This is a genomic window from Achromobacter sp. Marseille-Q4962 (assembly GCF_943737005.1).
Classification (GTDB): Bacteria; Pseudomonadota; Gammaproteobacteria; order Burkholderiales; family Burkholderiaceae_B; genus Achromobacter.
Genome location: NZ_CALSFU010000001.1, coordinates 113,629 through 169,160 on the forward strand (window position 1 = coordinate 113,629; position 55,532 = coordinate 169,160).

Below are 55,532 nucleotides of genomic sequence, written 5' to 3' on the forward strand. Positions count from 1 at the left end.
GTTCTTCCTGGATCCGTCGGGCAACGCGCTGGAGTTCAAGGCCTTCAAGAACCTGGATTCCCTGTTCGCCAAGTAACCCCCTCTATGAAGGTTTCGCGCCGTTGAATGCCCATTCCGATTCTCTTTCACCGGCCGGGACCCGCTGGCGCATCCTCCCCCAGGGTGACCGCTGCCTCATCATCGACTTCGGTACGGAAATCGATGCCGCCACCGGCCGGCTGTGCCTGGCCGCCGCGCGGCGGCTGCGCGAAGCCGGGCTGCCCGGCGTGACCGACGTGGTGCCGTCCTTCGTGGCCGTGGCCGTGCACTACCGGCCCGACGCCGGCGGCACGCCCACCTACGGCGCGCTGGCGGACCGCATCGAGGCCCTGCTCGGCGCCGGCATCGCGGCCGAGGACGCGATCGGGCGCGAGATCGACGTCCCCGTCTGCTACGGCGGCGAACACGGCCCCGACCTGGACGACGTCGCCCGCGCCGCCGGCCTGACGCCCGACGAGATCATCGCGCTGCACAGCGGCCCGCGCGCCATGGTGTTCATGCTGGGCTTCGCGCCCGGCCACGCCTACCTGGGCGTGCACGACGACAGGCTCAACATTCCGCGCCGCGCGTCGCCGCGCACCGCCGTGCCCGCCGGCGCGGTGGCCGTGGCCAACCGCCAGACCGTCATCTACCCGGCGCGGCTGCCGGGCGGCTGGAACCTCATCGGCGCCACGCCGCTCGCGCTGTTCGATCCCGCCCGCGAGCCCGCGGCGCTCCTGCAGCCCGGCGACTCGGTGCGCTTCGTGCCCATCGGCCCCGAAGAATTCGAACGGCTGCGGGGAGAACGCGCATGAGCCTCCCGCGCCAGTCCAGGAGCGAAGACCGCGGCGCGCCCCGCGAAGGCGCGCCCCGCGAAGATGCGCCCGCGGGCTTCACGGTGCTCAAGCCCGGCATGCTGTCCAGCTTCCAGGACCGCGGCCGCGAAGGCTGCCAGCATCAGGGCATTCCGGCCGCGGGCGCCATGGACGAGCGCGCGCACCGGCTGGCCAATGCGCTGGCGGGCAACACACAAGACTGCGCCACGCTGGAAATCACGCTGGCCGGCCCCACGCTGCGCTTCGACGCGCCCGCCTGTTTCGCGTTGGCCGGCGCCGACCTGGGCGCCACGCTCAACGGGCAGGACATCCCTCGCCACCGCCCGCTGGTCGCCCGCGCGGGCGACACGCTGGCCTTCGGCGCGCGGCCGGCGCTGGGCGTGCGCGCCTACCTGGCCGTGCATGGCGGCTATGCCCTGCCGCCCGTCATGGGCAGCCAGGCCACCTACCTGCGCAGCGGCTTCGGCGGCTTCCATGGACGCGCGCTCGCCAAGGGCGACCAGGTGCCGCTGGCCAGGCCGCTGCCGGCCGGCGCCGACCTGGACGCGCTGGCCCAGGCCCTGTGGAACCTGCGTGTCTACCTGCCGTCGGCCCTGGGCGGCCGCACGCGCGCAGGCATCCGCTTCCTGCCCGGCCGCCACTGGAACGAGTTCTCCGCCGCGTCGCGGCGCGCCTTCGCCGAAGCCGAGTTCCGCATCAGCCCGCAGTCCGACCGCATGGGGTACCGGCTCACCGGCCCGGCGCTCGCCATGGATGCGCCGCGCCAGATGCTGTCGGAAGCCGCGTGCTTCGGCACGGTACAGGTGCCGGCCGGCGGCGAGGCCATCATTCTCATGGCCGACCGCCAGACCACCGGCGGCTACCCCAAGATCGCGCAGATCGCCACGGTGGACCTGCCCCTACTCGCGCAATGCGCGCCAGGGCACGCCCTGCGCTTCGAGCCCATTCCGCTCGAAGAGGCGCAACGGCTGGACGCCGCGCGGGAACGCGCTTTCGCGCAATTGCACGAGGCGCTGGCCCCCCTGCGCGCCCTGCTCAACGACGGAGAGTCCTCATGAATGCAAGTATCGACCTGAACTGCGACATGGGCGAAAGCTACGGCGCCTGGAAAATGGGCAACGACGCCGAAGTGCTGGCCTACGTCAGCTCGGCCAACATCGCCTGTGGCTTTCACGGCGGCGACCCCGCCACCATGCGCAAGACCCTGGCCGCCGCGCTCGGGCACGGCGTGGCGCCGGGCGCCCATCCCAGCCTGCAGGACCTGGCCGGATTCGGCCGCCGCGTCATGCAGATCAGCCCCCAGGAAGCCTACGACATCGTGGTCTACCAGATCGGCGCGCTGGCCGGCGTGGCCGCCTCGCAGGGCGCCCGCCTGCATCACGTCAAGGCGCACGGCGCGCTCTACAACATGGCCGCCAAGGACGCGCCGCTGGCCGAGGCCATCTGCCAGGCGGTCAAGGACGTGGATGCGACGCTCATCCTGTACGGTCTGGCAGGCAGCCGTCTCATCGACGCGGCGCGCAAGCTCGGCCTGACGGCCGCCAGCGAAGTCTTCGCCGACCGCACTTACCAGGACGACGGCTCGCTCACTCCGCGCACGCGCCCGGACGCCATGATCGAAGACGTGGAACAGGCCGTGGCCCAGGTGGTGCGCATGGTGCGCGAGGGCAAGGTGCGCTCGGTGGGCGGCAAGGACGTGGCGGTGCAGGCGGACACGCTCTGCATCCATGGCGACCAGCCCAACGCGCTGGTCTTCGCCAGCGGCATCCGCCGCGCGCTCGAAGATGCGGGCATCGAAGTGCGCACGCCCGGCCAGGGGAGCCGGCCGAAAGCGGGATAAGCCCCGGCGCGGATCAGCGCGGCAGACGCGGCTGCGCCTGCGCGTCCTGCGCCAGGGTATCGCGGTAGGCTTCCAGAATGCCGGGCAAGGCGGTCAGCACGTGGCCGCGCGCCAATTGCGCGGCGTGGTCGAAGTCGCCGCGCTCCAGGGCATCGGCGACGCCTTCGGTGAGATCCGGCTTGACGCCCGATTCGAAGATGCGCCGCGCCAGCATGTAGCGCAGCGGCTCCACCTGCTCGTAGAGCTTGGCCAGCACGTCGCGCAGGGGCGCGTTGCCGGTGTGGCGCGCGCCCACGAGATAGAAATCGCGCAGCGCGGCCAGATAGGCGCGTATGTCCCGCCGGGCGAAGGCATCGTCGCGCGCCGCATCCAGGCGGCGTAGCTGGTCCAGCAGCGGGCCCAGGTCCGGCAGAGAGGCAACCTGGCGCAGGCAATAGGCCTCCAGCTCGGCGCGCAGCTCGTACAAGTGGCGGATCTGGACTTCCGAATACAGCGTGACGCGAAAGCCCTTGCGCTGCACATGGGTGACCAGGCCGCTGAGCTCCAGCAAGCGCAAGGCTTCGCGGATCGGGCTGCGGCTGGTACCGAAGCGTTGTTCGAGCTCTTGTTCCCGCAGCGGCTGCCCGGGCCGGATGGTGCCATCCACGATCAGGTCACGAATCTGTTCCTGGAGGAAATACGGAATCGTGGCGGGTGGAATCGTGGCGGGCGCTTTGAGGTCCAATCGGCTCCCCTTGTACTGCGATGCGTGTTGCGACAACGTGACGATACTAGAAAACTATTGAAACATGAATGATAAAAATGTTTCATCGGCGGGTTGCCGCGCGGTGGGCGGCGTCAATCCCAGTCGTCGCGATAAACGAACTTGGGCATCTGCCAGTTGAACCGCAGCGCCAGCAGGCGGAACGCCAGGCCGGCGGCCAGCGCCAGCGGCACCGCTGCGTTGGCCGACAGGCCCAGCGCCTGGCCCCCGAGATACAGCGCGCCCGTGGCGGCGGAGACGCTGGCGTACAGTTCCTTGCGGAACAGCAGCGGCACCTCGTTGCAGAGCACGTCACGCAGCACGCCGCCCGCGCAGCCCGTAATCATGCCGCTGATGAGCACCACCGTGACGGAAAGCTGCATCTGCTGGGCCACCTGGCAGCCGATGACGGTGAACGCCACCAGGCCCAGCGCGTCGGCCAGCAGGAACACGCTGCGCAGGCGCCGCATGACCGGCGCGATGAGCGCCGTGAGCAGGGCCGCCCCGGCCGTCATCCAGAGATATTCGGGGTGCACGATCCAGGTGAGCGGGTAGTGGCCCAGCAGCACGTCGCGCACGGAACCGCCCCCCAGGGCGGTAACGCAGGCAATGGCGCACACGCCCAGCCAGTCCATGTCGCGGCGCCCCGCCGACAGGGCGGCCGTCATGGCTTCGGCCACGATCGCGACCAGGTACAGGCTGTGCAGCAATAGCGGGGAGATGGTGGAGAAAAACATGGCCGGGACGGATTCTGCGCAAACGCCATTGTATTGAAGCGGCGGCAGACTTCGCGCAAGCGGACGTTGCCTGCTTTGGCCGCATCCCTTACGCTCGGAAATGCATTGATATCAGTCAAGCCCGGACGCGCACCGCGGCGCGACAATGGGCATGTGCCCGCAAGGGCGGCAATGCCGGTCCGTGGATTGCGGGAGCCGCGAACCGGTCCTCAATACGGGAGAAAAGCATGTCTAAGCAACCTGGCCCCATTCTGCTGGCCACGGATCTCAGCTCGCGCGGCGACCGCGCCCTGGACCGGGCGCTGCAACTGGCGCAAGAACTGGATCGCCCCCTGATCGTGCTGCACGTCATGGAAGCGCAAGGGCAGACCGCCCGCCTCACCACGCCTGTCTGGCGCCGCCTGTCTCCTGACCACAAGGCCCTGGCCGAGCGCGAGCTGGCCGAAGACCTGGCCGGCGCCAAGGTGCGCACCGAAGTGGTGGTGGTGTCCGGCGATCCGCTCGCGCAGATCATGGCCACCGCCGACAGCTACGGCTGTTCGCTCATCGTGACCGGCATCGCGCGCGACGAAACGCTGGGCCGCCTGCTGCTGGGCACCACGGTCGAGAAACTGGTGCGCAAGGCGAGCCAGCCGGTGCTCATCGTCAAGACGCGGCCGCGCAAGCCGTACCGCGACGTGCTGGTCGCCACCGACTTCTCGGAAGGCTCGCGCGAGGCCCTGCGCGCGGCGCTGGACCTGGTGCCCAACGCCGACCTGACCCTGTTCCATGCCTACGACGTGCCGTTCCACGGCAAGCGCGCCCCGGAAGAAGCCGTGGTGCGCAGCTTCCACAAGGCGGCCGAGCAGGAGTCGCACGCGTTCCTCGCCGCCACGCCCGAGCTGTCCGGCAAGCCGGCGCCCAAGGTGGTGCTCGAATGCGGCCAGCCCGAAACCGTGCTCTCGGAGTATTCGTTCACCCACCGCTCCGACCTGGTGGTGACGGGCACGCACGGCCGCACGGGCATCCTGCGCACGGCGATCGGCAGCGTGGCCGAGCGCCTGCTCGAATCGCTGCCCAGCGACGTGCTGATCGTGCGGCTCACCACCGAAGAGTAGCCGCGGCGGACCGCGCCACGCACGGGGCGGGGCTCAGTCCTCGCCCTCGCGCACCATGGCTTCGATGCGCCCGCGCAAGGCGTGCAGCAGCAGCAGGCCGGGCACGGCGATCGCCACCGTCACCAGGAAGAAACCGGGCCAGCCCAGCTCCTGCACCAGCGGCGGCGTGAGCGGCCCGGCCAGGTACGTGCGGCCCACGGCCGATAGCCCCGACAGCAGCGCGAACTGCGTGGCCGAGAAACGCTGCCGGCACAGCGCCATCAGCAGGCCCACGAAGGCGGCCGTGCCCAGGCCGCCGCAGAGGTTCTCCAGCCCCACGCCGGCGGCCATCAGCCACAGGTTGCGGGGGCTGACGGCGATCAGCCAGTACGCCAGGTTCGACACGCCCTGCAGCACCCCGAAGCACATCAGCGAACGGTACAGGCTCCAGCGCGCCATGACGGCGCCCCCGGCCAGCGCGCCCACAATGGTGGCCGCGATGCCCATGACCTTGTTCACCGCCCCCACCTCGGTCGGCGTATAGCCGGCGCCGCGCAGCAGGAAGGTGGTGGACAGCGCGCCCGCGAAAGCGTCGCCCAGTTTGTACAGCACGATGAGCAGCAGCACCGCCAGCGCGCCGCGCCGGCTGAAGAACTCCGACAGCGGCTCCACCACCGCTTCGCGCAGGCGGCGTGGCGCCAGCGCCACGTGGTCGGGCTCCGGCGCGGCCAGCGTCGCCAGCGCGCACAGCAGCATGAACACGCCCATCAACACGTAGGTGCGGCCCCAGCCCAGCGGCGGCACGAGCACGTGCTCGCCCCAATGCAGGCCGCTGTCGGCCAGGATGAAGGCCAGCCCCCCGGAGACGATCATCGCCAGCCGGTAGCCCAACACCTTGACCGCCGCCCCGGCGCCGCGCTCTTCCTTGTGCAGGACGTCGGTGCAGTATGCATCGAAGGCGATGTCCTGCGTGGCCGACAGGAAGGCCACCAGCAGCCCCAGCAGGGCCAGCGGCTTGAGCGCCTCCGACGGCGACAGCAGCCCCATCACCATGATGGTCAACGCCAGCAGCGCCTGCGTCACCAGCATCCAGCCGCGCCGGCGTCCCAGCACCGGCGGCACGTAGCGGTCCACCAGGGGCGCCCAGAGGAACTTGAGGGTATAGGCCGAACCGACCAGGGTGAGGAAACCGATTTCCTGCAGCGGCACGCCCTCCACGGTGGCCCAGGCCTGCAAGGTGCTGCCCGACAGGGCCAGCGGCAGCCCGCTGGCGAAACCCAGCACCAGCAGGGGCGCGACGCGCGGACTCGTATAGACGTTCAGTACTGCGGAAATGGCGGTCTCCCGATGCGTGGCCCGGCCGGGGGCGGCGGGCTTGGGGCATTGTAGGGCAGCGGCCGGGCCGGGCCCGGCCCGCCTTCAGGACGCGAAGCGGTACACGGCCAGCGTGCTGCGCCAGCCCGGGAGCACGCGCACCTCGCGCCCCTCGTTGAAGGTGGCGCGCTCCAGGATGCGCAGACCCAGGTCGGCGGCCAGCCGCTCGAAGTCGCGCAGCGTGCACAGGTGGATGTTCGGCGTGTTGTACCACTGGTAGGGCATCTGCCCGGTGACGGGCATGCGTCCGCGCAGGATGGACCAGCCGTGCGGCCAGTAGCCGAAGTTGGGAAACGACACCACGCCGTAGCGCGCCACCCGCGCCATCTCGCGCAGGATGTGCTCGGTGCGGTGCATGGACTGCAGCGTCTGCGACAGCACCACCGTGTCGAACTGCGCGTCGTCGAAGAGCGCCAGCCCGTCTTCCAGGTTCTGCTGGATGACTTCGACGCCGCGCCGCACGCAGGCGATGACGCAGTCGTCGTCCAGTTCCACGCCCGCGCCGCGCACCTGGCGATGGTCGCGCAGATGCGCGAGCAGGGCGCCGTCGCCGCAGCCCAGGTCCAGCACGCGGCTGCCCGGCTCTATCCAGCCGGCGATGCGGGCCAGGTCGGGCCGCAGCGCGCCGGCGGCGGGGCTCAGAGTTGCGGAAGTCATGCGGGGCTTTCTCCGGTCAGGGCCGCGCCGGCGAGCCCCAGCTCGCGGGCGATGCGCTCGTAATAGCCGCGCACCACCGCGTGGTAGCGCGCGTCGTCCAGCAGGAAGGCGTCGTGGCCGTGCGGCGCGTCGATTTCTGCGTAGGTGACGGGCCGGGCGTTCTTGAGCAGGGCGCGGACGATCTCGCGCGAACGCTCGGGCGGAAAGCGCCAGTCCGTGGAAAACGACACCAGCAGGAAATCGGCCTGCGCCGGCGCCAGCGCGCGCGCCAGGTCGCCGCCGGTGTTGCGCGCCGGATCGAAGTAGTCCAGCGCGCGGGTGATGAGCAGATAGGTGTTGGCGTCGAAGTAGCGGGTGAACTTCTCGCCCTGGTAGCGCAGGTACGACTCGACCTCGAACTCCACGTCATAGCCGTAGCGGTACGCGCCGTTCTCGGCGGGCGCGCGCTGCGCGCGCCCGAACTTCTCGGCCATGTCGTCGTCGGACAGGTACGTGATGTGGCCGATCATGCGCGCCACCGACAGGCCGCGGCGCGGCACCGCGCCGTGCGCGTAATAGTCGCCGCCGTGGAAATCCGGGTCGGTGATGATGGCACGCCGCGCCACCTCGTTAAAGCCGATGTTCTGCGCCGACAGGCGCGGCGTGCTGGCGATCACCACGCAATGCGCCACCCGCCGCGGCAGCGTGATGGCCCAGCTCAATGCCTGCATGCCGCCCAGCGAGCCGCCCATGACGGCGGCAAAGCGCTCGATGCCGAAGTGGTCGGCCACGCGGGCCTGCGCGCGCACCCAGTCTTCGACCGTCAGCACCGGAAAGGCCGCGCCCCAGGGCTTGCCGGTTTCCGGATTGATCGACGCCGGGCCGGTGGAGCCGAAGCACGATCCGAGGTTGTTGACGCCGATCACGAAGTAGACGTTGGTGTCCACCGGCTTGCCCGGGCCCACCATGTTGTCCCACCAGCCCACGTCGGCCGGGTTGCCTGCCGCCCGGCCCGCCACGTGATGCGAGGCGTTGAGCGCGTGGCAGATCAGCACGGCGTTGCTGCGCTCGGCGTTCAGCGTGCCATAGGTTTCGACCGCGAGTTCGTAGGACGCGAGCGATTGCCCGCTTGCCAGCGGCAGCGGTTCGTCAAAGCGGAGGAAGGTGGGAGAAACCAGGCCGACGGAGCCGGGTTCGGGAGCAAGGGCGTGGGCCGGTTCGCCGGCCAGATTCAGGGCAGGAGTGGTCATTCGGACCTCTTTAGCTGGATTTATTGGCGGCGCCCGCAAGCGGATCAGGCAAATCGGCGCCGATGTGACAGCGGGGATTCTAGCACTTCGGCGCGGGCCCGGCCGCCCGCTCCGTCATGGCCGCGCTCCGCCGCCCGCTTCCCAGGGCTCGTGGCCCAGGTACTCGTAGCGCTCGGTATTGACGCGGGAAATGCGCCATTCGACCGGCTGGCGGTTGTAGGAGTAAGCCACGCGGCGGATCTCCAGCAGCGCGCCGCCCTCCTCCACGCCCAGCCAGCGGGCATGGGCGCGGTCGGCAAGGCAGGTGCGCAGCCGCTCGTCGGTGGCGATGACGTTCACGCCGAACACGTCCTGGTAGAGCGCGTACAGCGTGCTGGGGCGGTCGCGCAGATGGGCTTCCGTCATGCCCGGAAAGCGCGTCTCGGGCAGGCAGATGTCGTCCACCAGCACCACGTCGCCGTTGAGCGTGAGCAGGTTGGTGAACTCGAACATATAGGCGCTGGCCGGAAGGTTGAGCTTCTCGCGGGCCAGCGCCGTGGCGCGCGTGCGCCGGAAGCGCAGCAGTTCGGTCGACGGATAGGCTTTGCTGCCGTCTTGCCGCAGGATGCGGAAGAACTTGAAGAAATGATGATTGCGCGTATGCGCCGCCACATAGGTGCCGCGCCCCTGGTGCCGCACGAGGATGTTCTCGGCGGCCAGTTCGTCGATGGCCTTGCGCAACGTGCCGATGGACACGCCGAACCGCTCGGCAAGCTGCTTTTCCGGCGGGATGGCCTCGCCCTGTTTCCATTCTCCCTGCGCCAGCGCGGCCAGCACCGCCTGCTTGACCTGCTGATACAGGGGGCTGCCCAAAGGCACCGTCGACGAAAGGCTGATGTTCATTGAGACGCTTCGCGATGTTCGGGAAGGCACAGTGTAGCGGCGCGGACGAGTCGCGCTCAAGTCATACAATTCATCTATATGATTTAGTTGACATGCCCATGCGCCCGACCTAAGATGGCCTGACCAACGGCAGCGCGTCCGCCCGGACGCGCCGGAAGAGGAGACCAAGACAATGATTCACGCCGTATTGCATGACGCCAAGGACACGGTGGCGGTCGCCGTGGTGGAAGGACTGACAGCGGGCACCGAACTCAACGCCTGGATCATGGACGAAGACCGCATCATCCACGTGCGGGCCGCGCAGGACATTCCCATCGGCCACAAGGTGGCGCTCAAGGACATGGCCGTGGGCGACACGGTCTACAAGTACGGGGCCGACATCGGCCGCGTGGTCGCGCCCATCAAGGCGGGCGAGCACGCCCACGTGCACAACATCAAGACCAAGCGCTGGTAAGCCCTCACCCGTAAGGAAGAATCCCCATGTCCGTCATCAACGCCTCCACCACTTTCCAGGGCTACCGCCGCGACAACGGCCGCGTCGGCGTGCGCAACCACGTCATCGTGCTGCCCGTGGACGATATCTCCAACGCCGCGGCCGAAGCCGTGGCCAACAACATCAAGGGCACGCTCGCCCTGCCCCACCCCTACGGCCGGCTGCAGTTCGGCGAAGACCTGGAGCTGCATTTCCGCACGCTCATCGGAACGGGCTGCAACCCCAACGTGGCCGCCGTGGTGGTCATCGGCATCGAAGAAGGCTGGACCCGGCGCGTGGTCGACGGCATCGCCGCCACCGGCAAGCCGGTATCGGGCTTCAGCATCGAGCTGCACGGCGACCACGACACCATCATGCGCGCCTCGCGGCAGGCCAAGGAATATGTGCACTACGCCACCGCGCTCTCGCGCACCGAATGCCCGATTTCCGAACTCTGGGTCTCCACCAAGTGCGGCGAATCCGACACCACCTCGGGCTGCGGCGCCAACCCCACGGTGGGCAACGCCTTCGACAAGCTCTACGCGCTGGGCAACACGCTGGTGTTCGGCGAAACCTCGGAACTCACCGGCGGCGAGCACATCGTGGCCGAGCGCTGCGCCAATGACGCCGTGCGCGAGCGGTTCATGTTCATGTTCAACCGCTACCAGGCCATGATCGACCGCTGGAAGACCAGCGATCTTTCCGAATCGCAGCCCACCAAGGGCAACATCGCCGGCGGCCTCACCACCATCGAGGAAAAGGCGCTGGGCAACATCCAGAAAATCGGCAGGAAGTGCCGCGTCGACGGCGTGCTGGACAAGGCCGAGACGCCCGACGGGCCGGGGCTGTGGTTCATGGATTCGTCGTCGGCCGCGGCCGAGATGGTCACACTGTGCGCGGCCTCGGGATATGCGGTGCATTTCTTTCCCACGGGCCAGGGCAACGTCATCGGCAATCCCATCCTGCCCGTCATCAAGATCTGCGCCAACCCGCGCACGGTGCGCACCATGTCGGAACACATCGACGTGGACACCAGCGGCCTGCTGCAGCGCGAAATCGACCTGGACCAGGCCGGCGACAAGCTGCTGGCCTGCATGCTGGCCACCGCCAACGGCCGCTGGACGGCGGCCGAGGCCCTGGGCCACCGCGAGTTCGTGCTCACGCGCATCTTCGAAAGCGCTTGAGCCCGCGGGCCGCGCCACGCGGCCCGCCATCCGCCACGCCACCACCAGACCCGGGCGCGAGCCCCAGCGGTACGGGCGCATGCATTCCTACCCGGGCGCCCCCCAAGGAGGAAGAGAAATGAGTCACGAACAACCGCAACACCCGCTGTCCGCCCGGCGGCGCGTGCTGGCCGCGCTGGGCGCGGCCGGCGCCTGCGCCCTGGCGCCCTGGCAGCGCGCGCTGGCGAAAAAAAGCGCCTGGCCGGACCGTCCCATCAATTATGTGGTGCCCTTTCCTCCCGGCGGCCTGACCGACGTGGCCGCGCGCCAGGTGGGCAAGGCGCTGGGCGACGCCGAGCGCTGGAACGTGGTGGTCGAAAACAAACCCGGCGGCAGCGCGAACATCGGGGCGGCCCACGTCTCGCACGCCGCCCCGGACGGCTACACCTGGCTGGCCATCACGCTTTCGCACGCGGCCAACGCCACGCTTTTCACCGGCAAGGCCGGCTACGACCTGCTGCGCGACCTGACGCCCGTGGCCGGCCTGGCGTCTTCGCCCATCATGGTGGTGGTCAATGCCAAGAGCGGCATCCGCAGCATGGAAGACCTGGCGCGCGCCGCCAGGGCCAAGTCGCTGTCGGCCGGCTCCAGCGGCAACGGCACGCCGCCGCACCTCACCCTGGCGCTCTACCAGAAGCTCACCGGGCTCAAGCTCATGCACGTACCGTACAAGGGCGGCGCGCCCTCGCTCACCGATCTCATCGGCGGACACCTGGACGTGGTGTTCTCCAACTACCCCGAGTCGCTGGCGCACGTGAAGAGCGGCGCGCTGCGCGCGCTGGCCATCACCACGCGCGAACGCAGCGCCGACCTGCCCGACGTGCCCACCGTGGCGCAGGCGGGGCTGCCCGATCTCATCGTCGAGAACTTCACCGGCGTGATGATGCCCGCGCGCACGCCGCCGGAGCTTGTCGAGCGGGTCGGCGACGCCATCGTGCGGCAGCTCCGGCAGCCGGCCATGCAGCAGTCGCTGCGCCAGCTCGGCTTCGTGCCCCAGCCGCGCGGCCCCGGAGAGTTCGCGGCCTACCTGAAGTCGGAGGTGGACCGCTGGTCCAGGATCATCCGCGAAGCCAACATCCAGGTCGCCTGAAACGGAGCCGCCATGCTGATCGTGATTTCCGAGTTCATGGACGAACCCGCCGTCCAGGCGCTGCGCGAGCGCTTCGAGGTGCGCTACGACCCCGGCCTGGCGGAGTCGCGCGCCGCCTTGCTCGCGGCGGCGGGCGAGGCCGACGCGCTCATCGTCCGCAACCGCAGCCGCGTAGACGCCGCGTTGCTGGCCGCCGCGCCGCGCCTGAAGGCGGTGGGGCGGCTGGGCGTGGGGCTGGACAACATCGACCTGGACGGCTGCGCGGCGCGCGGCATCCGCGTCATGCCCGCCACCGGCGCCAATGCCCGGGCGGTGGCGGAATACGTCATCGGGGCCACGCTCGCGCTGCTGCGCGGCGTGTACGGGGCCACGGGCGCGGTGGCCGGCGGGCACTGGCCCCGGGCCAGCCTGTCCGCCGGCCTGGAAGCGCACGGGCGGACGCTGGGAGTGGTGGGATTCGGCGGCATCGGACAACTGGTGGCCACGCTGGCGCGCGGGCTGGGCATGCGCGTGCTGGGCTGCGACGCCGCGCTGGCGCCGGGCCATCCCGCGTGGGCGGAAACGGGCGCCCGCCCCGCGGCGCTGGACGCGCTGCTGGCCGAAGCGGACGTGGTGTCGCTGCACGTGCCGCTCACGCCGGACACGCGCAATCTGCTGGACGAGCGCCGCCTGGCCCTCATGCGCCCCGGCGCCGTGCTCATCAATACCGCGCGCGGCGGCATCGTGGACGAGGCCGCCCTGGCCGCGGCCCTGCGGGCGGGACGCTTGCGCGGCGCCGCGCTGGACGTGTTCGGCCAGGAGCCGCTGGCCGCCGGCGGCGCGCTGGCGGCCGTACTGGCCGACACGCCCTCGGCGGCCAGCCTGATTCTCACGCCGCACATCGCCGGCCTCACGGCCGAGGCCAACACGCGGGTTTCCGAGATGGTGGCCAATGGTGTGACAATGGCGCTCACCGGCAAGGCCGCCTGACGGCCGCCGCCCACCGACAGGAAGCGTATGGCCCATATCTATCTGGACGAACTGCAATTGCTGGCCGCCGCCGGACTGGCCGCCGCCGGCGCCAATCCCGCCATGGCCGAAGCCACGGCGCGCGCCCTGGTGCATGCCGAAAGCCAGGGGCTGAGCTCGCATGGCCTGTCGCGCGTGCCGTTCTACGCCGGGCACTTGCGGACCGGGCGCGCCATCGGCGCGGCCGAGCCGCGCATCGTGCACGAGCGCGGCGGCGCCGTACTCATCGACGCCGGGTCGGGGCTGGCCTTTCCCGCCTGCGCCCTGGCCGTCCGGCAGGCGGCCGAGCGCGCCCGCGCGCACGCCGTCTCTTTCGCGGGGGTGGCCAACAGCCACCATTTCGGCGCCGCCGCCTATCACCTGGAAGAGCTGGCCGGTCAGGGGCTGGTGGCGCTGGCCATGAGCAACTCTCCCGCCGCCATGCCGGCCTGGGGCGGCAAGCGCCCGCTATTCGGCACCAATCCCATCGCCGCCGCGTTTCCGCGCCGCGGCGAGGCCCCCTTGCTCATCGACCTGTCGCTTTCGCAGGTCGCGCGCGGCAAACTCATGATCGCCGCGCGCGACAACCAGCCCATTCCCGAGGGCTGGGCGCTGGACGCCGAAGGCCGGCCCACCACCGATCCCAAGGCCGGCCTGGCCGGCAGCATGCTGCCGGCCGGCGGCGTGAAAGGCGCCATGCTGGCCCTCATCGTGGAATTGCTGGTGTGCGCGCTCACCGGATCGCGCTTCGGCTTCGAGAACGAATCGTTCTTCGTGGACGAAGGCGGACCCGCCAGACTCGGCCAGGCCTTCCTGGCCATCGACCCGGACGCGCTGGCCGGCAACGAAGCCTATCTGGAACGGGTGGAAACACTGGTCGAGGCCATGCTGGCCGACGAGGGCGTGCGCCTGCCCGGCGAACGCCGGCGCAAGCTGCGCGAACAGGCCCTGGCGCACGGCCTGGACGTGCCCGACGCGCTGCTCGCGCAGCTACGCGCGCTCGCGGGAGCCGGCTAGGAGGCGTCAACCCCAAGGCCGCGCGCCGCCGGTCGGGACGGCCGCCCTCAGGCGCCGTGCGCGAACCACAGCGCCAGCGGCGCGAAGGCCAGGAACACCACGGTGGACACCAGCACCGCGCTGGCGGCGGTGTCTCCCAAGTCGGTGTAGCGGCGGGCGTACATATAGCTCACCACGGCGCAGGGCATGGCCATCTGCAGGGTCAGCGCGCCCGCCAGCACCGGCTCCAGGTCCAGCATCCAGGCCACCAGCAGCCCTGCCAGCAGGCCCGTGCCCAGCCGGATCGCCGCCACCCGCGCCCCGTCGCGCAGCCCGCCGGACGGGATCAGCGCCAGCGCGTGGCCCAGGCTCAGCAGCATCAGCGGCACCGTCACCGCGCCCAGCATGCGCGCCGTCTCCACGACCCAGTCCGGCACGGGCACGCGCAGGGCGCGCAGCCCCACCGCCACCAGGCAGGCCAGCAGCACCGGGCTCTTCCAGCTGCCCCGAGTGTTCACGCCCGGCAGCAGCCGCACGGCAAGCGTGTGCATCACGAAGGAGTTCACGGCAAAGAACGCCACCGCCACCGACATGCCGGCATCGCCGAAGGCCAGCTGCGACATGGGCAGGCCCAGGTTGCCGGCATTGGGCAGGAAGGCGGTGGGCAGCAGGGTGCGCGCGGGCAGCCTCGCCGCGCGCAGCAGCAAGGCGCTGGCGCCGGCGCACAGGGCCAGCGCCAGCAGCGTGGCGGCCGCCACGCCAGCCAGGGCGCGATCGTCGAGCCGGGTGGTGGCGAAGGTGTGGAACACCAGGGCGGGCGTGGTCACCGAGGTGACCAGGGTGGTGATGAAGCTGCCGCCGAACGGCAGGTCGCGCCTGGCCCAGAACGCGCCGATGCCCACGCAGGACAGCAGGGGCAGCATGAGCACGATGGCCGAGAAATAGAACTGAAAAATGGCCAGCATGCGGCTATTCCGTCAAAGATGGCAAAAACGATGCGGCTGGCCATGAACGCTTGCCGCAGATGCGGGCGTTCGCCGAGCATGGGCGGCATCGCAGCATAGCGGGCGGCCTGCGCCGCGTCCCACCATGCCCCCCACACCGCTCACCGAACGCCAGACCGCCTGCCTGCACTGGGCCGCGGCGGGAAAAACCAGCTGGGAAACCGCCCGCATTCTGGGCATCAGCGAAAGCACCGTCAATTTCCACCTGCGCAATGCCTGCGACAGGCTGAGCGTGCGCGGGCGGCGCGCCGCCGTGGCCGAGGCGATACGCCGGGGCCTGCTGGACGGGCTCACGGCTTGACGACCACGGACCGCAGGAACTCGCGGGCGCGCTCCTCGGGCAGGCTCTCTTCCGTGCCCGCGGCCACCGCCTCGATCAGCATGGTGTCGGTCACCCAGACGCGGGCCCGCAGCCAGCCCGGCTTGCCCATGGCCTTGCCGCGCACCTCGATGTCTTCGCCGTAGGCGGGAAACTCCAGCGGCGGCACGGCCTGCATGTTGGTGTACAGCGACCGCATCAACGCCAGGCCCGCCGCGCGCCGGGCGACCGGGTCGCCCGCGATGCCCGGCGGCAGCGGCGCCGACCCCACGGCAAAGAAAGCCTCGCCCACGGAAGCGGTTTCCAGGGTGAATTTGAGCGTCTCGCCGCCCAGCGCCAGGTCGCGCGTCTCGGACTCCACCTTGGCCGGAAACGCGGCGCGCGCGTGGCCGCCCGCCACGTCGAGTTCGCGCCAGTTGTAGCTGGGCGTACAGGCCGCCGCCAGGCCCACCAGGGCGATGGCGGCCAGCGCGCGGCCCCTCTTGAGAACGAAACGAAACAGCGATGAAATCCCCATTGGCGCATTGCCCCGGCCGGCGTTCGTCTGGAAAACCAGCGGAAATTGTCGCCGATTTCCCGCTCCGCCGCGCGCCGCCCCCTCGGCGCGGCAGCGGAGCGGGTGGCGGCCCGGGGCCGATTGCCCCTGCATGCCGTGCTGGCTCCCTCGGCACGAGCGGCCAGCAGCCCGTAAAATCCGCCGACATACCCGAACGAGAACCAAAGTGACCGATACCGCCGCCAACCGACTCAAGCGCCTCGAGGCCAACCTGCCGCTCCTGGCCCGCACCTTGCGGGGCATCGAGAAAGAAGGGTTGCGCGTCGACGAACGGGGCCAGCTGTCGCGCAGGCCCCATCCCGCCGCCCTGGGCTCGGCCCTCACCAACGAACACGTCACCACCGACTATTCGGAGTCGCTGCTGGAACTCATTACCGGCACGCATGCCGACGCCGGATCGCTGCTGGCCGAACTCACCGACACGCACCGCCACGTCTACAGCGTGCTCGACGGCGAGCTGATCTGGAACCAGTCCATGCCGGCCACCCTGCCGGACGAAGCCGACATCCCCATCGCCTGGTATGGCACCTCCAACACCGGCATGCTCAAGCATGTCTACCGGCGCGGCCTGGCCGAGCGCTACGGCAAGACCATGCAGTGCATCGCCGGAGTGCACTACAACTACTCGCTGCCCGACGACATCTGGGAAATGCTGGACACGGCGCCCGGCAGCACCCAGGACCGCCGCTCGCGCGGCTACATCGGCCTCATCCGCAATTTCACGCGCTACTCCTGGCTGCTGATGTACCTGTTCGGCGCGGCGCCGGCCCTGGCGCGCGACTTCCTGCGCGGCCACGACCACCCGCTGCAGGCGCTGGACGCCGGCACGCTGTACCTGCCGCACGCGACCAGCCTGCGCATGAGCGACCTGGGCTACCAGAACAAGGCGCAGTCCCAGCTCAAGCTCTGCTACAACGACCTGGAAACCTTCCTGGGCCGGCTCTATGACGCGGTCACCCAGCCCTGGCCCGAATACCAGAAGATCGGCACGCACCGCAACGGCGAGTGGATCCAGCTCAACACCAACGTGCTGCAGATCGAAAACGAGTACTACTCCAGCATCCGGCCCAAGCGGACCACGGGCCGCTGCGAGCGCCCCATCACCGCCCTGGCCGAGCGCGGCGTGCAGTACGTGGAAGTGCGCTGCCTGGACATCGACCCTTACTCGCCGGTGGGCATCGACGCGGCCACCACCCGCTTCATGGACGCCTTCCTGCTGTTCTGCGCCGCGTCCGACAGCCCCTTCTTCCCCGCCAGCGGCTATTGCCAGCGCAGCGTGGACAACTTCGCCACCGTGGTCAAGGAAGGCCGCAAGCCCGGCCTCATGCTGGACCGCGACGGCCAGCCCATCGGCCTGGCGCAATGGGGCGCAGAGCTGCTGGACCGCATCGCGCCGTATGCCGCGCTGTATGACGCGGCGCTGGGCGGCGACGCCTACGCGCAGGCCGTGCAGGCGCAGCGCGGCAAGCTGGCCGACCCCGGCAGCACGCCCTCGGCGCGCCTGGTGGCCGAACTGAAGGACTCGGGCGCAAGCTTCCTGGAATATTCCCTGGCGCTCAGCCGCAAGCACGCCGAGACGCTGCGCGCGCAGCCCCTGCCGCCCGAGGTGGCCGCGGCCTACCGGCAGGCCGCGCAGGCCTCGCTGCAAGAGCAGCGGCGCATCGAGCAGAGCGACACCGAAGACTTCGACACCTACGTGGCGCGCTACCATGCCGCGCTCAAGGCGCCGGGCAGCAAATAAGGCGCGTCGAATAAAGGCGTATCGTTAGGGTTTCGGCCGGCGGCGCAACAACCGGCGCCGGCCCGCCCGCCATCCCGAGGAGGTTTATCCCATGCGCCGCATCGCAACATTCCTGCTGGCGTTGACTGCCGCCATCACCGTGCAGACCCATGCCGCGCCGCCCCCGGTGCAGACCGTGGCGTCGGTGGACCTGAAACGCTATGCGGGCATGTGGTACGAGATCGCCAAGTTCCCCATGTTCTTCCAGCGCGACTGCGCCGGCGACACCACGGCCGAGTACACCGTGCATCCGGACGGCACGCTGGGCGTGAACAACCGCTGCCGCACCAAGGACGGAGACATCGACTCCACCTCCGGCACGGCCACGGCCATCGAAGGCAGCAACAACGCCAAGCTGGAAATCTCGTTCTTCAAGCCTTTCAAGGGCGACTACTGGATCATCGGGCTGGACCCGGACTACCGCTGGGCGGTGGTGGGCACGCCCGACCGCAAGTACCTGTGGATACTCTCGCGCTCGCCGCAGATGCCCAAGGAAGAGCTCGACAAGGCGCTGGCCGCCGCGACGGCGCAGGGCTATACGCTGGACGAGCTGCAATATACGCCGCAGCGCTAGGCCCATCCCCGAGGCGCCTGCGGCGCCTCCCCCTCGAAGAGGGCGCGATGGCGGACCGGCCAAGCCGGATCCGCGGCGCTCCGGTTTGGGGGCGCCCGTTCCGTCTTGGGCGCGCCTGTTGCTTTCTGCCGGCGCTTATGCGGCGTGGTCGCGCGCCAGGCGGACGACGGTTACGCCGGGTTTGAGCTGGCGCAGCGAGGGCATGATGAGGGTGCACCGGTCGTAGGGGGTGACGATGGGCTGGCCGTCGGCCCAGCCGATGACGCTGCCGGCCTGTTCGAGCGTTTCCAGGCCCTGCCAGGGCTGGGAGAAGCGCACGTCCATGGAAGGCGCGACGATGGCGTGGGTGACTTCGAGCACGCGCTGGGCGGACGGTTCGGGCAGCAGCCAGCCGGCGGGCAGGTCCTGGGCGTCGACGACGCCGGATTCGCGCAGCATGCGCGCCGCCATGTCGCGCGCCACGTCGCGCGAGGACGGGTCGCCATGGAAGCCGCATTCGATCAGCAGGGCGCAGGCGTCTTCCTGCGCGGGATCGCCGAACCGGGCATAGTCGCGCATGCGCACGCCGTCCTTGTGGCCGGCGTCCACGATCACGTGCTGCGGCGCGCCGAGCCGGCGCGCGAGCGCGATATTGCGCGGCAGCAGGCCGGTGAGCAGCAGCGGCGCGCCGGGTTCGTGCATGGAATGCAGGTCGAGCAGCCAGTCGGCGCGCTCCACCCATGGGCGCAACGCCGCGGCCCGGCGGCGGTCGGCGGTGGCGGGGTCTTCCAGCCGCCCGGCGCTCCAGACCCGGTTCATGTCTTCTTCCACGAAACGCGACGCGTCGTGGCGGGCGAGGTCGAAACGGTCGAACGCGTCCAGGTTGCAGAACGCCAGCGTAAGGCTGCCGCGGCGCGGGCGCAGGCCCGCGGCCAGCAGCTCCTTGAGGGCCCAGGCCCCGCACAGCTCGTTGCCATGCACCAGCGCCGAGATCATGAGCGCGCGGCCCGGCGCGCCGGACTCGAAATGCCAGACGCCGGGCGTGCCGGTATTGCCGGCGCGTTCCGCGCCCAGGTCGGGAACGGGAAGCTTGAATTCCATGAGTGCATCCATAAAAGACGGCGGGCGCGGACCGCCGGTCCGCGCCCGCCCAGTGCGCAATCCCTATTGCGCCTCGATCCGGGCGGCCTTGACCAGCGCGCCGTATTTTTTCGTCTCGTCGGCCTGGAACGCCACGGGATCGATGCCGGGCTGCGACAGCGCCCCGCCCGCCTCCTGCATCTTGGCCCGGAACTGCTCGGACTTCAGGATATCGACCAGGGCGCCGCGCAGCCTGGCGGCCACGGGCTCGGGCAGGCCGGCCGGGCCGTACAGCGCGAACCAGACGTTGATGTCCACCGCTTCGAATCCCGGCGTCTCGGCCAGGGCGGGCAGGTCGGGCGCCACCGGCGAGCGCTTCTTCTCGGTGACGCCCAGCGCCACGATCTTGTCGCCGCGCACCTGCGGCAGGCCCGAGGACAGCACCAGCATGCCGAAGTCCAGCTGGCCGCTCATCAGGTCCGTGACCAGCGGCGACACGCCGCGGTACGGCACGTGCTCGGCGCGGGTGCCGGTGGACTGGTTGATCATCTCGCCGGCCAGGTGCAGCGTGGTGCCCACGCCGGACGAACCGTAGTTGAAACTGCCGGGCTTGGCCGCGCGCAGCTTTTCCAGGTATTCGGCGGCCGTCTTCACGCCCGAATTCTTGCTGGCCGCCAGCAGCATGGGCTGCGAGGCGATCACGCCCAGCGCCGTGAAATCCTTGGCGGGGTCGTACTTGACGGCATTGTTGATCATGCGGGCAATGACCATTTCGTTGGTCGAGCCCAACAGCAGCGTATAGCCGTCGGCCGGCGCGCGCGCGACGCGCTGCGCGCCGATGGTGCCGCCCGCGCCGCCCACGTTCTCGACGACCACGCTCTGGCCCAGGCGCTTGGCCAGCTCCTCGCCGAACAGACGGGCGGTCAGGTCCACGCTGCCGCCGGCGGGGTAGCCCACCACCAGCGAGATGGGGTGGTCGGGGTAATCGGCCGCATGGGCGGCGGGCGCCACGGCCGCGGCCGCCGCGAAACAGAACGCGGCGAGCGCGGCGCGCAGCGGATGCATAACGGTTTTCATTCTTTCTCCCTGGGGTGCTGAGGCGGACGGCGGCGCCGTCTCTGTCGTGATTTCGGGAGCTATTCTGCGGCGCGGCGTCCCGCCGTTCCGTGCTGAATCGGCACATCTCCGTGCGGATTGCTTACCGCACCATGCCACGCACCGCCACGGTGCGGGTTTTCCCTGCCGCGGCGCGCGGGCGGCGGATTCAGGTCTTGCGCCGCGCCGTGGCGTCCCATGCCGCCTCGGCCAGGTCGGCCAGCCGGGCGCGCGGCCGGTACAGCCGGACCTCGAAGGCGATCTCGTCGCTGCGCCCGCCCAGGGCGGCCAGCACGCCACGGCGGCAATCGGCGGCCACCATGGACCACGGCAGCCATGCCACGCCCAGGCCCTTGGCCACCGCGCCGTGCGCGGCGTCCAGCGAATCGCTGCGCACGAACGGACTGAGCGCGTAGGGCGTGTTCTCGAGGCGGTCGCCGACGATGCGCTCCATGGCCAGCCCGCCCGCATAGGTGATGAGCGGGGCCGCCTCGCCGCCTTCGCGCAGCGCGTAGCGCGGCCGGCCCCGCGCATCGGCCTGGCTGACCGGCACGAGCTTGTCGGTGCCCAGCGTCATGTAGCGGTAGCGGCCCGGCGTGAGCTGCACCGACAGCGCGGGATGCTCGTAGCAGCACAGCAGATCGACCCTGCCCTGCTCCAGCCGCGCCGCCATGTCTTTCATCATGCCGGTGGAAATCTCCACCTGCGTGCCCTCGTGCAGCACCTTCGGCGCCCGGTGGCGCAGCCGCGCGATCCAGTCCGCCACCAGCGTGCGCGCCAGGCTGCGGCCCGTGGCGATGCGCAGCACCGCCTCGCCGCCCGCGCCGGAACTGCGGATGCGGTGGCGCACCAGCCCCATCTGCTCCACCACCTGGGTGGCGGTCTTGAGCAGCGCCTCGCCCTCGGGCGTGAGCGTGACGGGCGTCCGGTGGCGCTCCACCAGCGGCGCGCCGGCCCAGGCTTCCAGCGCGCGGATGCGCCGGCCGAAGGCCGGATGCGTCACGTGGCGCGACTCCGCCGCGCGCACGAAGCTGCCGGTCTGCGCCAGCGCCACCAGGTCTTCGAGAAGTTTGAGGTCAGCCATGCAAGGGAAAGCGGCGGAAGGGAAATCGCGGCGCGCCCGCCGCGGCTGCGGCCGGCGCGGCCCATTCTACCCTCGGGCTCCCGCGGCGCCCGCGATCTTGCGCCGCGCCCCGGAAATACTGTACAAAAACACAGTAACACGTGATACATTTCGCTCCGCCTGAAAACCTCATCGGGAGTCTTTCGTGTCCGAACCCGCGCAAGTCCTCAAGTACATCGTCGTTCCCTACCGAGCCGTCACGCATGGCGTCGCGCCGGGCGAAATACGCGCCGCGAGCAGCGAATTCGGCGCAGTGCGAATCGCGGAGTCCATGGCCTCCAAGTTCGCGGGCGTGGCCGCCTACGCCGTGCTGGTCGACACCGAAACCGGCGACATGGACGCGCCTCGCGTGCTGACGCAGATCGGCGCCGTGCCGCCCCTCGACGACTGAACCCCGCCCGCCGGCGGGCGCTCCACATGTGCGCCCCCCGGGCATGCCCCGGGGGGCGCATTTGCTTTCGGCTCGCGGCGGCGCGAATCGCCGCCCCTCACGCCGCCTGCCGGACTACTGGAACCGGTGCGCCACCGTCGCCCCCTTGCCGGACTGGATCTGCACGGTTTCCGTGTGGGACGGCAGGTCGCCGTTGCGCACCGTGACCGTATAGCTGCCCGGACGCAGGCACAGGGTCTTGAGCGGCGGGCTCACGCCCCGCACCGCGCCATTGACCGCCACTTCCCCCCAGGGCTGGATATTCAGCCGCAGCGGCGCCGGGCAGCGCTCGCCCGCGAGCGCGCCGGGCGAAGCCGCCGGCGCGGCGGCCGGCGGCCCGGCGCGGCCCGCTTCGGTCGCGGAGGCATGCTCCGGCTCGTGGCCGGGCTTCTGGACGGCAGCGCTGGCCGCGCCGGCGTAGGCCGGACCGGATGCCGCGGCCGGGGGGCCGCTGGCGGACGTTTCCGGCCGCGCCGCGCCCGCCTCGGACGCTGACCCGCGCGCCGGCGGATAGAGCGTGTGCAGCCCGGGCGGTTCCGGCACGGCGGGCGCGGCGGCCTGCGCCCGGGCATCCGGCGCTTGCGCCGGGCCATTCGACGCCTGCCCCGAAGCGCCCGGCTCGGGCTGGCCGGCCTGCGGCGCGGCGGCAGGCGGCACGGACGGCGTGCCGGCTCCCGCGCCCGTTTCCGCCGCATCCGGAACAACCGCCTGCGGGCCGGGTGTGCCCGCGGAAGGCACACCGGCTGCGGGCGTACCGGCTGCGGGCGTACCGGCTGCGGGCATACCGTCCGGGGATGCGCCGGCCGGGGAAGGCACGCCCGCCTGTCCGCCTGGCGCTCCGTCGGACGCGCCCGCAGCCGGCGTGGATTGCGGCGGCGCGTCTCCCGCCGTGGGCGCCGGCATGTTCCGGGCCACCGCGGGCGCTGCGGGCGGGCTGGCGCCGTCGCCGCGCAAGGCAAAGTACGCCGCGGCCGCCAGGGCCAGCGCCACCCCGGCCATCATGACGACGGGAGGCCGCTTGCGCTCGGCCGGTTCGGGCAGCGGCGGCCGGTGCACCGCGGGCGGCGGCCGGCGGGATGCCTCCGCGGCGGGCAACGGTTCCGGGGCAGGCGGCGGCTCCGTTTCCGCAGGCTGCACGCCAGGCGGCGGGGTTTCTTTTTCCGCCCGCGGCAAGGCATCGGACGGCGCCCGCGCGGCGGAAGCGCCGGCGGGCGGGGCCGACGGGCCGGCGCCGGGCAATGCGTCCGCTTCCTGCGTGCCGGTCATCCCGGGCGTCGCATCCGCCTCATGGGACGCGGCCGCGCCGGGCAGCGCGTGCGCCTCCCCGGCATCGGGCCGGCCGCCGGCGGCCGGCGCGCCGGCGGCATTGCCCCCGAGCGCGGCGTCGCGCGCGTCAAAGCGCAGCGACAGGTTGCGGTCCAGGCTGGCGAGAAACGCATCGTCGTAGCCCGGACGGCCGCTGCCGGCCAGGATGTGGCGCGTGTCGAGCACGCAGCGCTCAAGCGCGGGCGGCGGCGCTTGGCCGGTGACCATGAGATAGCCCAGCGCCGCCAGCGCATGCGCGTCGGTCCAGGGGCCGCAAGGCGTGGCGGGGTCGTCCGTGTATTGCTCGAACGCGGCGTAGCCGGGCGCGCGCGGCGCCAGCTCCGCATTGGCCTGCCCGCCCAGCGCCGGCGCGAGCAGGTGGGCGCGTCCCTGCGCGTCCAGGCCGACGCTGCCAGGGTGCACCGCGCCATGCACAGTGCCGGCGGCATGCAGCGGCGCCAGCGCCTGCGCCAGTTCGTCGAGCAGGCGCACGATGCGCGCCTGCGGCACGCCACCGCGCAGCACGGCGGGCAGTGTATCCAGGCGGCGGATGCCCGCCGGTTGGGTGTCGATCGACATGGTTCTCGTCTCCTGTCAGCCGCGCCGCCCGCCGCCCAGCGGCAGGAAGAGCTTGCCGAACAGCGTCGCGTTGAGCGCGCCGCCATGCACATACGTGAGCAGCGCCGCGCCGTCGGCCTGGTTGGTCCACCAATAGCTGGTGTGCGATCCGGGGTTGAAGTACGCGGGCAGCCCGGTCCAGGCCACGCCCCGGGCGGGCTCGGGCTCGCGGGCGATGCCAGCGTTGAGAATGTCCATGATGTCGCTGCCCGGCGAAGCCGCATCGGGGCGGCCGAGCGAGGCGAGCGACAGGCCCGGCTGCGTCAGCATCTGGTCGAGCTGCTCGGCTCCGCGGCCATGGCGCACGGCGCCCAGCACGCCCGTTCCCAGCTGGCGGTAGTAATCGCCGGCGTTCTCGAGAATGCGGGCATCGTAGTCGTCGGGGTGCAGGTACGACACCAGGCACAGCGGATAGCGCCGCCCCACGCGGTCGCGGCTGGCGCCGATGCAGCCCAGCTGCACCACGCCCGCGCCCAGGCCGGCGGGAATCGCGAAGTTCCAGATGGGCGCGGCCGCATAGGCGCGCTGCGCCTCGCTCTCGTCGAGCGCGGCGCGCAGCGCGGCCAGGCCGTGCTGCAGCCACCTGTCCCACCACGCGATGAGCTCGCGCGGCAGGCGCCGATGCACGAAATCCCCGGAAGCGGGCAGCTTGCCGTACCAGCCCACGCCATCGGCGCCGGCCGCCCCGGCGGTCTTCACGAACGGCCTGGACATGCAAACCCCCGCATCTCAGCCAGATTGAAAGGACTCTTCACGCTGCTGGCCGTGATTTCCAGCACCACCTTGCGGCCCTGGATGTCGAAGGTCGCCAGTACCGTCTCGGGCGCGCTGCCGCGCGAAAGCGTGGCTTTCTGCAGGATCCGGTTCAGCGCCCAGGGCCCGTTGGCCACCACGCCGGCGGTGCCGGTCTGCGGCTGCAGTTCGATGCGCACCTGGTTGGTGCCGCGCGGGCCGGGCCATTGCACCTGGGTGGCCACCTGCGGCCCGTGCGCGTAGCGCACCAGTTGCCCATCCACATCCATCAGGAACTGCGTGATGCTGCTGTCCATCTCCACCGGCCGGATCGACACGCGGAACTGCGGCGTGACGCTGCCGGCCGAAAAATAGACATCGCGGATCACGGCCGCGCGCTGGAAGGCGTCGAGCACGGGCGAGGTCTTGCCCGGCGTGCCGTCGATGCCCGGCTTGAAGCGCCAGCGCGGCCCTGACACGTCGATCTGCGTCGCCAGCCGCCGCTGGAAGTAATCGTCCATCATGCCGGTGCCCGGCGCGAACAGGCGCGCCATGTCGTTGGGCGCCACGTCGCGCGTGGAAGCGGGCGCGAAGGGATAGCGCCCCGCGATGGACTGGCGGCAGAACAGGCCGATGGTAGCGGCCACCTCGTCGTTGAGCTGCTCCTGCACCACGCCCGACACCTCGCCCGAGGCGCTCACCGACAGGCCGTTGAGCAGGTCGCGCACCGGCTCGGGCATGCGGCCGGCCTCGGCGCGCAGCTTGGTCACCACGTCGGAGCTGGGCGCCGGGTTGGCGCTGCGCAGCGCCGCGTCCGAGGCGGTCAGGTAGGTGTACAGCTCGTTGATGAGACCGGTGGTGTTGGCGATCGGCGACATGCCGTTGGCGTCCGGCTGGGCCAGGCGGCGGTACGAATCGAAATGCTGGTCCACGATGGTTTCGAGCTTGCCCTCGGACGCATCGGCGCGCGTGCCGCCGGTCGGCCCCACCGGCCCGAACAGCTGCTCCAGCGTCTCGCGGGTGCTGCTCACCCGGCTCCTGGCCTCGTCCACCAGCGAGCGCGCGCCGCCTTCCTGCTCGCGCAGCAGCGTGGTTTCGCGCGCCACGCCCTGCACCAGCTTCACCAGCGGCGAATCCGGCGCGGACAGCGTGCGCGAGGTCTGGATGCTCTGCAGCAGCGAAGAGCTGGGCGCGAGCTTGATGTCGTTGAGATAGGCGTCCCAGGTGGCCACATAGTCGTTCAGATAGAGCCGCCGGATGTCGTTGACCAGCGTGTCCTGCCCCGCCCGTTCGCGCAGGCTGCCCGGCTCGATGCCAAGCACCCAGGCATCGTCGGCGCGCAGCCGCTCGGCCACCTGCCCCACCCTCGTATTGAACACCTTCCAGTAGCCGTCGTAGCTGTACAGCGAGGGAATGCCCTGCGTGAGCGGCTTGCCGCTTTTGCGCGTGAACACCGCCCCGGCCTGCGGCCCGGCCAGCGTCACCACCGTGGTCTCGGGCGCCTTGGAGCCGCCGATCAGCAGGCGCCGCAGCCGGCTGTAGGAACGCTGCGCCAGCGTGTAGCGCGCCAGTTGCTCGCGCGCCCTGGCCACCAGCGCCTCGTCCTTGGGGAACGGCGAGACGATGACCTTGCCCTGCACCAGGTTGCGCAGGTGCAGCGACATCATGTCGTACTGGCGGCGCGTGTAGCCTTCGGGCAGCGTCTTCTGCATGTCGGACAGCAGCCAGGCGTGCATGAAGTCGGCGTCGTAGTGGTCCGGCTCGTACAGCATGAGGTAGGCGCGCAGGGCCTCGTAGCCGTATTCCAGGTCGTCGGGCGAGGCGTTGCGCAGCGCCGACTCCACGCGCCGCGCAACCTGAGGCAGCAGCACCTGGTCCAGCGTATTGCGGTAGACGCCCTGCGCCGCGGCATACATCTTCTCGCCCTGGTACAGCCCGAAGCGGTAGCCCAGCGGCGGCGAGTGGATGTCGAAGTCCGCCCCTTGCGGCAGGTACCAGAGCGCGTCCAGGAAAGGCATGAGGCCCAGCACGTCGCCGGCCTGGGTGATTTTCAAGTCCTTGCCCAGCTTGTCGGCCACCGGCACACGCCGCTCGATCTCGGCCAGGTAGCGCGAATTGTTGCCATAGCTCACGAACCATCCGGCGAGCAGCCCGACCAGCAGCAGCGTGATGAGCCCGTAGCCCGCCCAGTGCAGGCGGCGGTAGCGCCGCTCCCAGCGCAGGTTGCGCCCGGCCAGCCCCGCTTCCTTGAAGATCACTTCCTGCAGCAGGTTCTTCAGGAAGAAGCTGCGCGCCTCGCCTGCCGGCGCCTGGGTCTCCAGCCGGTTGTCCAGGCGCAGGTAGCGCCGCAGGCTGCCGGTGACCTGGTCGAAGGTTTCGCCTTCGTCCTGCGTGCCGCTGGTGAAGTACACGCCGCGCGGCACCAGCCGGGCCTCGTAGCGCGTGGCCGAGAACACGTCGCTCAGGAACTGGCCCAGCACGTTCTGCAGACTGGCGAACTGCTGCGGCAGCATGTAGGCCAGCGCCCGGCCGGCCTCGTCGTGCTGCGCGGCCAGCACCTCGGGCAGCGCGTCGTCCAGGCGGCGCTGCAGCAGGCGGTACTCGGCATGGAAAGCCTCGTACAGGTCGAAGCCCTCTTCCTGCGAGCGCGCATAGGGCAGCGTGAAGCCCCACACCTGCTCCAGATCCTCCCGGCCGAAGGACTGGAAATAAGCCTCGAAGCCGGCCAGCAAGTCCACCTTGGTCACCAGCACATAGACGGGGAACTGGATGCCGAGCTGCTCGCGCAGCTCCTGCAGGCGCTTGCGCAGCACCGCCGCATGCTGCACCCGCTCCGTATCGGAGGCCGAAAGCAGGTCGGCCACGCTGACGGTCAGAATGGCCCCGTTGATGGGCTGGCGGCCGCGAAAACGCGACAGCAGCCCCAGGAAGCCTTTCCACTCGTTCTCGTCGCCGATGGGGTCGCTCTCATGCGTGGTGTAGCGCCCCGCCGTGTCGAGCAGCACCGCATCGTCGGTGAACCACCAGTCGCAATTGCGCGTGCCGCCCACGCCCCGCAGCCCGACCTTGCCGTAGCGGTCGGCCAACGGGAAATTCAGGCCCGAATTGACCAGCGCCGTCGTCTTGCCCGAACCCGGCGCGCCCACGAACACATACCAGGGAAGCTGGTACAGATACTGGCGCGAAAAGCGCGAGAAGAACCCCGGCCGCTCGCCATGCTCGAAGCGCGTGCGGCGCAGCAGCTCCACCGCCTCGTCGAAGCGCTCCTGCAGCTCGCGCACCTCGGGGTTGACGGGCTCCTTGGCCTCTTCGCGCTTGGCGGCGGCGGGCCGGCGCAGCTGCCCCAGCAGCTGGGCGTTCAACCGGCCCTGGCGCCACTTGCGCCACAGAATGCGCAGCAGCCAGACCGCGAACAGCGCGACGATCAGGCCCGCCCGCGCGGCGGCCGGCTCCAGCGGCCGCCACTGGCCCACGGCGAGCAGCGGCCCCGCCACCCAGATCAACAGCGACAGCGCCACCAGGCCCAGGAAATTCCACAGGCCGCGGCTCATCAGGAAACCGAAGAAGGTATGGATCATTGCGCCGCTCCTTCCACCGTGGACGAGCGCGGCACGGGCGGCACCAGCAGCGTGATTTCCACGCGCCGGTTGCGGGCGCGGTTGGCGGCGGTGTCGTTGGGCGCCACCGGGTCCGCATCGCCCCGGCCCTCGGCGCGCACGCGCCTGGGATCGTCCAGGCGTTTTTCCAGGATCTCCTTGACCGCGTCGGCGCGGGCCTGCGACAGGTGCCAGTTCGACGGGAAGCGCGCGCCGCGGCTGGGAATGTTGTCGGTATAGCCGCTCACGAGAATGCTGCCCTCCGTCTCGCGCAGCGCGTCGGCGACGCGCGCGAGCACCGGCAGATAGCGTTCGCGCACGTCGGCCGCGCCGGAATCGAACAGGCCGTCGCCGCGCAGCACCACCACGCTGCGGTCGGCCTCGTCGCGCACCGTGACCAGGTCTTCGCGGATTTCCGGCGCGAGGAATTCGGCCAGGCGCGGCTTGGGCGCCGGCTTGGCCGCGGGCGCCCGCGCCAGTTCCAGGCGCGGCGTCTGCACCGCGCCGACCGCGGCGAACGCGCTGTCCGACACCGAGCCCAGGCGCCACGTCAGCCCGAAATTGGCTGCCAGGGCCAGCGCGCCCGCCAGCGCCGCGAACACCCAGAGCGGCACCGGCAGGCGACGCGTGGCGACCTGCGCGGGAATGTCGCGCCAATGCGGCGACAGCTCGCGCGGATATTCCCCGCGCGCGCCGCGCAGGATGCGCAGCAGCCGCTGGCGCAGGGTTTCCAGCTGCGAGCGCCCGTTGTCCAGCACGCGGTAGCGCCCCTCGAAACCGAGCAGGAGGCAGTAGTACAGCAGCTCCAGCAGGTCCAGGTGATGGCTGGGATTCTGCGACAGCTTGGCCAGCAGTTGGAAGAACTTCTCCCCGCCCCAGGTTTCGTTGTGGAAGGTCACGAGCAGGCTGTGCGCGGACCACACCCCGCCGCCGCCCCAGGGCGTGAGCGCGGCGGCCTCGTCCAGCGCCGTGCACAGGCAGTAGCGCGCGCCCAGGATGGTTTCGTTGGGGATGCCGGCCTGCTGCGCGCGCAGCTCGAACTGCCGCACCTCATCCACCAGCTGCTCGCGCAGCATGGCGGGGGAAGGATGGGAGGCCGTATTGCGGATCTGCGGCACGAGGTCCAGCAGCGGATTGGCGGCCGCCACCAGCGGATTGCTGCCGCTGATGACGTACTCGCCGCTGCGGTGCCACGGCCCTTCGCCGCGCGCGGGGCCGGGAAAGGGCGAATCGAGAATGGCGTCGGTTGTCATATTGGGTCATCTCAGCGCCGGCGCCGCCCGCGGAGGGGGGCCGGCAGGGGCGGTCAGTCGCGCAGCGCCCAGAACTCCATCGAGAGTCCGGGAAATTCGCCGGCCAAATGCATGGCCATGGCGCCGGTGCGCTCGAGCTGCTTCCAGAAATCGCCGCTCTTGTCCAGTTCGAAATAGACGTGCCCGGCGTTGTACGGAATCTGCCGGGGCGCCACCGGAAGCGTGCGCACCGTCACGCCGGGAAGCTGCAGGTGGACGAGATCGCGGATGCGGTCCACCGGGCCGATCTTGACCTGCGCCGGAAAACGCGCGGACACCACGTCGCGCGGCAGGTCCGCGTGCACGGCCAGCACGAAGGCCGCCGTGCGCAGCAGTTCCACGTCCGGGATCTGCGCCACGCGCACGCCCTGGCCGCGGTCCTGCAGCGGAATCTGGATGGCGTGCTGCTCCAGCACCACCGACAGCGAGCGGCGCAGCTCCTGCATCAGCGGCAGGAACGTAGCCCGCAGGTCGTCGTGCCGGTATTCCGGCAGCACGCGCGGACGCCGCTCCTCGGTGGTGTAGGTGGCCAGGTCGCAGGCCAGCATGAGCCAGTCGTGGAACACGCGCTCCGGGTGCGTGCCCGGCGCCTGCCGCGCGTGCCAGAGCGCGCCGGTGTAGCGGTTGACGGTTTCCAGCAGCAGGAAGTCGGCCACTTCCGACACACCGCCCCGGCCGGGCTGCGCCAGGCGCTCGTGCATGGATTCGGCACGCGCCTGCAGCAGGCCGGACAGCTCGTCGATGAGGCCGCCCAGCACTTCGTGGCGGCCCGCCGCCAGCCAGGGCGGGATGTAGTCGGGGTCCAGCGCCACGCGGTTGTCGGGGCCGCGCTCGCGCACCAGCGCCACCGGCAGGCCCACCCAGTCATCGCCCAGTTCGCTCTCGGGCATGAGCCGCAGGCGCGGACGGCCCAGCTGCAGCAGGGCAGGCTCCAGCGCCAGCGCGCCGCTGTCGGCCACTTCTTCCTCGTGCACCAGATAGCGCGCGAGGTCGGCGTTCGTTTCCTCGTAGAGCACGTCGCACGCGCCTTCGCGCAGGCGCGGCAGCGCCAGCATCACGCGTTCGTCGCGCAGCGTCGCCGGCACTTCCAGCGCGGGCGGCGCCTCATCGGCGTGCCGGAACAGGAACGGCGTGCCGTCGGGGAAGATGCCCTGCGCCTGCCTCAGCACCAGCTTGCCGATGGCCAGCGCATCCTCGTCGAAGGCCAGCTCGTAGAAGCCCCAGAAATGCGACTGGGGCGCGCGCAGGCGCGCCGTGTGCTCGAGATAGCGCTCGAACTGCTGGAAATGTTGCGGCCGCAGGAACATGCCCTCCGACCAGACCACTTTATTGTTAGATGCCATAGGCCCCACCAGAAACGCCGCGCGGCGTCGCGGTTCTCAGAAGATCATCCACCAGGCGCGCTCCTTCTTGACGACTTCCAGGCCCTTGCGGTCCACCTTGATGGGCACCGGCTCTTCGCTCGGAGAGAACTGCCAGACCTTGTAGATGTTGGTGTTCTGCGGCTCGGGCAGATTCACCGTGCGCCGCCACGCGCTCTGCTCGAGATCTCGGTATCCGGCCACCACGCCGATCACGCGCGCCTGGACATTGCCGGGACGGCGCACGACGCGGGTTTCGCCGGGCTTGAGAATGACCTGCTCGGTATCCAGCAGCTCGGCGCCCAGCGCGGCCTGGGGATTGCCCAGCAGCGTGAAGAAGTCCTTGCTCTCGAACTGGCTCGACGAACGCAGCTCGAAGATCGTGACCTGTATCGGCGACGCTCGGCCGTTGGAATCGGGGTTGACGTCCTTGGACGCGGTCAGCTCGACGGCATACGGCACCGCCACCTGACGCGCGGTGGACGCGCACCCTGCGACCGCCAGGACCGAGGCCGCCGCCAGGGCGGCGCGGGCCAGGCGCCCGAGGGACGCGTGCAAGGTCGCGCCTCGCATGAGCATGGATCCCTCCATTCTTGTATTTCGCGAAGCGCGTATCTTGGCCGCAAAAAAATGACTTTTCCGTGATGCAAGGATGACGTTACGGCTCTTACCGGGTTGTCACATTCAAAACAACTCTGATTCAGTGTGGAAACGAAAAGACGTAATTTCAGCGCCCGGTGCCGATATGATTCGGCGCACCCCCTGTGTCTTTTCCCTCTGAAAAGCTGTTTCAGCCTCCCATGATCCCGGTCCAACCCCTCCGATACATCGCTGCAACATTTGTCATGATTCTGGCCGCCGGCTGCGCCGTCCCCGGCAAGGTGCAGCGCACGGCCACCGCCGAAGAAACCGCCGAGCTGGCGCAGGTCAAGAGCGACTACGCGGCCGGCCGCTATGGCGAAGTCATCCGCCGCGTGGCGCGTTCGGACACGCTGGCTGGCGCGCCCGACGCCGAGCGCATCGAGGCGCTGAAGCTGCAGTCCTTCAGCTACTGCATGAGCAATTACACGCAACTCTGCCAGGACGGCTTCGAGCGCATCCTGCAGATCGATCCTTCCTTCACGCTGTCGCCCAGCGAGGCCGGGCATCCGCAATGGGGCCCCGTGTTCGCCAAGGCGCGCGCCGCGCACTGACGCCGCCGGCGGCGCGCCCGGCTGGAGCCCCCCACCATGAAACTGACCGCCCTGAGCCATAGCCGCCATCCCGGATTCACGCCGCTGTCCGTCCTGTTCGACAGCCCGGGAGGCACGATCGGGGCCGCGCCGCAGAACACCCTGGCGCTGCCGGCCGGCGACGGCCTGTGCCGCGTGCAGGCGGCGCTGCGCGTGGCCCAGGGACAATGCGCGCTGCTCAACCTGAGCGGCATGTCGCCGGTGAGCATCAACGGCCGCGCCCTGGCGCCCTGGGAAGAAGCCCCGGTGCGCGAAGGCGACCGCATCGAAATCGGCCCCTACGTGCTGGCGGCGGGCGAGCCGGCCGCCGCCGCGCCCGATTCCCCGCCAGCCGATCCGCTGCTGGCCGATCCGCTGCTCGCGGACCCTCTTCTTGCCGATCCCCTTCTTGCCGATCCGTCGGGCGGCGGTCCGTCGGGCGGCGGTCCGTCGGGCGGCGATCCCCGGCCCGACCGCAAGCCCGCCGCCGATCCGCTGCCGGCGGAAACGCCTGCCGCCGCGGAACCGGCGGCCCCGCAGACGCTTGCCGGCGCTCCGGCCGCCGGGCCTGCGCCCGCGCCGGCCGACGACGTATTCGCCGATCTGTTCGGACCCGGCACGCTGCCGGTGGGCAGCGCCCCCGACGTGCACACCCATCCTTTCGCCATGGACAGCGCCATGTCGCGCAATCCGGCCGACCCGCTGGCGGACCTGGCGCCCGCCGATCCCGGCCGCGCCCGCGCGCGCGATCCGCTCGACGCCTTCGCCACGCCCGACAGCGCGCACCTGCGCCACGTGCTCAGCGACCTCACGCCCAGCACGCTGCACGAGGGCGAAGCGGCGGCCAATCCGTCTTCGCCGATCGGCGGGACGCTGCGCGCCGGCCACAGCCGCGACGAGCGCGGCGCCGCGCCCCAGCGCCACGCCGCGCGCGACTACAGCGGCGGCCACCTGCGGCCGCCCACGCCCAAGCGCTGACGGCGCGGCCCTGGACGGCGGCGCCCCCGCGGGTTTCAATGACACCTGCCGCGGGCCCCGCCCGCCCTTCACGCATCCATCATGAGTCTTTCCCGCACCGACGCCAGCAAGTTCCTCAGCTATGTGCTGCGCCATGAGCCCCAGGCCATCGGCATCGAGCTCGACACCGAAGGCTGGACCGACATCGACACCCTGATCGCGCGCGCCGCCGCCGCCGGCAAGCCGCTCACCCGCGCCTTGCTGGACGAGGTAGTCTCCACCAGCGAGAAAAAGCGTTTCACCGTGTCCGAGGACGGCCGCCGCATCCGGGCCGCCCAGGGGCATTCCTCGGCGGCGGTGGCCATCGCCTACGAACCGCGCATCCCGCCCGACGTGCTGTTCCACGGCACCGCCACGCGCAATCTGGAATCCATCCTGGCCCAGGGACTGCGCCCGGGCGAGCGCCACCACGTGCACCTGTCGGCCGACACGGCCACCGCGCGCGCCGTGGGCATGCGCTACGGCAAGCCCGTCGTGCTGCGCGTGGACGCCAGGGCCATGCACGCGCAGGGCCATGCGTTCTACCGGGCCGACAACGGCGTCTGGCTGGTGGCGCACGTGCCGCCCGCCTTCCTCGCGCCGGTGGATACCGCAGGCTGACGCGCGGCGCCCGCCCCCAGCCCCGTCAGGCGTCCGCGTCGCGGTCGGCCAGGCCGGCCTTGTAGTCGGCCGATTCCTCGGCCGCGAACGCCAGCCAGGCCTCGAAGTTGTCATAGCTCTTGTTCTGCCACGGCGTGACGCGGTGCGTGCCGTAATCGTAGATGCGCACGACCGGGTCGCCGGAAGTATCGCTGCCATCGAAGCACGCCAGCACCGAATATCCCTCGTTGTAATAGCCGTCGGCGTCGTTGATCTCGGCAAACGGAATCAGCGGCTTGCCCGGAAACTTGAGCAGCATGGCGCCGTAGTACCACAGCGAACGGGCCATGTCTGCGGCCAGGAAACCCCACGGAGCCAGGTCGGGCCAGTCTCCCGCCTGCGCCATGCGGACGTAGCGCTCGGGCAGCCTGAAAGCGTCGGGCAGGATGGGCGAATCGAAAAGAAACGGCGTCTTCATTTGGGCTTTCCTGTAATGCGCGGCAAGTCGAGCGAGCCATACGGATTGCTCGCGCCGAAACCGCCGCTCTGATTCTGGATGCGCGAGGTCAGTGCCTTGCCCCAAGTCGTATTATCTGCCCACCCGCGGTCCAGAATCATCTGCGGCGACACGGGCTCGTCGAACCCGCGGATGGTGGCCTGCACGTCGATGCCGGCCTCGCGCGCGGCGGCGATGCGCGTATTGTCCATGCTGGTGAGCCGGCCGTCGGGCATGCGCACCACGTCCACCGGGTCGCCCTGCCAGCCGTGCGTGCGCATGCTGTCGACCAGATCGTCGTAGGTATAGCGCTCGCCCGTGAGGCGGTCGCGCTTGGCGTACGAAACCGAATTCTGCGAAAACCGCACCTCGTTCGGATCCAGGGAAGCGCGGCCCGGCGAGCCGGCCACGGGCTTGCGCCCGGCCGCCTGGCCCTCGGGCAGCTCCTCGGCGGCGCGGGCGCGGCGGGCGCCGCCGGCCTGGCGCGAAAGCCGGCCCGCGCCGCGCGTGAGGATCGCGATCAGCACCCCCACGCCCACGGCCGCCGCGGCGTCGGCCAGCGCGCGGGCCGCGCGGTCCAGGTCTTCGGGGCTCTTGGCGCCGGTGGTCAGCGTAATGAAGTCCACGATATGGCCCACGGCGTCGAAGATGGCCCAGCCGGCCAGCGCGTAGCCCACCACGATGAGAATGACGTCCACCACCTCGCCCACGCCGAAGGCGTGCGAGGCGGCCCAGACCACCAGCACGCCCACCACCGTGCCGATCGCCGCCGGCGAAATCAGCTTGTCGAACTCCTCGGCCATGGCCGGCGACATATAGCGCCGCGCGCGCTCCAGCACGTAGCGGAACCGCGCCGCCATCGGCCACTGCTCCACCGGCCCGGCCGGTATCTGCAGCTGCGCGGCGGCGGCGGCAGGCACGCTGTTGCCGCTGTCCGAGGCCGCTTCCGGCACCACCATCGCAGCCACCGCCTGCATGCGCGCCAGGCCGGCCACGTGCTCGACAACCTGCGCGGGCGACTGCTGCCAGCCGGCCGAACTGGTGCACATGATGCGGCGATACATGGTCAGCAGCCGCATGCGGTTCGCGTCGTCGCGCACGTAGGGGTACATCGCCGCGCGCAGCTCGGCGGCATCCGTCATCAGCAGCCGCGACGACACGCGGTCGAAGGCGTACCAGGGCCCGACCAGCATGACTTCGCCGGGCCGCCGCAGCGCCGCCACCTCTCCCGTCCGTTCCAGTGCCTTGATGCTCACGCCACGCCCCCCGTTCGCCGCCCGCCCGTCCGCCGGCTTATTCGAACCGGAAGGCGAACTCGCCGCCTTCCGCATCCACGCATACCCGGCCCAGCCGCCGCCCGCCCGCCGACGCGCCCAGCAGCTCGCGGCTGATGGGCGGCAGCACCGCGTTGGTCAGGATGGCCTCGACCAGCCGGCCGCCCGACTCCACCTCGGTGCAGCGCGCCACCACCAGCGCCACGGCCGCGGGGGACATCTCCAGCGCCACGCCGTGGTTCTCCTGGAGCCGCCGCGCGATGCGGCCGACCTGCAGGTCCACGATGCGGCCCATCATGGCGTCCGACAGCGGGTAGTACGGCACCACCGTCAACCGCCCCAGCAGCGCGGCCGGGAAGACCTGCAGGAGCGGCTCGCGCAGCGCCGCCGCCAGCCCGTCGGCCGTGGGCAGCAGCTCCGGATCGGCGCACAGGCTGGCTACCCGGTCCGCGCCCACGTTGGACGTCAGGATGATGACGGTATTGCGAAAGTCGATGTACCGCCCTTCGCCGTCCTCCATCCAGCCCTTGTCGAACACCTGGAAGAACATCTCGTGCACGTCGGCGTGGGCTTTCTCGATCTCGTCGAGCAGCACCACGCTGTAGGGACGGCGGCGCACGGCCTCGGTCAGCACGCCGCCCTCGCCGTAGCCCACGTAGCCCGGCGGCGCACCCTTGAGCGTGGACACCGTGTGCGACTCCTGGAACTCGCTCATGTTGATCGAGATCAGGTTCTGCTCGCCGCCGTACAGCGTCTCGGCCAGCGCCAGCGCGGTCTCGGTCTTGCCCACGCCGCTGGGGCCGCACAGCAGGAACACGCCCACCGGCTTGCCCGGGTCGGTCAGGCGCGCGCGCGACGTCTGGATGCGGCGCGCGATGGCTTCCAGGCCGTGCCGCTGGCCCAGCACGCGCGTCTCCAGCGTGTCGGCCAGGCCCAGCACCGCCTGGGCTTCGTCCTTGACCATGCGGCCCACCGGAATGCCGGTCCAGTCGGCCACCACGGCGGCCACGGCGGCGGCGTCCACCGAGGGGAAGATGAGCGGCGCTTCGCCCTGGCGCTCGGCCAGCGCCGCGCGGGCCTGCGCCAGTTCCCCGCGCAGCTCGGCGGCGCGCTCGGGCGCGGTGGCCTCGTCTTCCAGCTCGCGTCCCAGCGCAAAAACGCGGGCGGCGTGCCCGGCCTCTTCCTTCCAGCGCGCGGCGAGATCTGCCTCTCCGGCCCGCGCCGCCGCCAGCGCCTCGTCCAGGGCGGCGGCCCGCGTGTCGTCCGACAGGCCCAGGCGCGCCTCGCGTCCGGCGATGCCGCGCTCGATTTCCAGCGCCTCGATGCGGCGGCGGGCGTCTTCCAGCGCCGCCGGCACGGCGTGCTGGCTCACGGCCACGCGCGCGCAGGCGGTGTCCAGCAGCGCCACGGCCTTGTCCGGCAGCTGGCGCGCGGGAATGTAGCGGTGCGACAGGCGCACGGCCGCTTCCACGGCCTCGTCCAGCAGCAGCACGCCATGGTGGCCCTGCAGCGTGTCGGCCAGCCCGCGCAGCATGGCGCAGGCGCGCTCCTCGTCAGGCTCGTGCACCTGCACCACCTGGAATCGGCGCGTCAGCGCCGGGTCTTTCTCGATGTACTTCTTGTACTCCGACCAGGTGGTCGCGCCCACGGTGCGCAATTGCCCGCGCGCCAGCGCGGGTTTCAACAGGTTGGCCGCATCGCCCGTGCCGGCCGCGCCGCCGGCGCCGATGAGCGTATGGATTTCGTCGATGAACAGCACCACGGGGCGCTCGCTGGCCTGCACCTCGTCGATGACGGCGCGCAGGCGCTGCTCGAACTCGCCCTTGGCGCCCGCCCCGGCCTGCAGCAGGCCGATGTCCAGCAACAGCAGCCGCACGTCGCGCAGGGCGGGCGGCACGTCGCCGGCGGCCAGCCGCAGCGCCAGCCCCTCCGCCACGGCCGTCTTGCCCACGCCGGCCTCGCCGGCGAGCAGCGGGTTGTTCTGCCGGCGGCGCATCAGGATGTCGACGATCTGGCGTATCTCCGCGTCGCGGCCCGTGACCGGATCGAGCTTGCCGGCCCGCGCGCGTTCGGTCAGGTCCACCGCGTAGCGCGCCAGCGCGCCGCCTTCGCCGGCGCCCTCGTTCGCCGCCCCGCCCGCAGCCTGGCCGGCCTGGGCGTCCTCGGGCGAGCCCTGCACGATGCGTTCCAGCGACTCCAGCAGCACGTCCGGCACGATGCGCGCGTACAACGGCGAGATGCCCAGCAGCACGTTGCGCAGCGCGTAGGTCTTGACCAGCCCGGCCAGCAGGTGGCCGCTGCGAATGCGCGCCGCGTGATAGCGCAGCGAGCCCAGCACCCACGCGCGTTCGACGGCGTGGTCCACGTGCTCCGACAGGTCGGACACCGAACTCGCGCCGCGCGGAAGCTGGTCCAGCGCGGCCGCGGTGTCGGCGGCCAGCCGCGCGGGATCCAGTTCGAAGTGGCGGGCGATGCGATGCAGGTCGCTGTCGGCGCTGTGCAGGATCTGGTGCAGCCAGTGCGCCAGCTCCACATAGGGATTGCCGCGCAGCTTGCAGAAGGCGGTCGCGCCCTCCAGCGTCTGGTAGAGCAGCGGGTTCAGTTTGCCGAACAGGTCGATGCGGCCGATATCTGACATGGTGTATGCAATGCGGTTGAAGAAGGGGGCTTGCCGGCGGGGCGTCGCCTCAGCGCGGCGGGGCGCAGCCCAGCGACAGCACCAGCCCCCGCGTGGCAAGGCCGCGCGCCAGCTGGGCGTCGGAGGCCAGGGTGAGCGCGGCGACGCCGGCATTGCGGCTGTTCACCAGCCCGCTTTGCAGGACCACCTCGTCGCCGTCGTCCGTGACCGCGCGCGCCTCGTAGCGCAGCAGCGCCGACTTGCAGCCGCACTCGGCCACGGGCTTGCGGGCGTCCAGCCGCCATGGCTGCAGCAGCATGCCCTCGCTCGTCTGCCGCACGCCGAGCTGCGGCGCCACGCAGGCGTCCAGCGGGTTGTCCAGCGTGACCGTCTGCGCCTGGGCCAGGCCGGCGGACAGCGCCAGCGCCGCCGCCGGCATCCACTTATTCCGTATCGACACGCGTGCCTCCGTAGGTGCTGCGGCCGCCGGCATAGGCCACTTCGAGAATGAGCGAGTTGCGCTGGCTGGTGCGGGCATAGGAGGCCAGAATCGGAAAGATGCGTCCCTCGACCTCGATGCAGCCGTGGCTGTAGCCCTTGGTGGAATCGTGCAGGTAGAAGCCGCCGCGCGCCACCGGGCAGCGGTTGCGTGTCTCGGCGTCGGCGGGCTCCATGCGGGCGCGATGGCGTCCCCAGTGGGCCCAATAGGGCTCGCAGTCGCCAGCCGCCGCGCCGCGCGGAATGGTCTGCACGCCCCATGCCGGCTTGAGCGCGCAGGAGCCGGTGCCGTCGTCGCGCGCCGCGCCCTGGTCGGCCAGGAAGAGCTTGTACCGGCCGGGCGGAATGGGGCCGTTGTCTTTCACGCAGGTCTGATCGGGGGTCTGGAAGCCGGGCAGGCCGCTGGACGCCCGGAAAGCGCCATGGCCCGGCCAGCGCAGCACCTGGCCGTCATACGTCATATCGGCGATCACGCGTTTTCTCCTCGTCGGTTCGTGTTTTCGGGATTGGATGGCGGCCGGCCGCGCTGGCGGGCCTCGTAATCGATCACCACGTCGCGGGCGTCGCCCAGCGAGGCCGGGCGGCGGCCCAGCCAGCTCGCCAGCCCCAGCGGAGCCCGCCCGCCCAGGCGCACGCCCTCGGCATGCTCCGCCCGCAACGCAAGCCGCGCGTCCCAGGCGAATTCGATGCCGACGTATTGGCGCACCCAGTGCAGCAACTGGCGGGCGCGCCGCCCGCCGGGCAGGAAATCGCAGTAGGCATCGAGGTCCAGCGGACCGATCTCCAGCCTGAATTTGTGCTGGGCGTCGCGCACCGCCGCGCCCAGCAGCGTGTCGCGCCCCAGACCCGCCGCCGCGCCCAGCCTGAGCCGCTGCGCGGGCTCCAGGCGTATCCATTGCGGCACGAACTCCCGCAGGCCGACCGCCACACCGAAAAAGCGCTGCAGGATTCGGGCCAGCCCCTCGGGATTGCGCGTCAGCCGCACCAGGTGGCCCGCCATGTGGTACTTGGCATGGTCCAGCACGGCGTCGCGGCGGCGGATCGACGGCTGGCCCATGTGCAACAGGCTGGCCACGTAGGCCGAGAACCTGTCCTCCCCGCGGTCCAGGCTGGCGGTGGCCTGCGCATCGGCCCAGGCGCGGTAGAACAGCAACGCCGCGCGGTGGTGGAACAGGTCCGCGAACGCGGACAGCGTGCGGTCGCCATGATGCTGGACGCGCTCGCGCACGTGCTCCGTCATGTGCAGCGGCAAGGGCCCGTTGGGCCCGAACAGGCCGAATCCGTAAACGGAAATCTCGCCCGGCCGGCCCTCGCGCGGCGCCGAGGCGCGCGCCAGCGTGGCGGGCGCGAACGCCAGCGAAGGCTCCTGCCGCACCCGCACCGGCTCGGCGCGCGGCGAGGCCGCGCGGCCCAGCGGCGCGCGGGCGCCGGCACGGGCGTCGATCCAGCGCAGGGTATTGAACAGGTCGTGGGCGTAGGGCTGCGCTTCCAGCGCGCGCCAGAACGACACCGGCATGCCGGCCGGGGGGGCGTTCACCTGGCCGTCCCCGGTTTCCGGGACATGACGCGTATCCATGCGCGGGCTCCTCAGGGCGCCAGCACCAGCAGCTTGAACTGGCTGGGCACGATGCGCATGCCGAGCGCGTTGCAGCGGTTCTGCACCGCCAGGCTCGTCATGCGGGTGACCGGCGTACCGCGCACCAGGCAGGTGAACGCCCCCGTGATGTGGCGCGACTGGCTCATGAAGGTCTGCGACACCAGACCGCCGCCGGCGCCGGGAATGTCGCCCAGCGTAATGGGCGTCACCGTCGCCATGTTGTGCGCCGGCGCGGCCATGAACAGGATGTTCCAGGCATTGGGCACCGCCATCGGCCCCAGCGCCATGTTCGGATACGGAATCGGCATCATGGCCGCCGGCGGCGTCTTGCACACGTCCGGAAAAGCCAGGTCCATGCCCATCAGTTGGCAGTTGGCGAACATCGCATCTCGCTCCTATGTCTGTCCCGCCGACCACAGCTCGGCCTCGAGCAGCGCCGGGTCGTTCTCGATGATGCCGGCGCGCCGGCCCCACTGCGCCGAACCCGTCACGGCGCGATGCAGCCGCATGCGCAGCACGTCGGCGGCGCGCAGGTCGGCTTCGCGCAGGTCGGCCTGGGTGAAATCGGCGTCGCGCAGGCAGGCGCGGCCGAAGGTGGCCTGGCGCGCCCGCACCCTGTGCATGACGGCCATGGTGAGATCGGCCTCGTCCAGGCTCGCCCCTTCCAGCACGGCGTCGGCCCAGACCGACTGCAGGTATGTGCCGCCGCCGAGCCGCGCCCCGCTCAGGTCCGCCTGCACGAAAAGCGCCTGCGGCGCGCGCGCGCCCGTGAGGTCCGCGCCCCGCATCGACGCGCCCTGGAAGCTGCATTGCGCCAGGCCGGCGCCCGCCAGCCGCGCCCCGTCCAGGCGCGCGCCCGTGAACTGCGCGCCGTCCAGGGGCAGGCCCGCCAGATCCTGCCCGCGCAAGTCGCACTCCACGAAGATCGCCCGCTCGCTGCGCAGCCCCGCCAGGCGGGCGGTGCGCAGATCCAGGCGGTAGAACGTCGCATACCGGATTTCCGCGCCCTCGAAGTCGGCCTCGGCCAGTTGCGTCTGCATCATGGTGGCGCGGTCGATCAGGCAGCCGCGCAGCACGGCGCGGCCCAGGTCGCAGGATTCGAAGGTCGCGCCGTCGATGCGCGCGCCCGACAGGTCGGCCCCGGGCAGCCGCACGCCGGACCACATGCTGCGCGCCAGGTCCGCGCCCGCCAGGCGCGCGCCCGCGGCGTCGCAGCGCACGATCCTGGCCTCGGCCAGGTTGGCGCCTTCCAGCACGGCGCCGCCCAGGGCGCAACCCAGCAGCTGGGCGTCGCGCAGGTCGCAGCCGCGCAGGTCGGCCCCGCCCAGGTTCACGTCTTCCAGCAGCGCGCCGGACAGGTCGGCCCCCGCGAGGGACGCGCCTCCCAGATCGGCGCCCGCCACCCGGCGGCCGGCGGCGACCTGGGCCAGCAACTCTTGCGCCGTCATGGCTTGGGCTCCCGCCGCGCGGGCCACAGCTTGGCGCCATGCGTATAAGCGCCGGCCGTGGACGCGCCGCCGTCTATCCGCGCCTGCGACACGTCGGCCCGGAACAGATTGGCCTGGCCCATGTCGGCCCCCGTGAGCACGGCCTTGGACAGGTTGGCGTCGATCAGCACCGCGCGGCGCAGCGAGGCGCGCGTGAAATCGGCGCGGATGAACAGGCTGTCCGGCGCGATCGCCCCGTCCAGGCGCGCCTCGCTCAGATCGCAGCCCGAGAAGTCGCAGCCGCTGAGCTTCGCGCCGCGCAGGTCGGCCCCGCGCAGGGCCGTGCCCCGGAAACCGCATTGCGACAGCGCCGCGTCGGCAAACAGGGCGCCGCAAAGCGAACTCGTGCCCGAGAACGAGCTGGCCGTGATCGCGGCGCCCCGGAAATCCACGCCCGCATCGGCGCGCGCGTTGATGAAACCCACGCGGTCCAGCGTCGCGCCCTGCAGGCTCGCGCCCTCCAGCGCCGGATCGATCAGCAGGCACTGCCGCCACGCCGACCCGCCCAGGTCGCAGCGCACCAGCCGGACTTCCAGCAGCATCAGTTCCTCCAGCGCGGCGCGGCGCAGGTCGCAATCCGCGAAGCGCGTCTTCTGCAGGCCGGTGCGCACCAGGCGCGCCTGCCGGAACCCGCAGGCCGCCAGGTCCGCTTCCTGCAGATTGGCCTCGGTGAAGTCGGCCGCCTCGAAGCTGGCTTCGCCTGCCCGCACCGCCGCCAGGTTGGCGCGCGTCAGTTGCGCCCGGGCCAGCGATGCGCCTTGCAGGTCGGCCCCCACCAGCACCGCGCCGGTGAGATCGCAGCCGTCCAGCACGGCGCCGCGCAGATTGGCGCTCTCCATCATGGCGCCAGACAGGCGCGCGCCGGCCAGATCCATGCCGGCCAGATCGGCGCCGATGAGGTTGAGGCCCGACAGATCGCGCGAGCCGCGCAGCAGCGCCTCCACCTTGCGCCGGGTGCGCCGGGCGCGCAGCGGGGTCATGGACGGCGCGCGGTCGAACAGGTGGGCGGTGTGCCGGTAGGCATCGCGCAGTTCGGGGCGCAGGTCTTCGGCCCAGCGCGCCCGCGCCCCGCCGGGCTCCTGCAGGATGTCCGCCTGCCGCAACTGGCGTTCGAGCGCGGGCGGATCGAAGCGGCCGCGCGCGCCGCCCTCGCCTTCCGGCCCCATGGCGTCGAGATTCATCGCGCTCTGCTTCGCGAAATCCCGCACGTCGGAATCGGCCAGCATCTTCTCGCGCTCGGCGAGCAGGCGCTCCCGGGTGCGTTCGGCCTCGCGCTCCTGCTCGATCAGGCGCTCGGGCAGGTTGTCCAGCGTGAGCGGCCGCGCCGGCGCGTCTTCGGGCGGCAGGTAGTCGTCGGGCCGCAGGCCGAGCCCGGCCAGCTCTTCGCGCTGGGCCTGGCGGTCGCGCCGCCGCCCTTCGCGCAGGCGGCGCGCCAGCGGACGGTCCTCCACGTCGGGCAGGGCCGCACCCTCGCCGGCATACAGCGCGCGCGGCGCCAGGTCGTCGTCGCGCAGCGCATGCAGGGCGCCGTGCCGCGGATCGAGCCTGCGGGCCAGCGTGTCGCGATAGTGATCCTGCGCGCGGGGCGCGTCCGCCGCCTGTTCGAGCGCCGGCATGATGACCGCCACGTCCGCCGCGTCGTCTTCGGCCACGGCCACCGCGCCGTGCCAGATCAGGGCCACGCGCTCGCGTCCGGGAAAGAAGCAGGCCGTGGTCAGGCGCAGGCCGATTTCCTCCAGCCCGTCCGCCTGGTCGGCGCGGCGCACGAACACGCGCGCGCGCCAGTCGGGCAGGCTGCCGCTCAGCACCGCCCTGCGCGGGTGCATGTTCCAGAATGCGTACCCGGCCCGGGCGGGCAGCGTGTCGCGGCCCTCCCAGCGCTGGTCGGGCGGCGCGGCGTTGAAATAGCGCCAGTCGGCGTCGTCCGGCAGGCCCGGAAACGACTGCTCCAGCCAGCGCTGGTCATAGCGCCCTCCCAGCAGCGCCAGCCGCTGCGGACTGTCGACGGGCAGCGGCCCGAAGCCCGCGGGCGCGGGGCGCTGCGCGGGCGATTCCATGCGCTCCAGCGGCGCTTCGATGTTGGGCAGGGGCCGCAGGCTCATGCTGCCCAGCGTCTCCACCGCCGCGCCGCGGCCGGCCGGATTGCGCGGATCGCCCGGCCCCCCGAACGCGCGGCTCCAGTCCAGCGGCATCTCCTCGAAGGGCAGCGGCTCGGTGATGCGGCCGTCCAGCCAATAGCGGTCGCCGAAGACCAGCAGGGACTTGTCCACCGTATCGACCCGCATGCGCACGGCGCACGAGCGGTCCTGGCCCGAAGGCGCGGTATAGGCGCGCCCGTGCACGAAGACTTCGGCCTCGGCCTTGGGAATGCCCAGGTCCAGCGCGCCGTCGCCCTCTTCGGCGGCCGTGCGCCACAGGTCCTGCTCGGTGTAGAGGCGCGGCTCGTCCTCCAGGCCGGCCAGCGCCATGACGGCCACGCCCAGCCAGTCCTCCCCGCGCCACCGGTAGGGGCGGGAGAGCAGGCTGAGGCGGGACGGCTTCACGGTTTTCATGTCCTACTGCGTGCGCTGGTCCACCGCCACCGCGCGGGTACGCGGATCGACGCGCACGGCGATGACCTTGCCCTCGGCGAAATCCGGAATGCGCACCGGCGAGATGTTGGCGTTGATTTCCGTCTCGAACGCCTCGCCCGCCGCGGGCGTGACGCGCAGGCGCAGCTTCACCACGAAATAGGTGTAGGCCCCCAGCCGCTTGCCGGTATCCGTGGCCTCCAGCACCAGGGCCGAGGCCGGATCGCCGGTGCGCCGCACCTGCTCGACCTGCGCGGCCGCCTCCTGGCGGCGCTGGACCTGCTTGCGGATGAACCAGAGGGCCACGCAGGCCTCGATCACCACGAACAGACCCAGCCCGATCGCCCACCACGCCCAAGTTGGCAAATCCATATGCTTGAATATTCCTTTCTTCTGTGTTGGAGGTTGGTGGCCGTCCATGCGCTGCCGCGCTCAGATCAGCGTAAAAAGGCCGCAGAGGGCCGACTTCAAGCCGATGGCTTCGGTTTCCAGCCCCTTGTTCTTATAATCCGCCGCCGCCACCTTGTACGAAACGCCGGACACGTTGCTGCTGATCACCGAAACGGAAGCGGTGGAAAGCGCCATGGCCAGGTTGGAGCGCCACAGCGCGGCATTGAAGACGCCCATGGTGCTCTGCGCCACCGTCAGGGTCAGCCCGAAGGGCGTGGCCTTGAGCCAGCTCGACGTGGACAGGTCCTTGACCTTCTTGCCCTGCAGGACCACGTCGACGTCGCTGGTGATGTTGATGGTCTGCGGCGCGTGGATGTCCATGCCCGAGGTTTCGGAAGTCAGCTTGACGTGGCCGTTCACCGTTTCCTCCAGCGATCCGGCCGACACCTTGCGCACCGAGTCCCCGGTCGCCACAGTCAGGATGCTGCCGTCCTTGATGGTGACGTTCGAAGCCTTGTTCACCGTGCGCAGCTCGCCGCCGTTCAAGGTTTCGTTGAAAAGGCCCGTCACCGTGCGGGTCTCGGTATTGTGCAGCGTTTCCTTGAACGGTCCCGTGATGTCGCGAGTCTCGCCCACGGCCTTGACCGTGGTGGTCAGGCCCTGGCCGTAGATCTCGGTGTTCATGCCGTTCTGCACCTCGGTCTTGCGCGAGGCCTTGACGGTGTAGTTTTCATGCCCCGTGACCGTCACGTCGCGGGTCTGGCCCACCGTCAGCAGGTCGGCGCCGGTGACGTGGATGCTGCGGTTGCCGCCCACGGTGGTGGCGTCGTGCACGCCAATGGCGGTCGTGCGGTTGCCGTCCGTGGTGTGCGTTTCGTGCAGCTCGACCTCGGTGCGGTAGTTGCGTTCCGCGTGCAGCCAGATCTCTTCCTGGCCGGGCTTGTCCTCGAACATGAAGGCATTGGCCGTGCGCGGCGTGCCGTCCTTGGAGCGGCTCAGGAAACCGCTCTGCGTGGCGTTGTCCGGCAGGTTCCAGGGCGGCATGTTGCCCGCGTTGTAGACGCGGCCGATGATGATGGGCCGGTCGGGATGCCCGCCGATGAAGTCCACGATGACTTCGTCGCCCACGCGCGGAAGCTGGATGCCGCCGAAGCCCCCGCCCGCCCACGGGCTGGAAACGCGCACCCAGCAGGAGCTGTTTTCGTTCTTCTGCCCATAGCGGTCCCAGTGGAACTGCACCTTCACGCGGCCGTAGCTGTCGGTCCAGATTTCCTCGCCCTGCTTGCCCACCACCCTGGCGGTCTGCGGGCCGTGCGTGTGGGGCATGGGCGTGACGCGCGGCGCGCGGAACTGCACGTTGGACGGCAGCACCGTGAAGTCCACGTCGAACAGGCTGGCGCCGCCCGCGCCGCTCGCGTAGCCGCCCTCGCGGATGCGGTAGCGCGCGCCCACCACCAGGTATTCGCGGTTTTCGCTCTGGCGCGGGTGGTTGCGCAAGGTGAACAGATAGCCGGGCGCGGCGCCGCGCACATTGCAAGCGCCGCTGACCTGCTCCTGGCGGCATTGCAGGTCTTCCAGGCGCACGCGCGTATAGCGCTCGGCATCCGCCGCGCTGGTGTAGCCCCCCTGCCATTCGTAGACTTCCAGGTCGCCGTTGTCGTAGGCGCCCGGATTGTTGCGCCGGGCTTCCAGCATGGCGCCCGGGGTCTTGAAATGATAGTCGTTGGTGACGAAAGCGCCCGGCGTGATCTCCTCCGACACCTCCCAACTGGAGATGTACTCCTCCTGAGGCACCGCCGCGCGGTCCGGCCCGTAGTAGGGAATGGTCTCGTAGCCGGGCAGCGGATCGTGCTGCGTGACGTCATCGGTGAGCACCAGCGTGTGCTTGCCGTTCTCGTGCTTGAACCAGTAGTAGATGCCTTCGTGCTCCATCAGGCGGCTGATGAAGGCGAAGTCGGTTTCCTGGTACTGCACGCAGTATTCCCAGTTGCGGTAGTTGTCGGCCAGCTTGACCTCGACCGGAAACTTGTAGTCGGACAGCACCTCCTGGATCACGTCCGGGGCCGACTTGTTCTGGAAGATCTTGTTGTCCGACGTTTGCGTCAGGTACCAGAGCCACGGACGCAGGGTCGCGCGGTAGATATAGTGGCGGGCGGTCGCGCCCTCGCGCCCCACCAGCACGCAGCGCGTGACCTGCCCGTTCAGGTAGCGCGGCTTCGCGCCGGACGTCTCGATCTCCAGCGTGACGGATTTCCCCAGCAACTGCTTCATGTCCAGTGAATGCGAATCCGACACCAGCTCCACGTCGAACTCGAAAAGCTGCGACAGCGTCTCGTGCCCGTACATCCCGCGGAACTTCAACTGTTCCTCGGGCAGAGGGGTATAAGCCTTGACTACGCGTTCCATATCCCGTTTCCCTGATTGCTTGCCGCGCTCCCGCCGCGCCGCGTCATCCCATGTGGATCTGGCGAGCATCCACCTTGACCAGCTCTTCGCCCGTGACCACGCTGTATTTGCCGTGCACGCGCGCCGACTGCCGCGCCTCCACGTCCACGATGCCCGCGCGGGTCTGGTCCATTTCGTCGGTCAGGCGCAGGGCGTTGCGCGTGAGCTGGACCAGCTTGTCGACCACCAGCTCGTACAGCCTGCCCGCCAGCCGCACCTGTCCCACCGTCAGGCGCGCGTCCTTGCCCCGGTAGCGCATTTCGTCGATGGCGCAGTCGGCCTCGCCGCCCTTGAGTTCGAGCCGCCCGGCTTCCATGCGCAGGCCCCGGTCCGCGCGCAGCGACACGTCCGCCGCTTCGATAAGCAGGGCGCCCGGCGCGCGCAGGCGGCTCAGCGCGGCGTCGGCCTGCTCGGTCACCGCGATCAGATAGACCCGCTGCGGATCGGGGCCGCTGATGAGCACCTGGTCCCCCACCGAGGGCGCCAGCAGGCAGCTTGCCGCGCGGCGGCAGCGCCATTCGCGGCCGTCGCACCAGACCACGCAGTCCTGCCCGTCCACCGCGCGCACCTCCCCGAGCAGGTGCACGGGTTCGTACCGGGGCTGGGCGAGTCGGGCGGCTTGCATGGGCAGATCTCCTGGTTGCGGGCGCGGAGCTGGCTTCAGCATACGGGCCGGCCTCCGTGCCTCGGTTTCCAGCGGGCGATCGCGCCGCGCTGCAGCGAATCGAGCGCCAGCTCGGTCATCATGTTGATCGATACGTGCCGCGCGAAATACCGCTCCAGCACCGCGCCGAAAAGAAAGGGGCTGATGCCCGAGAACGCCGTCTCGTCCAGCGTCAGCTCGATGCGCACGCCGCGCCCGTACACAATGGGGCCCGGCACCGGCAGGCGCTGGTGCATCGGCACCGCGCGCACGCGGTACAGGCCGGCGATCTGCCTGGCGACGACCGGATCGGACAGGTCGGCGTAGATCTTGAGCGTCTCGCGCAAGGTCTGCGCGCCCTGCTCGGCGTCCAGGTCGGTCAGGCTGAGATAGTTCAGGCCCAGGTGATTGATGAGCCGCCACGCGGCCGCCCCTTCGGCCAGCGCCGGACGCGGCGGCGAAGGGCCGCGCAGCACCTTGATGCGCGAGACGGGCGCCGACACGCGCAGGCTGAAATCCGATTCGCGGTCCAGCGGCATCAGCAGCGGCAGGTCGCGGTTGGTGCACAGCGTATCCAGCGACAGATAGCGCAGGTCGCCCGAAAACGGCGCCTCGCGCCGGTCCACCAGCGAGAGGAACAGCTCGCTGCCCACATAACCCGTGCGCGACCCCTGCCGCTGCGCGGTGTCCGACAGCAGCCTGGGCTCGCGCCGGGTGGCGTAGTATGCGCCGTACTCGTCCTCGTCGTCGCCCAGGGTGCCGTAGAAGGCGCGGAACTCGCGCTCCTCGCCGCCGGCGCGATGGCCCATCACGCGGGTGACGCCGAAGACCTCGTAATCCAGCGGACGGGTGCGGTCCACCACCAGGTGGTATTCGTGAGTGCGCGGCGTCACCGCCACGCGGTCGCTGCGTTTGGGAAACAGGTTGATCGCCGGCACGCAGTGCAGCGCCACGTTCGAGGTCTGCACCGTGCTTTCCAGGTCCGGCGCGCCCTCGGAAAGCAGGATGGTGATGTCGAAGGCGCGCGTCTCCGGCGCCTTGCCGTCGCGGCCGGCGGTGCGCAGCCCCTGCCGGAGCCGGTTCAGGCTGAAGAACAGGAAGCGCTGCGGGAAGGCGAAATACTCCTGCATCAGCCGGTAGCCCTGGAAGGCGCGCGCCTGCGCCGGCAGCAGCGCCTGCGCGTCGTCGAAGCCTTCGTGGCGGATGACATCCGGCGGCAGCAGGTTCAGCCAGGCGGGCGGGCGCTGCGCCTCGTGGCACAGCACGCCCACCGACTTGGTCAGGATCAGTTCCAGCAGCTGGTTCATGGCCACGTCCTGCCCGTTGAGGAAGAACGTGAGCTGGTCCACGTCCAGTTCCTCCAGCGACAGGCCGCCGCACACTTCCAGCCGCAGGCGCAACGCGGCGGCGACCTTGCCGGCGCGGCCGCCGAAGCCCAGCCGCGTAAGCGGCAGGTCGGGCGGCGTGGCGGTGAACTCGGCGCGCGCCACCTTCAGCGGCCACAGCGTCACGTCGTGGCCGGTGGAAAAGTCGCAGGGCGTCTGCTCGCCGCGCGTCAGGCGCGCGCGCAGCAGGGTGCCACGCGGCAGCCGGAAACCCTTGGCCAGGGTGCCCTCGTTCATGCTGGGCTCCAGCGCCACCACGGCCATGGCCGGCGTGGGCGCCAGGTAATGCGGATAGATCACTTCCAGCAGGCGCTGCGAAAAGCGCGGAAACTCCGCGTCCATCTTGAGCTGCACGCGCGCGCTCAGAAAGCTGAAGCCCTCCAGCAGCCGCTCCACGTAGGGGTCGGCCACCTCGGTTTCGCCCAGCCCGAGGCGCGAAGCCACCTTGGGATACTGGCGCGCGAACTCCGCGCCCATCTCGCGCATGTAGCCCAGCTCGCGGTTGTAGTACTCGAGCAGGCGCGTATCCATCAGGCGCCTCCCAGGTCGCGCAGGTCGATGTGCCCGCTCTCGAGGTCGATGTCCGACCGGAACAGGAATTCCAGCGGATGCGGCTCGCACCAGAGCAGGCCGCGTATCGACAGGCTGAGCACGTTGTAGTGCTCCAGCGTGCCGGTGTCGGTGACGCAGCGCACCTCGATGGTGTCGGGCAGGATGCGCGGCTCGAAGCGGATGATGGCGTCGCGGATGGAATCCTCCACGTCGACCCAGTCGATTTCCGACATGCGCTTGCCCGCCATGGCCCGCACGCCGTAATTCAGCGTCGAGCCGTGCACCCAGCGGTACGGCGAGATGTCGTCCGTGGTTTCCAGGTTGACGGTATTGAGCAGCCAGCGCAGGTCGCGCAGCACCGCCGCGCGCAGCTCCATGTGCGACATGACGGCGCGGCCCGGCGGCTCGGTGCGCTCGCCCGGGTTGTCGTCCATGAGCCGGTCGAGCAGCGCCGGCTGCAGCCGGTCCAGGGCCGCTCCGCGCGCCTGCCGGCGGGCCGCGGCCCGCCAGACGCGCATCGATTCGGCATCCTGCACCGCCATGTCAGTCCAGCTCCAGCGCGCGCACGTCCAGCAATGCGTATTCGCCCGCGTCGGTGAGCCACATCTTCTGGCCCGCGCCGCGGTAGGTTTTGCCGCCCAGGGGCAGCCATTCCGTGCGCCGCCCCAGCCTCAGGGCCTCGTCCAGTTCCGACTGCGCGGCGCCGTCGGGCGCCGGATAGCGCGCGGGAATCAGGCAGGCCAGTTGGCGCCCGTCTTCGAAAACCGCCTCCGCCTGCGCCCAGATCAGGTCGGCCAGCCCTTCGGGCGGCAGGATGCGCAGGCTGCGCAACGCGGCAAACGGCGTCCAGCAATAGCGGCCGCCGGCAATCAGTTCGCACACCGGCCCCAGCCGGCTGTCGCCGTCGCACAGCCAGGCGAACGGTGCGCGGGCGTCCGCCGGCGCGCACGCCAGGCTGCCCGCGCGCGCCTGCGCCGCCTCGGCCGCCTGCAGGCGCATGTCGGCGGCGGCCTGCGCGGGCGCGCGCAGCGCCTGCGCCAGCGTTTCCACCCATGGTTCGGCCAGACCCAGCAGGGCGGGCTCGGCCCGGCCCGCGAATACCGCCTCCCGCTGCGCCTCGGCCGCCAGCGCCCCCTGGTAGAGCGCCGCCACCGGCTGCGCCTGGCGGTTGAGCTCGGCGCTGATGCGCAACTGGTCCGCCGCGCGCTTCCAGTCGCCCTGCACCGCCGCGAGCTGGAAAAGCTGGGCGCGCAGGTCCGCGTCGGCAGGCTGGGCGCGGATGCGCTCCTGCACCAGGGTCAATTTCTGCGCGATGCCGCCGTCGCTCAGCGTAAGGGTTTGCGTCATGGAAGAGCCGGTCCCGGAAAGAAAAAACAGCCGTAGCGGGAAAAATCAGGAGCGGGAGGCCGCGGCCATGCGCCGCCTCCCGGCCGACGGGCGCGCCGCGGCGCGCCCCGGGCATCAGCCCTCCTTGTTCTGCTTGATGTCCCAGGCGACCAGGCTTTCGGCGCCCTTGCCGCCCTTCTCGGTCTGCTCCCAGTATTGCTGCTTGACCTTGGCGGCCTGGAAGGCGTAGTTCACCATCACCGCTTCGGACAGGTTCTCGCCGCTGATCTGCACCGAGGTCACCAGCACGTCTTCCAGGGTGATCTTGGAGTACTCGACCTGCTGGCCGCCCGCCTTGCACACCGACAGCTCGACCTTGCTCAGGTGCTTGCCGGACGCGCAATGCTTCATGACGGCCGGGGCGGCCTTGTCGATGCGCGCCACGACATGCAGGTCGTTGAAGCTGGCCTTGCCGGCCCCGCCGCCGCCGCCCGAGGCCATGTTGCCGGGCTGGGTCGCTCCCCACGAGAAGGACACGATATCGGTCCAGTCCTTGTGGTTCGCGTCCTTCGATTCGCCATTGGCGCCATCGATCTTCATGAACATATCAACAGCCACTGCTTTCTCCTATGCGTGCTCGCGAGCACAAAGATGAGTAGACGCGTCCTCAGCCTTCGTTCTGCTTCAGCGAAGGCAGCTTGGACACCAGGCGCAGCGACACCGTCAGCCCTTCGAGCTGATAGTGCGGCCGCAAGAAGAACTTCGCCGAGTAGTACCCCGGGTTGTCTTCGATCTCCTGCACCTGCACCTCGGCGGCCGCCAGCGGCTTGCGCGCCTTGGTCTCTTGCGAAGAATTCACCGGATCGCCATCGACGTAGTTCATGATCCAGTCGTTCAGCCAGCGCTCCATGTCGTCGCGCTCACGGAACGACCCGATCTTGTCCCGCACAATGCACTTCAGGTAGTGCGCAAAACGGCAGCAGGCGAACAGGTACGGCAGGCGCGCCGCCAGCTTGGCGTTGGCCGATGCGTCCACGTCGTAGTATTCGTGCGGCTTCTGCAGCGATTGCGCGCCGATGAAGGCGGCAAAATCCGAATTCTTGCGATGCACCAGCGGCATGAAACCGTTCTTGGCCAGCTCCGCCTCGCGGCGGTCGCTGATGGCGATTTCGGTCGGGCACTTCATGTCCACGCCGCCGTCGTCGGTCGGGAAAGTGTGGCAAGGCAGGTTTTCCACCGCGCCGCCGGACTCCACGCCCCGGATCGAAGTGCACCAGCCATACAGCTTGAAAGAACGGTTGATGTTGGCCGCCATCGCATAGGCCGAATTGGCCCAGGTGTAGCGGTCGTGGTTGGCGCCGTCGGTGTCTTCCTCGAAGTCGAACTCGTCCACCGGATTGGTGCGCGCCCCATAGGGCAGGCGCGCCAGGAAGCGCGGCATGGCCAGGCCGATGTAGCGCGAGTCCTCGGACTCGCGCAGGCTGCGCCAGGCGGCATACTCGGTGTTGGTGAAAATCTTGGTCAGATCGCGCGGATTGGCCAGCTCCTGCCAGGAATCCATCTGCATCACGCTGGGCGAGGCGCCGGCGATGAAAGGGCAGTGCGCCGCGGCCGAAATGCGCGACAGTTCGCCCAGCAGCTCCACGTCGGGCGGGCTGTGGTCGAAGTAGTAGTCGCCCACCAGGCAGCCGATGGGCTCGCCGCCGAACTGCCCGTACTCTTCCTCGTACACGCGCTTGAATATCGGGCTCTGGTCCCAGCCGACGCCCTTGTGGCGCTTGAGCGTGCGGCTCAGCTCCTTCTTCGAGATGCACATGAAGCGGATCTTCAGCAGCTCGTCTGTCTCGGTGTTGGTCACCAGGTAGTGCAGGCCGCGCCACGCGCCTTCCAGTTGCTGGAAGTCGGGGTGGTGCATGACGAGGTTGATCTGTTCCGACAGCTTGCGGTCGATCTCGGCGATGATGGCCTGGATGGTGCGGTAGGCATCCGAGCCCAGGCCCACCTGGGTGTTGGCCAGGGCCTGGTGCGCCAGCGTGCGCACGGCGTGCTCCACGGCCTCGCGGGCCTGCTCGGTCTTGGGTTTGAACTCTTTGCGCAGCAGGGACGACAGATCGTCCGCTTCCAGCGCCTGCGCGGCGCGCGCTTGCTCGCTTTTGGCCACAGCGGTCATGGCGTGCTCCCTCAAGCCTTCGGTTCTTCGGATGCCGGGGCGGGCGCCGCCTCGGGATTGGGCGTCGATGCAAGCGCGTTCAGCAGCGCCGGGTTCTTCAGCACTTTGCCGATCAGCTCTTCCGCGCCGGTCTTGCCGTCCATGTAAGTCAGCAGGTTGGCCAGTTGGGTGCGCGCTTCCAGCAGCTCATTGAGGGCGCCGACCTTGCGCGCCACGGTGGCGGGCGAGAAATCGTCGATGCTCTCGAAACTGATGTCCACGTTGAGGCTGCCTTCGCCCGTCAGGGTGTTGGGCACCTGGAACGCGGCGCGCGGCCGGATGGACTTCAGCCGCTCGTCGAAATTGTCGATGTCGATGTCGAGGAACTTGCGCTCGGCGATTTCCGGCTGCGGCGTCTCGGACTTGCCCGCCAGGTCGGCCAGCACGCCCATCACGAACGGAAGCTGGATCTTGCGTTCGGCGCCGTAGATTTCCACGTCGTATTCGATCTGTACGCGGGGCGCGCGGTTGCGGGCAATGAATTTCTGCCCGCTGCCCTTCAACGTTGTAGCCATGATGACTTCTCCATTTCGTTCATTGAGAAAGGCCGGGGCGCGCGGTTACGCGCCGCCGTCCGGGCCGCCCGCCTCGTTCCTCGGAAGCCAGGCTTCGAACTGTTCCAACCCTTGCGGCGCGAGATTCCTGAGAATGTCGTGAAAGCTCAGCGAAATCAGTTGCTGGGTGCGGCGGATCAGGTAAGGCGCGGGATGGCTGGGCTCATGCGTCTCGAAGTACGCGCTCACCTTGCTCAACATGAGCACGGCGTCCTCGCGCGACAGGATGCGCGCATCCTGCCAGCGCAAGGAAACGGCGGGCGCGGCGACGGGGGACGCGGCGGCGGCCGCATCCTGCGGCGCGGGTTCGGGCTCCGGCTCGGGCTGGGCGCTTGCGGTTTCCACGCCTGCCCAGGCCTGCGCGACCATGTCCAGGCTGCGCAGCAGCCCCGAAAAATCGGGGCACCACTCATCGCCGATGCGGCCGGACACCAGCGACTGGATGCGCCGCAGCGTCTGGCGCGCCTCGTCGATGGCCAGCGCTTCGGCGGCCTGCTGCAGCCAGGCCTGGCGCAGGTTCTCCGTGAGGCGCTCGCGGCCTCCGGGATAGATCTGTTCGGCCGCCCGGCCGCCCTCGATCACCGTTTCGGCGTCGCGCAGCGTGAGCTGCCCATGGACGCCGCTGAACAGGCGCGACGAACGCACGCTGCGCGCCGCGCCCAGCGTGTCGCACAGCGACGCCAGGGCATTCATGCGCGGCAGCGGATCGAACTCGCCGTCGATCTCCAGGCGCGGGTGCACGGGTTCCCAGTCGCGCTCCAGGGTGTCGGCGATCAGACCCAGGCCGGCGGCATAGCCGGGCAGTCCGCGCAGTTCGGTCCACGCCTGCGTGAGGTAGGCCAGGATGCGCACGTCGCGCGTGCGCTCCAGCAGCTGCTGGGCCAGCCGCTCCACTTCGCGCCAGTCGGCCGGCTCGGCCGGAATGATGGTGTCGCCGAACTGCTGCTCGCTCTTGCCCAGCGCCGCCTGCTGCAGCGCCAGGAACACAGGGTCGTACTCCAGATCCTCGCCGCAGGGCAGGTCCGGGTTCAACAATGTGGAAGTCGCTTCTGCAAATGCCATCGTGCCTGATCCGCCGGGTGGGTTCCGAGCCCGGGCTCGCGTATCGGAGCCGGCGCCCGGAACGGGCCCATACCTTGGAAAGGTCGGATTCTAGGTACGACACCCCGCGGAAATGGCGACAACTAACAAAACTTTGCTCTTCTAACGAACGCCGCCGTTTTGTTGGAAATTTGTAGTTGGATGAGAAGAAATGTAATCCGCGCTCGAACGGCAGACACAAAAAGTCGGATTTGATCGAGGTTTCCGCAGCCGTTGATACATGACACATCTGTCATGGACGTAACCTCAATACTTTCGTATCACATTGAAAACAGGGGACGTAATTAGCCCACGTATTTCTTGACGGGTTGTGCCGCCCGCCGCCCTCATCGGGCGGTCCGCCCCCAGGCCGGGTCCGGCTGCGGAAATTCCGGCAGCACGATGTCCGCATGTCCCGGCCGCACCCAGCGCGCGCATTCGCGCGTGGCGTCGATGCAGCCTCCCTCCGCATACACGCCCTGCGGGTCGCGGATGCGCAGCATGCGCTCCAGCACCCGCGCCGTGGCTCCGGGGTCGTCCAGCGTCCGCCCCACCCGCGCTTTCACGATGTCTTCATCGATGAAGAGCCTGCCCGCGGC

54 protein-coding genes and 1 riboswitch (2 of these 55 only partly in view) are annotated in these 55,532 nt (G+C 70.3%); of the genes, 17 read left to right on the top strand and 37 right to left on the bottom strand.

Annotated features, from left to right (window positions below):
* The 4 genes from NGJ44_RS00490 to NGJ44_RS00505 form a co-directional block, all read left to right on the top strand.
* Positions 1–76, top strand: partial view of a VOC family protein gene (locus tag NGJ44_RS00490; RefSeq protein WP_053246266.1) — the end only. Its footprint begins 356 nt before the window's first position; only the last 76 of its 432 coding nucleotides appear in the window; its start codon lies beyond the left edge, outside the window; it ends in the stop codon at positions 74–76.
* Between the two features lie 25 nt (positions 77–101).
* A complete protein-coding gene (gene pxpB, locus NGJ44_RS00495) occupies positions 102–833 on the top strand; it encodes a 5-oxoprolinase subunit PxpB (protein ID WP_251862787.1) in 732 nt (243 codons plus the stop codon).
* A 98-nt stretch (positions 834–931) separates the two neighbouring features.
* Entirely contained in the window at positions 932–1,912 is a 981-nt protein-coding gene (locus NGJ44_RS00500) for a 5-oxoprolinase subunit C family protein (RefSeq protein WP_251862916.1), read from the top strand.
* On the top strand, positions 1,909–2,694 hold the full coding sequence (locus NGJ44_RS00505; RefSeq protein ID WP_053245773.1) for a LamB/YcsF family protein: 786 nt from the start codon (positions 1,909–1,911) through the stop codon (positions 2,692–2,694). The genes NGJ44_RS00500 and NGJ44_RS00505 overlap by 4 nt, the downstream gene beginning before the upstream one ends.
* A 13-nt stretch (positions 2,695–2,707) precedes the next feature.
* Here the strand turns inward: NGJ44_RS00505 and NGJ44_RS00510 are convergent, their stop codons facing one another.
* A complete protein-coding gene (locus NGJ44_RS00510) occupies positions 2,708–3,418 on the bottom strand; it encodes a GntR family transcriptional regulator (protein WP_053245772.1) in 711 nt (236 codons plus the stop codon).
* Between the two features lie 113 nt (positions 3,419–3,531).
* Positions 3,532–4,173, bottom strand: coding sequence for a trimeric intracellular cation channel family protein (locus NGJ44_RS00515; RefSeq protein ID WP_053245771.1), 642 nt, complete (start codon positions 4,171–4,173; stop codon positions 3,532–3,534).
* 227 nt (positions 4,174–4,400) lie between these two features.
* Here NGJ44_RS00515 and NGJ44_RS00520 point away from each other — a divergent pair, with 227 nt between their 5' ends.
* On the top strand, positions 4,401–5,270 hold the full coding sequence (locus tag NGJ44_RS00520; RefSeq protein ID WP_053245770.1) for a universal stress protein: 870 nt from the start codon (positions 4,401–4,403) through the stop codon (positions 5,268–5,270).
* A 33-nt stretch (positions 5,271–5,303) separates the two neighbouring features.
* On the opposite strand, the gene NGJ44_RS00525 is transcribed toward NGJ44_RS00520, so the two are convergent.
* The 4 genes from NGJ44_RS00525 to NGJ44_RS00540 form a co-directional block, all read right to left on the bottom strand.
* Positions 5,304–6,584: a muropeptide transporter gene (locus tag NGJ44_RS00525; RefSeq protein ID WP_286012344.1), complete on the bottom strand. Its 1,281-nt coding sequence runs from the start codon at positions 6,582–6,584 to the stop codon at positions 5,304–5,306.
* 84 nt (positions 6,585–6,668) lie between these two features.
* Positions 6,669–7,280 carry a methionine biosynthesis protein MetW gene (gene metW, locus NGJ44_RS00530; RefSeq protein WP_251862788.1) on the bottom strand — a complete coding sequence of 204 codons (612 nt, stop codon included), beginning with the start codon at positions 7,278–7,280 and terminating at the stop codon, positions 6,669–6,671.
* Positions 7,277–8,509, bottom strand: coding sequence for a homoserine O-succinyltransferase MetX (metX, locus tag NGJ44_RS00535; protein WP_053245769.1), 1,233 nt, complete (start codon positions 8,507–8,509; stop codon positions 7,277–7,279). Before metX ends, metW begins: the two co-directional genes overlap by 4 nt.
* Positions 8,499–8,579, bottom strand: a riboswitch (SAM riboswitch). Its footprint overlaps the gene before it by 11 nt.
* A gap of 44 nt (positions 8,580–8,623) precedes the next feature.
* Positions 8,624–9,391 carry a GntR family transcriptional regulator gene (locus NGJ44_RS00540; protein WP_251862789.1) on the bottom strand — a complete coding sequence of 256 codons (768 nt, stop codon included), beginning with the start codon at positions 9,389–9,391 and terminating at the stop codon, positions 8,624–8,626.
* 172 nt (positions 9,392–9,563) lie between these two features.
* Between NGJ44_RS00540 and NGJ44_RS00545 the strand changes: the two genes are divergently transcribed.
* The 5 genes from NGJ44_RS00545 to NGJ44_RS00565 all read left to right on the top strand — a co-directional run bounded on the left by NGJ44_RS00545 (position 9,564) and on the right by NGJ44_RS00565 (position 14,180).
* Entirely contained in the window at positions 9,564–9,845 is a 282-nt protein-coding gene (locus NGJ44_RS00545) for a UxaA family hydrolase (RefSeq protein ID WP_053245768.1), read from the top strand.
* Positions 9,846–9,871: 26 nt separating this feature from the next.
* Positions 9,872–11,047, top strand: a complete 1,176-nt coding sequence (locus NGJ44_RS00550) for a UxaA family hydrolase (protein ID WP_251862790.1) — start codon at positions 9,872–9,874, stop codon at positions 11,045–11,047.
* 118 nt (positions 11,048–11,165) lie between these two features.
* A complete protein-coding gene (locus NGJ44_RS00555; RefSeq protein ID WP_251862791.1) occupies positions 11,166–12,176 on the top strand; it encodes a Bug family tripartite tricarboxylate transporter substrate binding protein in 1,011 nt (336 codons plus the stop codon).
* Between the two features lie 12 nt (positions 12,177–12,188).
* On the top strand, positions 12,189–13,145 hold the full coding sequence (locus tag NGJ44_RS00560; RefSeq protein WP_251862792.1) for an NAD(P)-dependent oxidoreductase: 957 nt from the start codon (positions 12,189–12,191) through the stop codon (positions 13,143–13,145).
* Between the two features lie 27 nt (positions 13,146–13,172).
* A complete protein-coding gene (locus NGJ44_RS00565) occupies positions 13,173–14,180 on the top strand; it encodes an Ldh family oxidoreductase (protein ID WP_251862793.1) in 1,008 nt (335 codons plus the stop codon).
* 47 nt (positions 14,181–14,227) lie between these two features.
* On the opposite strand, the gene NGJ44_RS00570 is transcribed toward NGJ44_RS00565, so the two are convergent.
* On the bottom strand, positions 14,228–15,124 hold the full coding sequence (locus NGJ44_RS00570) for an AEC family transporter (RefSeq protein WP_251862794.1): 897 nt from the start codon (positions 15,122–15,124) through the stop codon (positions 14,228–14,230).
* 124 nt (positions 15,125–15,248) lie between these two features.
* Here NGJ44_RS00570 and NGJ44_RS00575 point away from each other — a divergent pair, with 124 nt between their 5' ends.
* Complete coding sequence (locus tag NGJ44_RS00575) at positions 15,249–15,464, top strand: helix-turn-helix domain-containing protein (protein WP_053246222.1); 216 nt, start codon at positions 15,249–15,251, stop codon at positions 15,462–15,464.
* Here NGJ44_RS00575 and NGJ44_RS00580 read toward each other — a convergent pair.
* Positions 15,454–15,999, bottom strand: coding sequence for a hypothetical protein (locus NGJ44_RS00580; RefSeq protein WP_251862795.1), 546 nt, complete (start codon positions 15,997–15,999; stop codon positions 15,454–15,456). The genes NGJ44_RS00575 and NGJ44_RS00580 overlap by 11 nt on opposite strands.
* A 205-nt stretch (positions 16,000–16,204) precedes the next feature.
* Here NGJ44_RS00580 and gshA point away from each other — a divergent pair, with 205 nt between their 5' ends.
* Positions 16,205–17,779, top strand: coding sequence for a glutamate--cysteine ligase (gshA, locus tag NGJ44_RS00585; RefSeq protein WP_251862796.1), 1,575 nt, complete (start codon positions 16,205–16,207; stop codon positions 17,777–17,779).
* Positions 17,780–17,870: 91 nt separating this feature from the next.
* Entirely contained in the window at positions 17,871–18,392 is a 522-nt protein-coding gene (locus NGJ44_RS00590) for a lipocalin family protein (protein WP_053246221.1), read from the top strand.
* Between the two features lie 135 nt (positions 18,393–18,527).
* Here the strand turns inward: NGJ44_RS00590 and NGJ44_RS00595 are convergent, their stop codons facing one another.
* From NGJ44_RS00595 to NGJ44_RS00605, 3 genes are all read right to left on the bottom strand, one after another.
* Positions 18,528–19,472: a M14 family metallopeptidase gene (locus NGJ44_RS00595; RefSeq protein WP_251862797.1), complete on the bottom strand. Its 945-nt coding sequence runs from the start codon at positions 19,470–19,472 to the stop codon at positions 18,528–18,530.
* A 63-nt stretch (positions 19,473–19,535) separates the two neighbouring features.
* Positions 19,536–20,528: a Bug family tripartite tricarboxylate transporter substrate binding protein gene (locus NGJ44_RS00600; protein ID WP_251862798.1), complete on the bottom strand. Its 993-nt coding sequence runs from the start codon at positions 20,526–20,528 to the stop codon at positions 19,536–19,538.
* Positions 20,529–20,715: 187 nt separating this feature from the next.
* Positions 20,716–21,630: a LysR family transcriptional regulator gene (locus tag NGJ44_RS00605; RefSeq protein ID WP_251862799.1), complete on the bottom strand. Its 915-nt coding sequence runs from the start codon at positions 21,628–21,630 to the stop codon at positions 20,716–20,718.
* Positions 21,631–21,814: 184 nt separating this feature from the next.
* Between NGJ44_RS00605 and NGJ44_RS00610 the strand changes: the two genes are divergently transcribed.
* Positions 21,815–22,060, top strand: a complete 246-nt coding sequence (locus NGJ44_RS00610) for a hypothetical protein (protein ID WP_251862800.1) — start codon at positions 21,815–21,817, stop codon at positions 22,058–22,060.
* A gap of 114 nt (positions 22,061–22,174) precedes the next feature.
* On the opposite strand, the gene NGJ44_RS00615 is transcribed toward NGJ44_RS00610, so the two are convergent.
* The 6 genes from NGJ44_RS00615 to tssJ are packed head-to-tail and all read right to left on the bottom strand — an operon-like array spanning position 22,175 to position 31,582.
* Positions 22,175–23,983 carry a hypothetical protein gene (locus tag NGJ44_RS00615; protein ID WP_251862801.1) on the bottom strand — a complete coding sequence of 603 codons (1,809 nt, stop codon included), beginning with the start codon at positions 23,981–23,983 and terminating at the stop codon, positions 22,175–22,177.
* 15 nt (positions 23,984–23,998) lie between these two features.
* Positions 23,999–24,736 carry a type VI secretion system-associated protein TagF gene (gene tagF / locus NGJ44_RS00620; RefSeq protein ID WP_251862802.1) on the bottom strand — a complete coding sequence of 246 codons (738 nt, stop codon included), beginning with the start codon at positions 24,734–24,736 and terminating at the stop codon, positions 23,999–24,001.
* Positions 24,718–28,332, bottom strand: coding sequence for a type VI secretion system membrane subunit TssM (gene tssM / locus NGJ44_RS00625; RefSeq protein ID WP_053246233.1), 3,615 nt, complete (start codon positions 28,330–28,332; stop codon positions 24,718–24,720). Before tssM ends, tagF begins: the two co-directional genes overlap by 19 nt.
* The gene (locus NGJ44_RS00630) at positions 28,329–29,603 is read right to left on the bottom strand and encodes a DotU family type VI secretion system protein (protein WP_251862803.1); all 1,275 of its coding nucleotides are present in this window, start codon (positions 29,601–29,603) and stop codon (positions 28,329–28,331) included. The genes tssM and NGJ44_RS00630 overlap by 4 nt, the downstream gene beginning before the upstream one ends.
* Positions 29,604–29,656: 53 nt before the next feature.
* On the bottom strand, positions 29,657–30,985 hold the full coding sequence (gene tssK / locus NGJ44_RS00635) for a type VI secretion system baseplate subunit TssK (protein ID WP_251862804.1): 1,329 nt from the start codon (positions 30,983–30,985) through the stop codon (positions 29,657–29,659).
* A gap of 36 nt (positions 30,986–31,021) precedes the next feature.
* Positions 31,022–31,582: a type VI secretion system lipoprotein TssJ gene (gene tssJ / locus NGJ44_RS00640; RefSeq protein WP_053245286.1), complete on the bottom strand. Its 561-nt coding sequence runs from the start codon at positions 31,580–31,582 to the stop codon at positions 31,022–31,024.
* Positions 31,583–31,848: 266 nt separating this feature from the next.
* On the opposite strand from tssJ, the gene NGJ44_RS00645 reads away from it, so the two are divergent.
* From NGJ44_RS00645 to NGJ44_RS00655, 3 genes are all read left to right on the top strand, one after another.
* A complete protein-coding gene (locus NGJ44_RS00645) occupies positions 31,849–32,196 on the top strand; it encodes a TssQ family T6SS-associated lipoprotein (protein WP_235489922.1) in 348 nt (115 codons plus the stop codon).
* A 36-nt stretch (positions 32,197–32,232) separates the two neighbouring features.
* Complete coding sequence (locus NGJ44_RS00650; protein ID WP_251862805.1) at positions 32,233–33,192, top strand: FHA domain-containing protein; 960 nt, start codon at positions 32,233–32,235, stop codon at positions 33,190–33,192.
* 81 nt (positions 33,193–33,273) lie between these two features.
* Positions 33,274–33,831 (top strand): RNA 2'-phosphotransferase, encoded by a 558-nt coding sequence (locus NGJ44_RS00655; protein WP_251862806.1) that lies wholly within the window; start codon positions 33,274–33,276, stop codon positions 33,829–33,831.
* A gap of 25 nt (positions 33,832–33,856) precedes the next feature.
* On the opposite strand, the gene NGJ44_RS00660 is transcribed toward NGJ44_RS00655, so the two are convergent.
* From NGJ44_RS00660 to NGJ44_RS00755, 20 genes are all read right to left on the bottom strand, one after another.
* Positions 33,857–34,288, bottom strand: coding sequence for a hypothetical protein (locus NGJ44_RS00660; protein ID WP_251862807.1), 432 nt, complete (start codon positions 34,286–34,288; stop codon positions 33,857–33,859).
* Entirely contained in the window at positions 34,285–35,562 is a 1,278-nt protein-coding gene (locus tag NGJ44_RS00665; protein WP_251862808.1) for a ParB N-terminal domain-containing protein, read from the bottom strand. Before NGJ44_RS00665 ends, NGJ44_RS00660 begins: the two co-directional genes overlap by 4 nt.
* A gap of 37 nt (positions 35,563–35,599) precedes the next feature.
* The gene (tssH, locus tag NGJ44_RS00670; RefSeq protein WP_251862809.1) at positions 35,600–38,218 is read right to left on the bottom strand and encodes a type VI secretion system ATPase TssH; all 2,619 of its coding nucleotides are present in this window, start codon (positions 38,216–38,218) and stop codon (positions 35,600–35,602) included.
* A 49-nt stretch (positions 38,219–38,267) separates the two neighbouring features.
* Positions 38,268–38,657: a DUF2195 family protein gene (locus NGJ44_RS00675; protein ID WP_251862810.1), complete on the bottom strand. Its 390-nt coding sequence runs from the start codon at positions 38,655–38,657 to the stop codon at positions 38,268–38,270.
* A complete protein-coding gene (locus NGJ44_RS00680; RefSeq protein ID WP_251862811.1) occupies positions 38,641–39,168 on the bottom strand; it encodes a tlde1 domain-containing protein in 528 nt (175 codons plus the stop codon). Before NGJ44_RS00680 ends, NGJ44_RS00675 begins: the two co-directional genes overlap by 17 nt.
* Positions 39,165–40,271: a type VI secretion system baseplate subunit TssG gene (gene tssG, locus NGJ44_RS00685; protein ID WP_251862812.1), complete on the bottom strand. Its 1,107-nt coding sequence runs from the start codon at positions 40,269–40,271 to the stop codon at positions 39,165–39,167. Before tssG ends, NGJ44_RS00680 begins: the two co-directional genes overlap by 4 nt.
* A gap of 11 nt (positions 40,272–40,282) precedes the next feature.
* Positions 40,283–40,675: a DUF4150 domain-containing protein gene (locus NGJ44_RS00690; RefSeq protein WP_251862813.1), complete on the bottom strand. Its 393-nt coding sequence runs from the start codon at positions 40,673–40,675 to the stop codon at positions 40,283–40,285.
* Positions 40,676–40,687: 12 nt separating this feature from the next.
* On the bottom strand, positions 40,688–41,740 hold the full coding sequence (locus NGJ44_RS00695; RefSeq protein WP_251862814.1) for a pentapeptide repeat-containing protein: 1,053 nt from the start codon (positions 41,738–41,740) through the stop codon (positions 40,688–40,690).
* Positions 41,737–44,331, bottom strand: a complete 2,595-nt coding sequence (locus NGJ44_RS00700; RefSeq protein ID WP_251862815.1) for a DUF2169 family type VI secretion system accessory protein — start codon at positions 44,329–44,331, stop codon at positions 41,737–41,739. Before NGJ44_RS00700 ends, NGJ44_RS00695 begins: the two co-directional genes overlap by 4 nt.
* Before the next feature lie 3 nt (positions 44,332–44,334).
* Entirely contained in the window at positions 44,335–44,721 is a 387-nt protein-coding gene (locus tag NGJ44_RS00705; protein ID WP_053244814.1) for a DUF4381 domain-containing protein, read from the bottom strand.
* Positions 44,722–44,781: 60 nt separating this feature from the next.
* Positions 44,782–47,145 (bottom strand): type VI secretion system Vgr family protein, encoded by a 2,364-nt coding sequence (locus NGJ44_RS00710; RefSeq protein ID WP_053244817.1) that lies wholly within the window; start codon positions 47,143–47,145, stop codon positions 44,782–44,784.
* 43 nt (positions 47,146–47,188) lie between these two features.
* Positions 47,189–47,809, bottom strand: coding sequence for a DUF3540 domain-containing protein (locus NGJ44_RS00715; RefSeq protein ID WP_251862816.1), 621 nt, complete (start codon positions 47,807–47,809; stop codon positions 47,189–47,191).
* Between the two features lie 35 nt (positions 47,810–47,844).
* A complete protein-coding gene (tssF, locus tag NGJ44_RS00720; protein WP_251862817.1) occupies positions 47,845–49,743 on the bottom strand; it encodes a type VI secretion system baseplate subunit TssF in 1,899 nt (632 codons plus the stop codon).
* A complete protein-coding gene (gene tssE / locus NGJ44_RS00725; RefSeq protein WP_082308318.1) occupies positions 49,743–50,306 on the bottom strand; it encodes a type VI secretion system baseplate subunit TssE in 564 nt (187 codons plus the stop codon). Before tssE ends, tssF begins: the two co-directional genes overlap by 1 nt.
* A gap of 1 nt (position 50,307) precedes the next feature.
* Positions 50,308–51,111 carry a type VI secretion system accessory protein TagJ gene (locus NGJ44_RS00730; protein WP_251862818.1) on the bottom strand — a complete coding sequence of 268 codons (804 nt, stop codon included), beginning with the start codon at positions 51,109–51,111 and terminating at the stop codon, positions 50,308–50,310.
* A 114-nt stretch (positions 51,112–51,225) separates the two neighbouring features.
* Positions 51,226–51,708 (bottom strand): Hcp family type VI secretion system effector, encoded by a 483-nt coding sequence (locus NGJ44_RS00735; protein WP_053245537.1) that lies wholly within the window; start codon positions 51,706–51,708, stop codon positions 51,226–51,228.
* Between the two features lie 49 nt (positions 51,709–51,757).
* Complete coding sequence (tssC, locus tag NGJ44_RS00740) at positions 51,758–53,260, bottom strand: type VI secretion system contractile sheath large subunit (RefSeq protein WP_251862819.1); 1,503 nt, start codon at positions 53,258–53,260, stop codon at positions 51,758–51,760.
* A gap of 11 nt (positions 53,261–53,271) precedes the next feature.
* Entirely contained in the window at positions 53,272–53,814 is a 543-nt protein-coding gene (gene tssB, locus NGJ44_RS00745) for a type VI secretion system contractile sheath small subunit (protein ID WP_053245539.1), read from the bottom strand.
* Positions 53,815–53,859: 45 nt separating this feature from the next.
* The gene (tssA, locus tag NGJ44_RS00750) at positions 53,860–54,915 is read right to left on the bottom strand and encodes a type VI secretion system protein TssA (RefSeq protein ID WP_053245540.1); all 1,056 of its coding nucleotides are present in this window, start codon (positions 54,913–54,915) and stop codon (positions 53,860–53,862) included.
* A gap of 365 nt (positions 54,916–55,280) precedes the next feature.
* Positions 55,281–55,532 carry the end of a TGL-type protein-glutamine gamma-glutamyltransferase gene (locus tag NGJ44_RS00755; protein WP_251862820.1) on the bottom strand. It continues 933 nt past the right edge of the window, so the window shows 252 of its 1,185 coding nt (coding positions 934–1,185); its start codon lies off the right edge, out of view; it ends in the stop codon at positions 55,281–55,283.

Excerpts from the sequence above, each read along its gene's own strand:
- NGJ44_RS00600 (WP_251862798.1), bottom strand. The coding sequence starts at position 20,528 with ATGAAAACCGTTATGCATCCGCTGCGCGCCGCGCTCGCCGCGTTCTGT.
- NGJ44_RS00575 (WP_053246222.1), top strand. The coding sequence starts at position 15,249 with ATGCCCCCCACACCGCTCACCGAACGCCAGACCGCCTGCCTGCACTGG.
- NGJ44_RS00650 (WP_251862805.1), top strand. The coding sequence starts at position 32,233 with ATGAAACTGACCGCCCTGAGCCATAGCCGCCATCCCGGATTCACGCCG.
- NGJ44_RS00655 (WP_251862806.1), top strand. The coding sequence starts at position 33,274 with ATGAGTCTTTCCCGCACCGACGCCAGCAAGTTCCTCAGCTATGTGCTG.
- tssJ (WP_053245286.1), bottom strand. The coding sequence starts at position 31,582 with ATGCTCATGCGAGGCGCGACCTTGCACGCGTCCCTCGGGCGCCTGGCC.
- NGJ44_RS00580 (WP_251862795.1), bottom strand. The coding sequence starts at position 15,999 with ATGGGGATTTCATCGCTGTTTCGTTTCGTTCTCAAGAGGGGCCGCGCG.
- tssM (WP_053246233.1), bottom strand. The coding sequence starts at position 28,332 with ATGATCCATACCTTCTTCGGTTTCCTGATGAGCCGCGGCCTGTGGAAT.
- NGJ44_RS00590 (WP_053246221.1), top strand. The coding sequence starts at position 17,871 with ATGCGCCGCATCGCAACATTCCTGCTGGCGTTGACTGCCGCCATCACC.
- tssC (WP_251862819.1), bottom strand. The coding sequence starts at position 53,260 with ATGACCGCTGTGGCCAAAAGCGAGCAAGCGCGCGCCGCGCAGGCGCTG.
- NGJ44_RS00520 (WP_053245770.1), top strand. The coding sequence starts at position 4,401 with ATGTCTAAGCAACCTGGCCCCATTCTGCTGGCCACGGATCTCAGCTCG.
- NGJ44_RS00560 (WP_251862792.1), top strand. The coding sequence starts at position 12,189 with ATGCTGATCGTGATTTCCGAGTTCATGGACGAACCCGCCGTCCAGGCG.
- NGJ44_RS00570 (WP_251862794.1), bottom strand. The coding sequence starts at position 15,124 with ATGCTGGCCATTTTTCAGTTCTATTTCTCGGCCATCGTGCTCATGCTG.
- tagF (WP_251862802.1), bottom strand. The coding sequence starts at position 24,736 with ATGTCCAGGCCGTTCGTGAAGACCGCCGGGGCGGCCGGCGCCGATGGC.
- tssB (WP_053245539.1), bottom strand. The coding sequence starts at position 53,814 with ATGGCTACAACGTTGAAGGGCAGCGGGCAGAAATTCATTGCCCGCAAC.
- NGJ44_RS00645 (WP_235489922.1), top strand. The coding sequence starts at position 31,849 with ATGATTCTGGCCGCCGGCTGCGCCGTCCCCGGCAAGGTGCAGCGCACG.
- NGJ44_RS00500 (WP_251862916.1), top strand. The coding sequence starts at position 932 with ATGCTGTCCAGCTTCCAGGACCGCGGCCGCGAAGGCTGCCAGCATCAG.
- NGJ44_RS00605 (WP_251862799.1), bottom strand. The coding sequence starts at position 21,630 with ATGGCTGACCTCAAACTTCTCGAAGACCTGGTGGCGCTGGCGCAGACC.
- metW (WP_251862788.1), bottom strand. The coding sequence starts at position 7,280 with ATGACTTCCGCAACTCTGAGCCCCGCCGCCGGCGCGCTGCGGCCCGAC.
- NGJ44_RS00565 (WP_251862793.1), top strand. The coding sequence starts at position 13,173 with ATGGCCCATATCTATCTGGACGAACTGCAATTGCTGGCCGCCGCCGGA.
- NGJ44_RS00660 (WP_251862807.1), bottom strand. The coding sequence starts at position 34,288 with ATGAAGACGCCGTTTCTTTTCGATTCGCCCATCCTGCCCGACGCTTTC.
- NGJ44_RS00515 (WP_053245771.1), bottom strand. The coding sequence starts at position 4,173 with ATGTTTTTCTCCACCATCTCCCCGCTATTGCTGCACAGCCTGTACCTG.
- NGJ44_RS00595 (WP_251862797.1), bottom strand. The coding sequence starts at position 19,472 with ATGGAATTCAAGCTTCCCGTTCCCGACCTGGGCGCGGAACGCGCCGGC.
- tssG (WP_251862812.1), bottom strand. The coding sequence starts at position 40,271 with ATGGATACGCGTCATGTCCCGGAAACCGGGGACGGCCAGGTGAACGCC.
- metX (WP_053245769.1), bottom strand. The coding sequence starts at position 8,509 with ATGACCACTCCTGCCCTGAATCTGGCCGGCGAACCGGCCCACGCCCTT.
- NGJ44_RS00715 (WP_251862816.1), bottom strand. The coding sequence starts at position 47,809 with ATGCAAGCCGCCCGACTCGCCCAGCCCCGGTACGAACCCGTGCACCTG.
- NGJ44_RS00540 (WP_251862789.1), bottom strand. The coding sequence starts at position 9,391 with ATGAACATCAGCCTTTCGTCGACGGTGCCTTTGGGCAGCCCCCTGTAT.
- tssE (WP_082308318.1), bottom strand. The coding sequence starts at position 50,306 with ATGGCGGTGCAGGATGCCGAATCGATGCGCGTCTGGCGGGCCGCGGCC.
- tssH (WP_251862809.1), bottom strand. The coding sequence starts at position 38,218 with ATGTCAGATATCGGCCGCATCGACCTGTTCGGCAAACTGAACCCGCTG.
- tssK (WP_251862804.1), bottom strand. The coding sequence starts at position 30,985 with ATGGCATCTAACAATAAAGTGGTCTGGTCGGAGGGCATGTTCCTGCGG.
- NGJ44_RS00695 (WP_251862814.1), bottom strand. The coding sequence starts at position 41,740 with ATGACGGCGCAAGAGTTGCTGGCCCAGGTCGCCGCCGGCCGCCGGGTG.
- NGJ44_RS00730 (WP_251862818.1), bottom strand. The coding sequence starts at position 51,111 with ATGACGCAAACCCTTACGCTGAGCGACGGCGGCATCGCGCAGAAATTG.
- NGJ44_RS00555 (WP_251862791.1), top strand. The coding sequence starts at position 11,166 with ATGAGTCACGAACAACCGCAACACCCGCTGTCCGCCCGGCGGCGCGTG.
- NGJ44_RS00505 (WP_053245773.1), top strand. The coding sequence starts at position 1,909 with ATGAATGCAAGTATCGACCTGAACTGCGACATGGGCGAAAGCTACGGC.
- NGJ44_RS00615 (WP_251862801.1), bottom strand. The coding sequence starts at position 23,983 with ATGTCGATCGACACCCAACCGGCGGGCATCCGCCGCCTGGATACACTG.
- NGJ44_RS00700 (WP_251862815.1), bottom strand. The coding sequence starts at position 44,331 with ATGAAAACCGTGAAGCCGTCCCGCCTCAGCCTGCTCTCCCGCCCCTAC.
- NGJ44_RS00550 (WP_251862790.1), top strand. The coding sequence starts at position 9,872 with ATGTCCGTCATCAACGCCTCCACCACTTTCCAGGGCTACCGCCGCGAC.
- NGJ44_RS00710 (WP_053244817.1), bottom strand. The coding sequence starts at position 47,145 with ATGGAACGCGTAGTCAAGGCTTATACCCCTCTGCCCGAGGAACAGTTG.
- NGJ44_RS00705 (WP_053244814.1), bottom strand. The coding sequence starts at position 44,721 with ATGGATTTGCCAACTTGGGCGTGGTGGGCGATCGGGCTGGGTCTGTTC.
- NGJ44_RS00545 (WP_053245768.1), top strand. The coding sequence starts at position 9,564 with ATGATTCACGCCGTATTGCATGACGCCAAGGACACGGTGGCGGTCGCC.
- tssA (WP_053245540.1), bottom strand. The coding sequence starts at position 54,915 with ATGGCATTTGCAGAAGCGACTTCCACATTGTTGAACCCGGACCTGCCC.
- tssF (WP_251862817.1), bottom strand. The coding sequence starts at position 49,743 with ATGGATACGCGCCTGCTCGAGTACTACAACCGCGAGCTGGGCTACATG.
- NGJ44_RS00630 (WP_251862803.1), bottom strand. The coding sequence starts at position 29,603 with ATGACAACCGACGCCATTCTCGATTCGCCCTTTCCCGGCCCCGCGCGC.
- NGJ44_RS00690 (WP_251862813.1), bottom strand. The coding sequence starts at position 40,675 with ATGTTCGCCAACTGCCAACTGATGGGCATGGACCTGGCTTTTCCGGAC.